At 69.3% G+C, this 55903-nt stretch carries 53 protein-coding genes (1 of these 53 cut by a window edge); 34 read left to right on the top strand and 19 right to left on the bottom strand.

Annotated features, from left to right (window positions below; translation table 11 throughout):
- Positions 1-507 carry the 5' portion of a hypothetical protein gene (locus tag ABD154_RS04350; RefSeq protein WP_211978591.1) on the bottom strand. 144 nt of this gene lie to the left of the window's left edge, so only the first 507 of its 651 coding nucleotides appear in the window; it begins with the start codon at positions 505-507; the stop codon falls past the left edge of the window.
- A gap of 93 nt (positions 508-600) precedes the next feature.
- Here ABD154_RS04350 and ABD154_RS04345 point away from each other — a divergent pair, with 93 nt between their 5' ends.
- The 4 genes from ABD154_RS04345 (at position 601) to ABD154_RS04330 (ending at position 3553) form a co-directional block, all read left to right on the top strand.
- Positions 601-1350, top strand: coding sequence for an ArsR/SmtB family transcription factor (locus tag ABD154_RS04345; RefSeq protein WP_249120978.1), 750 nt, complete (start codon positions 601-603; stop codon positions 1348-1350).
- Positions 1351-1591: 241 nt separating this feature from the next.
- The gene (locus ABD154_RS04340; RefSeq protein WP_344250299.1) at positions 1592-2821 is read left to right on the top strand and encodes a serine hydrolase domain-containing protein; all 1230 of its coding nucleotides are present in this window, start codon (positions 1592-1594) and stop codon (positions 2819-2821) included.
- Positions 2818-3198 (top strand): hypothetical protein, encoded by a 381-nt coding sequence (locus ABD154_RS04335; RefSeq protein WP_198499980.1) that lies wholly within the window; start codon positions 2818-2820, stop codon positions 3196-3198. The genes ABD154_RS04340 and ABD154_RS04335 overlap by 4 nt, the downstream gene beginning before the upstream one ends.
- A gap of 142 nt (positions 3199-3340) precedes the next feature.
- Positions 3341-3553, top strand: coding sequence for a hypothetical protein (locus ABD154_RS04330; RefSeq protein ID WP_198499981.1), 213 nt, complete (start codon positions 3341-3343; stop codon positions 3551-3553).
- A gap of 126 nt (positions 3554-3679) precedes the next feature.
- Here ABD154_RS04330 and ABD154_RS04325 read toward each other — a convergent pair whose 3' ends face one another.
- Positions 3680-4099, bottom strand: a complete 420-nt coding sequence (locus ABD154_RS04325; RefSeq protein ID WP_198499982.1) for a Rieske (2Fe-2S) protein — start codon at positions 4097-4099, stop codon at positions 3680-3682.
- 102 nt (positions 4100-4201) lie between these two features.
- Between ABD154_RS04325 and recQ the strand changes: the two genes are divergently transcribed.
- Positions 4202-6037, top strand: a complete 1836-nt coding sequence (recQ, locus tag ABD154_RS04320) for a DNA helicase RecQ (protein WP_344250294.1) — start codon at positions 4202-4204, stop codon at positions 6035-6037.
- On the opposite strand, the gene ABD154_RS04315 is transcribed toward recQ, so the two are convergent.
- Complete coding sequence (locus ABD154_RS04315) at positions 6025-6474, bottom strand: VOC family protein (RefSeq protein ID WP_211978586.1); 450 nt, start codon at positions 6472-6474, stop codon at positions 6025-6027. The two genes, recQ and ABD154_RS04315, sit on opposite strands and share 13 nt — an antisense overlap.
- 144 nt (positions 6475-6618) lie before the next feature.
- Positions 6619-7101, bottom strand: a complete 483-nt coding sequence (locus ABD154_RS04310; protein WP_211978585.1) for an Lrp/AsnC family transcriptional regulator — start codon at positions 7099-7101, stop codon at positions 6619-6621.
- A gap of 137 nt (positions 7102-7238) precedes the next feature.
- Here ABD154_RS04310 and kynU point away from each other — a divergent pair, with 137 nt between their 5' ends.
- Positions 7239-8504 (top strand): kynureninase, encoded by a 1266-nt coding sequence (kynU, locus tag ABD154_RS04305; RefSeq protein ID WP_211978584.1) that lies wholly within the window; start codon positions 7239-7241, stop codon positions 8502-8504.
- Positions 8505-8609: 105 nt separating this feature from the next.
- On the opposite strand, the gene ABD154_RS04300 is transcribed toward kynU, so the two are convergent.
- Entirely contained in the window at positions 8610-9425 is an 816-nt protein-coding gene (locus tag ABD154_RS04300; RefSeq protein WP_211978583.1) for an MOSC N-terminal beta barrel domain-containing protein, read from the bottom strand.
- Between the two features lie 238 nt (positions 9426-9663).
- Between ABD154_RS04300 and ABD154_RS04295 the strand changes: the two genes are divergently transcribed.
- The 3 genes from ABD154_RS04295 to ABD154_RS04285 all read left to right on the top strand — a co-directional run bounded on the left by ABD154_RS04295 (position 9664) and on the right by ABD154_RS04285 (position 11208).
- Entirely contained in the window at positions 9664-10035 is a 372-nt protein-coding gene (locus ABD154_RS04295; protein ID WP_137824913.1) for a hypothetical protein, read from the top strand.
- Positions 10036-10101: 66 nt separating this feature from the next.
- Positions 10102-10689, top strand: a complete 588-nt coding sequence (locus ABD154_RS04290; RefSeq protein ID WP_211978582.1) for a cysteine hydrolase family protein — start codon at positions 10102-10104, stop codon at positions 10687-10689.
- A 96-nt stretch (positions 10690-10785) separates the two neighbouring features.
- The gene (locus tag ABD154_RS04285) at positions 10786-11208 is read left to right on the top strand and encodes an OsmC family protein (RefSeq protein WP_211978581.1); all 423 of its coding nucleotides are present in this window, start codon (positions 10786-10788) and stop codon (positions 11206-11208) included.
- Between the two features lie 24 nt (positions 11209-11232).
- On the opposite strand, the gene ABD154_RS04280 is transcribed toward ABD154_RS04285, so the two are convergent.
- Positions 11233-12084 carry a polyphosphate kinase 2 family protein gene (locus ABD154_RS04280; protein ID WP_211978580.1) on the bottom strand — a complete coding sequence of 284 codons (852 nt, stop codon included), beginning with the start codon at positions 12082-12084 and terminating at the stop codon, positions 11233-11235.
- A 240-nt stretch (positions 12085-12324) separates the two neighbouring features.
- Between ABD154_RS04280 and ABD154_RS04275 the strand changes: the two genes are divergently transcribed.
- Positions 12325-13017: a GOLPH3/VPS74 family protein gene (locus ABD154_RS04275; protein ID WP_211978579.1), complete on the top strand. Its 693-nt coding sequence runs from the start codon at positions 12325-12327 to the stop codon at positions 13015-13017.
- Between the two features lie 95 nt (positions 13018-13112).
- Here the strand turns inward: ABD154_RS04275 and ABD154_RS04270 are convergent, their stop codons facing one another.
- A complete protein-coding gene (locus tag ABD154_RS04270) occupies positions 13113-13802 on the bottom strand; it encodes a trimeric intracellular cation channel family protein (RefSeq protein WP_211978578.1) in 690 nt (229 codons plus the stop codon).
- A 160-nt stretch (positions 13803-13962) separates the two neighbouring features.
- On the opposite strand from ABD154_RS04270, the gene ABD154_RS04265 reads away from it, so the two are divergent.
- Positions 13963-14826 carry an alpha/beta hydrolase gene (locus ABD154_RS04265; RefSeq protein ID WP_211978577.1) on the top strand — a complete coding sequence of 288 codons (864 nt, stop codon included), beginning with the start codon at positions 13963-13965 and terminating at the stop codon, positions 14824-14826.
- A gap of 72 nt (positions 14827-14898) precedes the next feature.
- Here ABD154_RS04265 and ABD154_RS04260 read toward each other — a convergent pair whose 3' ends face one another.
- On the bottom strand, positions 14899-15402 hold the full coding sequence (locus tag ABD154_RS04260) for an OsmC family protein (RefSeq protein ID WP_198499994.1): 504 nt from the start codon (positions 15400-15402) through the stop codon (positions 14899-14901).
- Between the two features lie 102 nt (positions 15403-15504).
- Between ABD154_RS04260 and ABD154_RS04255 the strand changes: the two genes are divergently transcribed.
- The 4 genes from ABD154_RS04255 (at position 15505) to ABD154_RS04240 (ending at position 19763) form a co-directional block, all read left to right on the top strand.
- Positions 15505-17091 carry a molybdopterin-dependent oxidoreductase gene (locus ABD154_RS04255; RefSeq protein ID WP_211978576.1) on the top strand — a complete coding sequence of 529 codons (1587 nt, stop codon included), beginning with the start codon at positions 15505-15507 and terminating at the stop codon, positions 17089-17091.
- A gap of 249 nt (positions 17092-17340) precedes the next feature.
- Positions 17341-18009 carry a fasciclin domain-containing protein gene (locus tag ABD154_RS04250; protein ID WP_211978575.1) on the top strand — a complete coding sequence of 223 codons (669 nt, stop codon included), beginning with the start codon at positions 17341-17343 and terminating at the stop codon, positions 18007-18009.
- 198 nt (positions 18010-18207) lie between these two features.
- Positions 18208-18825, top strand: a complete 618-nt coding sequence (locus ABD154_RS04245; RefSeq protein ID WP_211978574.1) for a sigma-70 family RNA polymerase sigma factor — start codon at positions 18208-18210, stop codon at positions 18823-18825.
- Complete coding sequence (locus tag ABD154_RS04240; protein ID WP_211978573.1) at positions 18822-19763, top strand: anti-sigma factor; 942 nt, start codon at positions 18822-18824, stop codon at positions 19761-19763. Before ABD154_RS04245 ends, ABD154_RS04240 begins: the two co-directional genes overlap by 4 nt.
- 38 nt (positions 19764-19801) lie before the next feature.
- Here the strand turns inward: ABD154_RS04240 and ABD154_RS04235 are convergent, their stop codons facing one another.
- Positions 19802-20518, bottom strand: a complete 717-nt coding sequence (locus ABD154_RS04235; RefSeq protein WP_211978572.1) for a hypothetical protein — start codon at positions 20516-20518, stop codon at positions 19802-19804.
- Positions 20519-20616: 98 nt separating this feature from the next.
- On the opposite strand from ABD154_RS04235, the gene ABD154_RS04230 reads away from it, so the two are divergent.
- From ABD154_RS04230 to ABD154_RS04195, 8 genes are all read left to right on the top strand, one after another.
- On the top strand, positions 20617-21027 hold the full coding sequence (locus ABD154_RS04230; RefSeq protein WP_211978571.1) for a hypothetical protein: 411 nt from the start codon (positions 20617-20619) through the stop codon (positions 21025-21027).
- Between the two features lie 84 nt (positions 21028-21111).
- Positions 21112-22632 carry a sensor histidine kinase gene (locus ABD154_RS04225; RefSeq protein ID WP_211978570.1) on the top strand — a complete coding sequence of 507 codons (1521 nt, stop codon included), beginning with the start codon at positions 21112-21114 and terminating at the stop codon, positions 22630-22632.
- A complete protein-coding gene (locus tag ABD154_RS04220; RefSeq protein ID WP_211978569.1) occupies positions 22629-23300 on the top strand; it encodes a response regulator in 672 nt (223 codons plus the stop codon). Before ABD154_RS04225 ends, ABD154_RS04220 begins: the two co-directional genes overlap by 4 nt.
- A gap of 260 nt (positions 23301-23560) precedes the next feature.
- Positions 23561-24190, top strand: coding sequence for a TetR/AcrR family transcriptional regulator (locus ABD154_RS04215; protein ID WP_211978568.1), 630 nt, complete (start codon positions 23561-23563; stop codon positions 24188-24190).
- 103 nt (positions 24191-24293) lie between these two features.
- A complete protein-coding gene (locus ABD154_RS04210) occupies positions 24294-25181 on the top strand; it encodes an ABC transporter ATP-binding protein (protein WP_211978567.1) in 888 nt (295 codons plus the stop codon).
- Positions 25178-26311: an ABC transporter permease gene (locus tag ABD154_RS04205; RefSeq protein ID WP_211978566.1), complete on the top strand. Its 1134-nt coding sequence runs from the start codon at positions 25178-25180 to the stop codon at positions 26309-26311. Before ABD154_RS04210 ends, ABD154_RS04205 begins: the two co-directional genes overlap by 4 nt.
- 145 nt (positions 26312-26456) lie before the next feature.
- Positions 26457-28253, top strand: a complete 1797-nt coding sequence (phoA, locus tag ABD154_RS04200) for an alkaline phosphatase (RefSeq protein WP_344250275.1) — start codon at positions 26457-26459, stop codon at positions 28251-28253.
- 210 nt (positions 28254-28463) lie between these two features.
- Positions 28464-29039 carry a GNAT family N-acetyltransferase gene (locus tag ABD154_RS04195; protein WP_211978564.1) on the top strand — a complete coding sequence of 192 codons (576 nt, stop codon included), beginning with the start codon at positions 28464-28466 and terminating at the stop codon, positions 29037-29039.
- Between the two features lie 56 nt (positions 29040-29095).
- On the opposite strand, the gene ABD154_RS04190 is transcribed toward ABD154_RS04195, so the two are convergent.
- The 3 genes from ABD154_RS04190 to ABD154_RS04180 form a co-directional block, all read right to left on the bottom strand.
- On the bottom strand, positions 29096-29830 hold the full coding sequence (locus tag ABD154_RS04190; RefSeq protein ID WP_211978563.1) for an ABC transporter permease: 735 nt from the start codon (positions 29828-29830) through the stop codon (positions 29096-29098).
- Positions 29827-30588, bottom strand: coding sequence for an ABC transporter ATP-binding protein (locus tag ABD154_RS04185; protein WP_211978562.1), 762 nt, complete (start codon positions 30586-30588; stop codon positions 29827-29829). The genes ABD154_RS04190 and ABD154_RS04185 overlap by 4 nt, the downstream gene beginning before the upstream one ends.
- Positions 30589-30711: 123 nt before the next feature.
- The gene (locus ABD154_RS04180) at positions 30712-31374 is read right to left on the bottom strand and encodes a TetR/AcrR family transcriptional regulator (protein ID WP_211978561.1); all 663 of its coding nucleotides are present in this window, start codon (positions 31372-31374) and stop codon (positions 30712-30714) included.
- A 193-nt stretch (positions 31375-31567) separates the two neighbouring features.
- Between ABD154_RS04180 and ABD154_RS04175 the strand changes: the two genes are divergently transcribed.
- Complete coding sequence (locus tag ABD154_RS04175) at positions 31568-32836, top strand: pyridoxal phosphate-dependent aminotransferase (protein WP_211978560.1); 1269 nt, start codon at positions 31568-31570, stop codon at positions 32834-32836.
- 10 nt (positions 32837-32846) lie between these two features.
- On the top strand, positions 32847-33602 hold the full coding sequence (locus tag ABD154_RS04170; protein ID WP_211978559.1) for a GH25 family lysozyme: 756 nt from the start codon (positions 32847-32849) through the stop codon (positions 33600-33602).
- 62 nt (positions 33603-33664) lie between these two features.
- Here ABD154_RS04170 and ABD154_RS04165 read toward each other — a convergent pair whose 3' ends face one another.
- Entirely contained in the window at positions 33665-34057 is a 393-nt protein-coding gene (locus ABD154_RS04165; RefSeq protein ID WP_344250269.1) for a hypothetical protein, read from the bottom strand.
- Positions 34058-34271: 214 nt separating this feature from the next.
- Here ABD154_RS04165 and ABD154_RS04160 point away from each other — a divergent pair, with 214 nt between their 5' ends.
- Both ABD154_RS04160 and ABD154_RS04155 read left to right on the top strand, forming a co-directional pair.
- Entirely contained in the window at positions 34272-35171 is a 900-nt protein-coding gene (locus ABD154_RS04160) for a sulfite exporter TauE/SafE family protein (protein ID WP_198500013.1), read from the top strand.
- Positions 35172-35446: 275 nt separating this feature from the next.
- A complete protein-coding gene (locus ABD154_RS04155) occupies positions 35447-35905 on the top strand; it encodes an RrF2 family transcriptional regulator (RefSeq protein WP_137826875.1) in 459 nt (152 codons plus the stop codon).
- 73 nt (positions 35906-35978) lie between these two features.
- Here ABD154_RS04155 and ABD154_RS04150 read toward each other — a convergent pair whose 3' ends face one another.
- On the bottom strand, positions 35979-36980 hold the full coding sequence (locus ABD154_RS04150; RefSeq protein ID WP_211978557.1) for a LysR family transcriptional regulator: 1002 nt from the start codon (positions 36978-36980) through the stop codon (positions 35979-35981).
- Positions 36981-37070: 90 nt separating this feature from the next.
- Between ABD154_RS04150 and ABD154_RS04145 the strand changes: the two genes are divergently transcribed.
- Positions 37071-38672 (top strand): aminotransferase class I/II-fold pyridoxal phosphate-dependent enzyme, encoded by a 1602-nt coding sequence (locus ABD154_RS04145; protein ID WP_211978556.1) that lies wholly within the window; start codon positions 37071-37073, stop codon positions 38670-38672.
- A gap of 439 nt (positions 38673-39111) precedes the next feature.
- Positions 39112-40629 carry an MFS transporter gene (locus tag ABD154_RS04140; protein WP_232623762.1) on the top strand — a complete coding sequence of 506 codons (1518 nt, stop codon included), beginning with the start codon at positions 39112-39114 and terminating at the stop codon, positions 40627-40629.
- A gap of 160 nt (positions 40630-40789) precedes the next feature.
- On the opposite strand, the gene ABD154_RS04135 is transcribed toward ABD154_RS04140, so the two are convergent.
- Complete coding sequence (locus ABD154_RS04135) at positions 40790-41821, bottom strand: GntR family transcriptional regulator (protein ID WP_232623763.1); 1032 nt, start codon at positions 41819-41821, stop codon at positions 40790-40792.
- 274 nt (positions 41822-42095) lie between these two features.
- On the opposite strand from ABD154_RS04135, the gene ABD154_RS04130 reads away from it, so the two are divergent.
- Complete coding sequence (locus ABD154_RS04130; RefSeq protein ID WP_198500016.1) at positions 42096-44126, top strand: oxidoreductase; 2031 nt, start codon at positions 42096-42098, stop codon at positions 44124-44126.
- Positions 44123-45247 (top strand): proline racemase family protein, encoded by a 1125-nt coding sequence (locus tag ABD154_RS04125; protein ID WP_232623764.1) that lies wholly within the window; start codon positions 44123-44125, stop codon positions 45245-45247. Before ABD154_RS04130 ends, ABD154_RS04125 begins: the two co-directional genes overlap by 4 nt.
- On the opposite strand, the gene ABD154_RS04120 is transcribed toward ABD154_RS04125, so the two are convergent.
- Both ABD154_RS04120 and ABD154_RS04115 read right to left on the bottom strand, forming a co-directional pair.
- Positions 45248-46492, bottom strand: coding sequence for an FAD-binding oxidoreductase (locus ABD154_RS04120; RefSeq protein ID WP_232623765.1), 1245 nt, complete (start codon positions 46490-46492; stop codon positions 45248-45250). It lies immediately after the preceding gene.
- Complete coding sequence (locus tag ABD154_RS04115) at positions 46489-47898, bottom strand: aromatic ring-hydroxylating oxygenase subunit alpha (protein ID WP_232623766.1); 1410 nt, start codon at positions 47896-47898, stop codon at positions 46489-46491. The genes ABD154_RS04120 and ABD154_RS04115 overlap by 4 nt, the downstream gene beginning before the upstream one ends.
- A 265-nt stretch (positions 47899-48163) precedes the next feature.
- On the opposite strand from ABD154_RS04115, the gene ABD154_RS04110 reads away from it, so the two are divergent.
- Positions 48164-49084 carry a LysR family transcriptional regulator gene (locus ABD154_RS04110; protein WP_198500017.1) on the top strand — a complete coding sequence of 307 codons (921 nt, stop codon included), beginning with the start codon at positions 48164-48166 and terminating at the stop codon, positions 49082-49084.
- 232 nt (positions 49085-49316) lie between these two features.
- A complete protein-coding gene (locus ABD154_RS04105) occupies positions 49317-50267 on the top strand; it encodes an ornithine cyclodeaminase family protein (protein WP_198500018.1) in 951 nt (316 codons plus the stop codon).
- Between the two features lie 44 nt (positions 50268-50311).
- Here the strand turns inward: ABD154_RS04105 and ABD154_RS04100 are convergent, their stop codons facing one another.
- Positions 50312-51085, bottom strand: coding sequence for a DUF6226 family protein (locus tag ABD154_RS04100; protein ID WP_198500019.1), 774 nt, complete (start codon positions 51083-51085; stop codon positions 50312-50314).
- A gap of 59 nt (positions 51086-51144) precedes the next feature.
- Complete coding sequence (locus ABD154_RS04095) at positions 51145-52236, bottom strand: hypothetical protein (RefSeq protein WP_232623767.1); 1092 nt, start codon at positions 52234-52236, stop codon at positions 51145-51147.
- A gap of 199 nt (positions 52237-52435) precedes the next feature.
- Here ABD154_RS04095 and ABD154_RS04090 point away from each other — a divergent pair, with 199 nt between their 5' ends.
- Positions 52436-55864: a hypothetical protein gene (locus tag ABD154_RS04090; protein ID WP_344250258.1), complete on the top strand. Its 3429-nt coding sequence runs from the start codon at positions 52436-52438 to the stop codon at positions 55862-55864.
- Positions 55865-55903 lie beyond the last annotated feature (39 nt).

The raw sequence follows: 55903 nt of genomic DNA, 5'->3' as shown, positions 1-55903 counted from the left end.
CAGTGCCTGGAAGTCGGTGCCGAACATGAGGATGATGCCGAGCAGGATGTGGACTGCGGCGGAGATGAGGAAGTCCGAGGCCATCGGGTGGTGGACGAGCTTGCGGTAGTTCCACAGTTCGATGAGCCCGTGGAGGACGGCCCAGATGCTCAGGGCGGCGCGCACCTCGGCGGGCTGGTCGGCCATGAAGAGGAAGACGATCGCCGGGATCGTGATGATCGCCTGACCGAAGATCGCGGTGCGCACCGACAGCGGCGAGCGCAGGGCCTGGTAGACGAGGGCGAGCGCGAGCAGCGCGAGGTAGCCGATGCTGAGCAGATCGACGATGTCGACGCCGAGGGACAGCTGCATCGGATTGGCCGCATCCCGCGGCCAGAACACGGTGGCGAAGCCGAAGAGGACACCGAGGATGCCGCGGACGATCATCGGCGCGCCCATCGTCCTGGCCTCGGCGAGCAGCTCCGAGGCGGGGGCGACGGGTTCGGTGCGGGATTCTTCAGTACTCATCACCCGTCCAGTTTAGGTCTCCGACCCCACCGAGTCCCAGCGGCTGAATATTCTGCTCTTTACGTAATTACGTAATTCGCGTATTCTCAAGCTATGAGCACCTCGTCATCCGATTCCGCGCACCTCTCGGCGACAGGGAGCACCGCCCTCGAGGCTCGTCTCGGGGCCCTCGAAGCGCGGGTGGCCGAGCTCGAAAGCACACAGGAGCTCGAAGGCTCCCGGGCGGGGGAACCGGCCACGGCGAGCAACGGTGAGCAGGCGAACGACGGTGAGCGCCCACGATCCGGGGATCGCCCGAGCACTCGTGACCAGGCACGTTCCGGGGATCGCCCGAGCACTCGTGACCAGGCACGTTCCGGGGAGCGCCCGAGCAACGGTGAGCAGGCGAGCACGCGCAGCACCGCGGCGCCCCGCTTCTCTGCGGGCGGACCGGACGACGACACGTTCTGGGTCCTCAACGGACTCGTCGACCGCCTCGGCGAGGACGCCGGCGTCACCTACGCCGGTCACGTCACGCCGCCGGGCACCGATTCCCCGGTCGCATGGCAGATGGGGCTGACCGCGGCAGCCTTCGACGAGATCGATTTCGCACAGGCCGCACCGGCACTGTCGGCGTTCAGTCATCCCGTCCGGCTCGCGCTCCTCCAGGCGATCTACACGGGCACGACGACCGTCGCCGAACTCAGCGCCGACGACCGCTTCGGCACCACCGGCCAGGTCTATCACCACCTCAAGGCGCTGGCCTCCGCCGGCTGGCTCGAGAACTTCCCGCGCGGTCACTGGCGAGTGCCCGCACAGAAGGTCATCCCGCTCCTCACCCTCATCCTCATCGGAACCCAATGACCCCACCGGCGGCGATCATCGCGCCGCCCACATCCTGACGTGCCCTCGGCACCACGACCAGCCGTCTCATCGACCGATCGTCGATCCGGCCAATCGCCGGACCGACCACCCACACCACCGACCACCCACACCACCGACCACCCGACCCACCGGATCAGCACTGCACCGGCCAGGCACCCACTCGACCCGTCTCATCACCTCCGCATCGCATCACTTCAATCACTCGATATCAGGAGTTGCCATGACTGTGACATCCGCCACTGACACGGACACCCGGCGGTCGCCTCGGCGCAGGGAAATCGCCATCACCGCGGCCGCTCTCACGGCGATCGTCGCCGTCCTCCTCACCCCTCTCCCCCGCGGATTCCAGGGTGAGGTCACCGGCGACGAAGCGCTCATGGCGGCCACCGCTACCGCGCTCGGCAGCGGGCACTGGCAGCACGTCGCCGTCGCGAAGGTCGACGGGGACACGGTGACGACGGCGGGAACAGGTGCCGACGCGACCACGGAGTTCGAGATCGGCTCTCTGACGAAGACCTTCACCGCCGCCCTCTTCGCCGATGCGATCGACCGGGGTGAGGTGACCGCGGAGACCCGCCTCGGCGAGATCTGGCCCCAGCTCGAGGGACACGTCGCCGAGGTGACGCTGTTCTCACTCGCGATGCACCGTTCCGGACTGCCGCGGGTCGAGCCGGCGCCGAGCGTCGGTGATGCGGTCGCGTCGGTCTTCGCGACCTACCTCCACCGGGATCCGTACCGCGGCAGCGTCGACGACCTCATCCGCACCCTCGGCGACACCGACGTCAGCGATACGACCCCGGAGTACTCGAACTTCGGGTTCGCGGTCCTCGGGCAGTCGCTCGCGAAGGTGAGCGGCCTGAGCTACCGCGAACTCGTGGAGCAGCGGATCACGCAGCCGCTGGGGATGACGCGGACCTTCGTGCCCACCTCGGCGACGGGGCTCTCGCACGGGTACACGGCATCGGGCCTGCCGGCGGCCCCGTGGACCCTGGGTGCGTCCGCTCCGGCGGGGGCGATCCGGTCGACCGCGGGCGACATGGCGATCTGGCTGCGCGCCACGATGGAGGGCACCGCGCCGGGAGCCGCCGCAGCCGTGCCGCGGGCCGATTTCGACGCGGCCGACCGCATCGGCTTCGCGTGGATGACGACGACAGGGCGCACCCCGGCCGTCACCTGGCACAACGGCGGCACCGGCGGGTACAGCTCGTTCCTCGGCTTCACTGCGGACGCAGGCACGGGGATCGTCGTCCTCGCCGACTCCGCGATCTCCGTCGACGGCGCCATCGACCTCATCTCCACTGCTTCGGGCTCCGCCGCGCCCACACCCACCAGGGCTGCCTCCGCCGGGTCCCACTTCACGGAGTCCGCCGAGGTGGGGGCCGCCTCGGCGCGATCCGTCCCCGACTCCACCGCACCCCGTTCCGCCTGGACCGAAGGAGAACGCTCATGAGCGCAGCCCTCGTCTCAACGATCGTCACGACCCTCGTCCTCGCGTACGCCGCGTGGACCGCGCTGGCCGCCGCCCGACGAGCGCAGTCGCGCCGACAGCTGCTCGCGGGCCTTCTCCCGGCCGTCGCGTTCGTCCTGCTCATCCGTCTCATCGGGGCGTTCGGGGGATGGACGGACGCCGCGCTCTGGGTATGGCTGGCCGTGATGGTCGCCTGCGTCTGGGCGGCGTTCCGCGCCGCCTCGGTGTGGCCGGACCTGCCGTGGAGCGCTGCCGATCCGAAGGTCGCACGCGGTGAGATGCCGCGCCTCATCATCGGAGCGGCGTTCGCCGCCGCCATCGCCGGAGCACTCGTCCTCCCGGGCCTGTTCCTGGGGTGAATGCCATCGGTCGCGACGCTGGGCACCGCCAGCCGACGACCGCCGTTGAGAGCACTGACGACCGCCGTTCAGAGCACCGACAACCGCCGATCAGAGAACTCGAGAGACGACACGCAAGAGAACACCTCAAGGAGAATGCATCATGGTCAATCGACAGCTCCCGCGTCCGAACGCATCATCGTGGACGACCGCCGTCATCGCAGCGATCCTCGGCGGGATCGTGGGATTCCTGCTCTTCGATCCGCTCTTCGCGGTCCCGTTCGCCGTCATGGGCTTCCTCGTCGGCATCGGAGGCGCCTACAGCGTCCAGTCGGCGAAGAAGCCCGACGACCGCCCCGACTCCCCCGGCGACTGAGGACGGGCGCGCCCCCGCTCAGCGACGACGCCGCGGCCGCAGTTGCTGCGCCGAAAGGTTCATGCGCTCGGCTGAGAAGGTGAGCCGCTGCGCCGTGCGGTCCGGCTACTGCGTTGTGCGGTTCGGCTACTGCGCCGAGAGGTTGAGGGTCCCGCCGGAGTCGGTGACCTGGTAGGTCGCCAGCGCTTCGGTCGCCGGACCGGAGAGCACTTCGCCGCTCGTCGCCGAGTAGCGCGAGGAGTGGCACGGGCAGACGATCTCGGTCTCGGTCACGGTGCGGACCTGGCACCCCTGATGGGTGCACACGGAGGAGAAGGCATGGAACTCCCCCTCCTTCGGCTGGGTGACGACGTAGGCCTCGTCGACGACGATGCCCGACCCGACGGGCACGTCGCTCGCCGGCACAGTCGCATCCGGCGGCGCCGAGGCCGAGGACCCCGAACCGGATTCCGAATCGTCGGGGCTGCACGCCGAGGTGAGTCCGACGACCGCGGCTGTCCCGACAGCTCCCGCGGAGGTGATCATCGTGCGCCTGTTCGGTTCCATGCAGCTCTCCTCAGCTCGTCGGTGGGTCTCCCCCTCCAGCCTATCGCGGCTCCCGCTCCGGCCCTGAACGTTCGCGTCAGGGTCGTCCACTAGGCTGGGCGCATGACCGCCCCAGCCACGACCTCCGCCCTCGACGTCCTCCACGATGTCTTCGGGTACGAGGACTTCCGCGGCCAACAGGCGGCGATCGTCGACCAGCTCATCTCCGGCGGTGATGCCGTCGTGCTCATGCCCACCGGCGGCGGCAAATCGCTGTGCTATCAGATCCCCGCGCTCGTGCGCGAGGGCACCGGGATCGTCATCTCCCCGCTCATCGCCCTCATGGCCGATCAGGTCGCAGCGCTCGACAACCTCGGCGTGCGGGCCGCCTACCTCAACTCCACCCTCGACATCGACGAAGCGCAGGACGTTGAGCGCCGCCTCCTCGACGGGGAGCTCGACCTCCTCTATCTCGCCCCCGAACGCCTCGTCCTGCCGCGGACGATGCAGCTGCTCGAGAGGGCGGACATCTCCCTCTTCGCGATCGACGAGGCGCACTGCGTCTCCCAGTGGGGTCACGATTTCCGCAGCGACTACCTCGGCCTCGGGGTGCTCGCCGACCGCTTCCCCACGGTCCCCCGCATCGCACTGACCGCGACGGCGACCCCGGCCACGCACGCCGAGCTCACCGAACGGCTGCAGCTGCGCGACGCCGAGCACTTCGTCGCGAGCTTCGACCGCCCCAACATCACGTACCGGATCGAACCGAAGGCCTCGGCCCGCTCCCAGCTCATCAGCTTCATCACCACCGAACACCCCGGCGACTCCGGGATCGTCTACTGCCTGTCCCGGCGCGGGGTCGAACAGCTCGCCGAGGCGCTCGTGGCCCGCGGAATCCCCGCCCTCCCGTACCACGCAGGCCTGCCCGCCGAGGTGCGCGCCGAGCACCAGGCCCGCTTCCTCCGCGAGGACGGCCTCGTCATGGTCGCGACGATCGCCTTCGGCATGGGCATCGACAAACCCGACGTCCGCTTCGTCGCCCACCTCGACCTGCCCCGCAGCGTCGAAGGCTACTACCAGGAGACCGGACGAGCCGGACGCGACGGCCTGCCCGCGGATGCGTGGATGGTCTACGGCCTCGGCGACGTCGTCTCCCAGCGCCGCCTCATCGAATCCGGGGAGGGCGACCAGGCCCACAAGCGCCGGGTGATGGCCCACCTCGACTCGATGCTCGCGCTGTGCGAGACCGTCGACTGCCGCCGCGTCCAGCTGCTGCGCTACTTCGACGAGGAGTCCGGTCCGTGCGGCAACTGCGACACGTGCCTGACGCCGCCGGCGACGTGGGACGCGACCGTGGCCGTGCAGAAGCTGCTCTCGACGGTCATCCGCCTCGACCGCGAACGCGGCCAGCGCTTCGGCTCCGGCCAGGTCATCGACGTCCTCCGCGGCAGCGCCAACGACCGCTCGCGGGCCTCTGACCATGAGAGCCTCAGCGTGTGGGGCGTCGGCGCCGACCTGTCCGAGGGCGAATGGAAGGCCGTGATCCGACAGAGCCTGGCCCGCGGACTCCTCGAGTCCCACGGCGACTACGGCGTGCTCGTCCTCGGGCCCGCCGCCGACGCGGTGCTGCGGGGGCAGACCGGGGTGTCGATGCGCGTCGATCCGGTGAAGAAGTCCGGTGCCTCGCGCTCAGGATCGAAGCGCCGAGGCGGTCCCGAGGTCGCGCTCGACCCCGCCGACTCCGCCCTGTTCGAGGCCCTGCGGTCCTGGCGCGCGGGACAGGCGAAGGAGCAGAGCGTGCCCGCCTACGTCATCTTCCCCGACGCGACGATCTACGGCATCGTCGAGGCCAAACCGACATCTTTTGAGAGCCTCGGCCAGGTCAGCGGTGTCGGACTGAAGAAGCTCGAACGCTACGGCGACGCGGTGCTCGAGGTCCTCGCGGCTCACAGAGGCTGATCGGCCGTCGCCTCCGTCTGCGCGAACGCCTCCGGTCCCGCCTCGGCGGCAGCCGGGTCCATCCACATGAATTCGAGGATGTTCCCGTCCGGATCGGTCATGCTGATGCCGTACATGAACCCGTGATCCGTCGGTGGGCGGTTCTCTCCGCCACCTGCTTCGAGGATCGCGGTGCGCATCGCATCGACATCGGCCCGGGAGTCCCGGGAGAGCGCGGTCATCACCTGCGCCACGGAGTGCGGATCGGCGATCGGCTTGTCGGTGAAGGTCTGCAGATACTCCTTGGTGAGGATCATGAAGAAGATCGCGTCGTCCCACTTCACGCACGCGGCGTTGTCGTCGGAGAACTCGGGGACGATCTGCGTGCCGAGCGCCGAGTAGAAGGCCTTCGCCCGTTCGAGGTCGAGGGTGGGCAGGTTGACGAAGATCTGGGACATGACTGCTCCTTCGCAGTGGGGTGATCGCGTGGGTGCGGTGCCGCACCTCATCCTCACCGGTCGCCGACGCCGAGTCAACGGTCACGGCTGCATGCGCCCGCCTCGGCGGGTGCGGGTTGCCCGACCTCACCTCGGCGGGCGAGCTCACCCGCGGTGATGGCCGAAGACGAGGCTCGTCTGCGTGTGCGCGATCGTCGTGTCCGAGAGATGCTCCTCGATGAACGTGTGGAGACCGCGGGGGTGGCTCGCGGCGATGTGGACGAGGAGGTCGCGCTCGCCGGAGACCTGGAAGACCTCGAGGGTCTCGGGCACGTCGAGCAGACGGGCGATGACCGAGGCGATCGCGGCGCGTCCGACCGGTGTCATCCGCACGGAGACCATTCCGAAGACCGTGAGACCGAGCGCCTCCCAGTCGATGTCGGCGTGGAAGCCCCTGATGACCCCGCGCCGGCGCAGAGCGCTCACCCGGCCCGAGCACGTCGAGGGCGCGAGTCCCACCCGCTCGGCGAGCACCTTGTTCGAGATCCGGGCATCGGCGCTGAGCTCGCGGAGGATCGCGAGGTCGGTCGCGGCCAGGGGTGCACCGGGTTCGGCACGGTGATCGGCGATGAGACTCGAATGATTCACCGTTCTCCTTGAGGTTTTCCGTCGATCGTTCACTTCCGCATCGATCTTCTCGCATCTTTGGCACGATGGGAAGGCGACCCGACGAGTCACCGTCGTCGCCGCCCGACTGTGACGGACCTGCGAAGGAAGGACCCTCGATGACCGAGATCGACCGCGCCGCCTGCGAACGCCGCGACGCCGCTGACCCACTGCGCGGCTTCCGCGACGACTTCATCATCGACGAGGGCACGATCTACCTCGACGGCAATTCGCTGGGCGCACGTCCGCGCGGCGCTGCCGAGCGGGCGCAGGAGGTCATCGCCGAGGAATGGGGCACCGGCCTCATCCGCTCGTGGAACACCGCGGGCTGGTTCGAGATGCCGGCCGCACTCGGCGAGAAGGTCTCCGGCCTCGTCGGCGGCGGTGCCGGCAGCACGGTCGTCACGGACACGACGTCGATCAATCTCTTCAAGGCCGCCTCGGCGGCGCTGCGCATCCAGCGCGAGGACGCCCCCGACCGCCGGATCATCCTCACCCAGCGGGAGAACTTCCCCTCCGACATCTACATGCTCCAGGGCCTCGCCGAGCAGCTCGACGACGGGTACGAAGTGCGCCTCGTCGACGACGCCGAGGTGACCGCGGGCTTCCCCCAGTCGATGAGCGACGAGGTGGCCCTCGTCGTCCTCACCCACGTCAACTACCGCACCGGCCGGCTATTCGACATGCGGTCGACGACCGAGGCGATCCATGCCGGCGGCGCCCTGGCGATCTGGGATCTGTGCCATTCGGCCGGCGCCCTGCCCATCGACCTCGCCGGCGACGGCGCCGACATGGCCGTCGGATGCACGTACAAGTTCCTCAACGGCGGCCCCGGGTCCCCGGCCTTCATCTGGGTGTCCGAGGACCTGCAGAACCGGTTCGCCCAGCCGCTGTCGGGGTGGTGGAGTCACGCGAAGCCGTTCGAGATGAGCCCGGACTACGCCCCCGCCGACGGGATCCGCCGTTTCCTCACCGGCACGCAGGGCATCGTGTCGATGTCCGTCGCCGAGGTGGGGCTCGACGTGGCCGCGCGAGCGGACATGAGCGCGGTGCGGGCGAAGTCGCTCGAACTCAGCGACCTCTTCATCGACCTCGTCGAGCAGCGCTTGGCCGCGCACTCGGTCGAGATCGTCACCCCGCGCGACCATGCGCACCGCGGTTCGCAGGTCTCGATCGCCCACGAGGAGGGATTCGCGATCATGAGCGCGCTCATCGACCGCGGCATCATCGGCGACTACCGAGAGCCCTCGATCCTCCGCTTCGGCCTCACCCCGCTCTACCTCGGCTTCACCGACGTGTGGGACACCGTCGAAGCGCTGCGCGACATCCTCGACAACCGCCTGTGGGACACCCCCGAGTATCAGGTTCGCGGCGCGGTCACCTGAGGCCGCGAGCGACGGATCTCAGCAACCCTCAGGGCACTCGGCAATACAGTGCTCGGCCGCTCTGCGCTCGACAACACATCGCTCGGCCGCTCTGCGCCGAGTCCCTCAGCATCCGGAGTGCTGGACCACCTCGGCGTAGACGCCGAAGAAGGGCTCGCCCACACGGTTCGTCGCCCTCGTCGCGGCAAGCGTCCGCAGCAGACGGCCGGTGCGCTCCCCGGTCATCGGATCGAAATCGATGACCGCACAGCGCGGCACCGGTCCCTCGATCCGCACCCGCAGCCCGTCGACCGCCCCGCGCACGGTCATCACCCTCCCCAGCCACGTCTCCTCGACGAACGGCTCGTCGGTCTCGACGAGAAGCGTCGCCCGGAAGCGGTGGAAGAGATCAGCCACTGCGGTATCACCGATCGTCCGAGCCCGTTCACCGTCGGCCACCGCAGCATGCCCGGCTGTCCCGGTGCCGTTCTCCTCCGCACTGTCGGCCACTTCGGCGATTGAGGCTGTGGCGACGATTGTCAGCGGCTGTCCGAAGACGATCGCTCCGCGCGGGGCCTGAGCCAGGTGCACCGCCTGTCCGAGGTGGTCGGAGAGCAGCTCGCTGTGGGCGCCGGTCGTCAGACAGAGTTCGACGGAGCGTCCCCAGTAATCGCAGGTCAGCGTCTCACCGGAGAGTTGAGGCGCTTCGGCGACCGTGGTGCCGTCGGGCAGCGTCACCGAAAGCTGAGAACCCTGCAGGCGTGCGACGACGGAGAGCAGCGACGGATGCTGCACGGTCCGCAGAACCCGCCCGCGGACGGCATCGATGAGGCAGAAGCGACGATCGCCGAGCGGACCGTGCGCATCGAACTCGGCGTCCGGTTGGACGCTGTGCCGAGTTCCCTTGATCGGAGTGAACGCGACAGCGCGGGTCTCGATCACCTCGGCGCTCTCCTCTCTGCCCTATCGCTCCAGTCGGACTGCACCGCCCGATCATGCCAGTCGGACGCGGCCGACTCCACCAGCCGGACAGGCCGACCGTGGGGACAACCCGGCATTCCATCTCGCGAGCGCCCGCGTCCCACACTAGGGGATCGTTCACGTCGCGGAACCACCCCCACTAGGCTGGTCCACGGACGCACATCTGCGCACACAGCGCACCTGACCAAGGAGTCTGCTCATGCCGAAGATCACGATCGGCCTCGGAATCGTCCTCATCGTCCTCGGAGTCATCGCGTGGTTCGCCACCGCCATGGCCAGCGTGACCGCGCTCATCCCCGCGTTCCTCGGTCTCGTCATCGCGATCTGCGGTGTCATCGGCATCCGCCGCCCGAAGATCGGGATCCACATCGCGCTCGTCGTCGCCCTCCTCGGCGTCATCGGCACGTTCATGAACGTCCTGCAGCTCGGCGCCCTCTTCGCCGGCACCGCCGAGCGCCCGGCCGCCGTCATCGTCAGCACGATCACGTTCGTCCTCCTCATCATCTACATCATCCTCGGCATCCGCTCGTTCATCGCGGCCCGCCGCAGTCCCTCCGCCAACCTCGGCTGAGTTCGGGAACCGCCCTTGACCGGCGAGCCGAACTGGCAGATCATCGAAGGGATCGAGGAGGATCACATGATTGCTGACTCAGCATCCACCCCCGCTCCCGCCCGCCCCGCGGACCGGCCGGACTCCGCTCTGATCGTCATCGACGTGCAGAACGGCGTGATGGCCGAATCGTGGAAGGCCCCCGAGGTGATCGACACGATCTCGGGTCTCGTGGACCGGGCGCGCGATGCCGGCACCGAGGTGGTGTGGGTCCGGCACAGCTCGGACGAAATGCCGGTCGACTCCCCGCAGTGGCAGATCGTCGACGCGCTCGCTCCCGCCGACGGTGAGGCGATCGTCGAGAAGACCCACGGCAACACCTTCGAGGAGACCGACTTCGAGGACGTGTTGGCCAGCCGCGACATCGGCCACCTCGTCGTCACCGGCGCACAGTCGGATGCGTGCGTGCGCTCGACGATCCACGGCGGGTTCTCGCGCGGCTACGACGTCACCCTCGTCTCCGACGCGCACACCACCGAGGACCTCACCGCATGGGGCGCGCCAGAGCCGGAGATGGTCGTCTCCCACACGAACCTCTACTGGGGATTCGAATCGGGACCCGGTCGCACCGCCGCGGTGAAGGAATCCGCCGACATCGACTTCGGCACCCGGTGACACGGCGCGACCCCGCCTGACCGGCGGTCGGCGAGGGAGTAGACCGTCGTCTGCCTCTGCCTCTGCCTCTGCCTCTGCCTCTGCCATGATGGGACCATGAGCGAAGACAAGCGCAGCATCGAACTGACCCGCATCGCCCCCAACCACTACCGCGCCACTGCCCCGAACGGCGCGAGCATCGAATTCGGTCGCGGTGACGGGCTCATGACCCCCGTCGAACTGCTGCTGGCGGCGGTGGCCGGATGCTCATCGATCGACGTCGACACCGTGACGAGCCGTCACACCGACGCTGAACGGTTCGACGTCCGGGCGAGCGCCGACAAGATCGTCGAGGACGGCGCCAACCGGCTCGAGAACGTCCACCTCGACTTCGACCTCGCGTTCCCCGATGATGAGGCGGGCCGCCGTGCGGATGCGCAGATCGAGAAGCTCGTCGGACTCTCCCACGACAAGTACTGCACGGTCTCGCGCACTGTCGAGCACGCGACTCCCGTGAGCTACAGCGTCCGCCGCGACTGACCTGCGCGGGGGCGCTCACCCGCCTCAGCTTGCGAGGAGGCGCTTCTTCTCGACCTCGATGTCGAAGTCGGCCGGCGGCCACTGCGGGTCGATGCGCTCGAGGGCATCGAGGATGAGGCGCTGCACGGCCAGGCGGGCGTACCACTTGCGGTTGGCGGGAACGACGTGCCAGGGCGCGACCTCGGTCGAGGTGCGGTCGAAGACATCCTGGTAGGCCTGCATGTACTCGGGCCAGAGGAGTCGTTCGTCGACGTCGCCGGTGTTGTACTTCCAGTACTTGTCGGGCCGGTCGAGGCGCTCGAGGAGGCGGTCGCGCTGCTCGTCGGGTGAGATGTGGAGCATGACCTTGATGACGATGACGCCCGCCGCGGCGAGTTCGGCCTCGAAGTCGTTGATCGCCTGGTAGCGGCGCTCGATCTCCTCGGCATCGGCGAGCTCACGGACCTTGCCGATGAGCACGTCCTCATAGTGCGAGCGGTCGAAGACGCCGATCATCCCCGGCCCCGGCACATGCGGACGGATGCGCCAGAGGAAGTCGTGCTCGAGCTCCTCGTCGGTGGGCTTCTTGAACGCCGCGAGCTCGACGCCCTGCGGGTCGACGGACCCGACGACGTGACGGACGATCCCGCCCTTGCCCGCCGTGTCCATCGCCTGGAGCACGAGGAGCACGGCAGGGCCCGTCTCCGCGTCGTGATGGGCGGCGAACAGGCGTTCCTGCAGGTCATCGAGCTGCGCTGCGGTCGCCGCGAGCTCCTTCTGACCGGTCTTCTTGTCGCCTTCGTAGCCGGGGGTCGCCTCCGGATCGACATCGGCGAGGCGGAAGCCCTCGTCGACGCGCAGAAGGGGCTGGGGATCTTCGGTCCAATGGCTGCTCATGCGATCATCTTCGCAGGTGGGCAACCGGCCGTCCACAATCCTCGGACGCCGTGACCCGCAAGTCACGGACCCAGTGACCCGCAAGTCACGGACCCAGTGACCCGCAAGTCACGGTCCCGGCGACCTGCCGTCCCCGGACCCACAGACTCACGTATCCCCGGCCCCGGCGACCCGACGACCCCTGGGCGAGACCGCATCCCATCGCCTACCCTGGAATCACCGCAGCGGGAGGGGCGCCCCATGGAAGACGAACTGCTCATCGTCGAAGAGCTCATGCTCCTGCTCCTGGCCGATGACGGCAGCGCGATCGCCGGCTCGAAGGTCCTCCACTGCGTCCTGCCCGGCGCCGTCCTCGCCGAACTCGCGCTCACCGGCCGCCTCGAGGTCCATTCGCATCGCCGGGTCGGCGGCACCCTCATCCATGCGAAGCGCACGACCCCCGACCCGCAGATCGATCCGATCCTCGCCGAGGCGCTGCGGGCGATGGGCACGCGCGAGCACTCCGCGTACGGCCTCATCTCGGGTCTCGACCTCGACGTCCGCCAGCCCGTGCTCGACCGCTTGGCCGCGAAGGGCATCATCCTCCGCGAGACGAAGAAGGTCCTCGGCGTGCTCCCGACGACCCGGTGGCCGACGCTCGATGTGCGCGCCGAGGCGGCCCTCCGCGACCGTGTCACCGCCGTCCTCGACGACGGCCGGGCTCCGGATGCGCGCACCGCTGCGATCATCGCGCTCATCTCCGCGGCTCAGGTCTACGTCCAGCTCCAGCCGCGGATGCCGTGGAACGCCGAGGTGGCGACCCGACTCAAGGAGATCGAACGCGGACAGGTCAGCGCCGCCGAGGCGACACCGGAATCCCAGGAGATCATCGAGGAGATCGCCAGGGCCGTGCTCGCCATGACGTCGTCGGCCTCCTCGGCGCCGATCCTCTGACCGCATCAGCGACCGAGTCCGGGACGACCGGCCCAACGACCGCGCAGGTCACCGGCACAGCCCCCGTCCGCAGCGTGTCCACCGCGACCGCGGGCTCAGTCGGGGCGGCGGAACACCGCGGGCAGGCGCTTGCGCCGCGACTGCCCGTCCCTGGCGCGCAGCGACCACTGGCGCATCGGCTGCGGCACCCGCCACTGCAGTCTCCACGCGAGCATCCTGAACCCGAAGGCGAACGCCGCGATGAGCACCGAGGTGACGCCGCCGAGGAGACCGAGCCGATCGGCGAGGATCGTCAGCCCCGAACCGAAGAGGGCGGGAATGAGGTAGAGGTCGGTGCCGCGGAAGATCGCGGGATCCTCGTTCGCGACGACATCGCGCAGGAGTCCGCCACCGCACGCGGTCAGCGCGCCCATGAGGAGCGCGACGGGCGCCTGGGCGCCGGCTTCGAGCGCGATCGCCGTGCCCGTGAGGCTGAAGAGCCCCATGCCGAGCGCGTCGAAGACGATGATCCAGATCCGGGCGCGCAGCGTGCGCTGCCCGATGAGGTAGATGAGCAGGGTCGCGAGCAGCGGCGGGGCGAGGTAGATCGGGTGGGCGAGCGCATTGGGCACGCGGTCGAGGAGGATGTCGCGGATCATGCCGCCGCCGATTCCCGCGAGCAGACCGAGGACGAGGCCGCCGGTGATGTCGTAGCCGCGGCGTGCCGCGAGCAGCACACCGGAGATTGCGAAGACGAATGTGCCGAGGAGGTCGAGCACCAGCAGCACGGTCTCCGTGAATGACATGACCTCTCCTCTGCTCTCCCAATCACTGTCGCCCCCACTGTAATGCGGGCCGGGCGCTCCGCATTCCGCCACCGACGCACTCGGCCTGCGTGAGCCCCCGCCGCGGTGGCGTCAGACCACGTCCCGCCTGCGCACTACCGTGTGCCGCTAGGGTGAGTGCATGTCCGAACCCACTGTCGTCCTCATCCACGGCGCGTTCGCGAACTCGCTGACGTTCGCCCCGCTCCAGGCCGAACTCGCCGCCCACGGGGTCCGCTCGGCCGCGCTCGACCTGCCGGGCCACGGCTTCTCCGCCGTCATCCCCGACGGGTATCAGCCCCCGCAGGATCTTGGGGCGCTGGCCACTGCCCCGAGTGCGATGGCCGGGGTGAGCCTGGCCGACACCGTCGCCCATCTCGCCGAGGCGATCGGCCGCCTCCGCGACACCGGACCCGTCATCGCCCTCGCCCACAGCCGAGGCGGAATCGCCCTGACCGCCCTGGGCAATGCGCACCCCGAGCTGCTCGACCACCTCGTCTACACCTCGGCGTGGGCCCCGGTCGACCTCGAGGCCGCCGCCTACAACGCCGAACCGGAGATGGCCGACGTCGATGCCGGCGTCCTCGCGTCCCTCCTCGTCGGCGATCCGGGGCAGCTCGGTGCCCTGCGCTGCAACTTCCGCGGCGCCACCGGCGAACAGCTCGCCTCGCTCAAGGCCCTCTTCTGCGCCGACGCCACGGCCGACGAGTTCCTCACCTTCGTCGGCACGTTCCAGCCCGACGAGAACCTCGACGCCGGCGGCCCGGACGACCGCGCCCAGGCGGACACCTGGGGCACGATTCCGCGGACGTTCATCCGCCTCGGCGAGGATCGATCGATTCCCCTGCCGATGCAGGACCGCCTCATCCGGGAGGGCGATGCCCTCACCCCGGACAATCCCTACCGGGTGATCACGCTCGACTCCTCGCATCTGCGGTGGCTCATCCGTCCCGCCGAGGCGGCCGAGGCCATCGCCGGCATCGTCGCCGAGGTGCGCGCCCGGTAGCACGCGACCGTGCGCCCCCGCTCATCGCGGAGGCGCACGGTCGATGCGCTCATCTGTCCCGGCTGCGGTGCCTCAGCTGAGCTGGAAGTTGTCGGGGTTCTTGTAGTCCTCGATCTCGACGACCGGGGTGCCCATCCCCTTGAGGAGCTTCGAGATGGGACAGCGGGCGTGGGCGCGGGCGGCGTACTTCTCCGCATCCGCGTCGGAGACTCCCTCGACGGAGATGAAGGCGCGGGGCACGAAGTAGAAGCCGCCGGACTTCTCCTTGTGGAGGTCGACCTCGCAGCGCACCCGTGACAGGGCGTCGACCTCGTTGACGGCGAGGACGACCTTGAGGGTCTCGCCGAGGCAGGTGCTCCACGCCATCGCGAGGAACTGCTCGGGGTTGCTGCCGAGCTCCGTGTGCGAGGTCGGGGCGGTGGCGAGAGTCGGACCGTCTTCGACGCGCACTTCTCCCGACGTGCCGCCGAGGTTCTCCACCCGAGCGGTGTAGATCGGTGCGTTGGGGCCTTTGGGTTCGTCGTCCGAGTCGGCGGGGCGCGCCTGCGGCTCGGCGTATCCGGGATTCTCAGTCATCAATCCATGCTACGACAGCAGGGAGACGCCCGGCTGAACGTTTCGCGAATTGCGGACGCGCGGCCGGACCATCTGCCGGTCCCTCCGCTCCGAATCCCCCACATGAGACTCCGTCTGCGCTCCATCCTCGTCGGCGTCGCCGCGACGCTCCTCCTCTTCGGCCTCGCCGACCTCGTCGCCCGGCTCATCGGACCGACCTCGGCGCCGCTGCTCGTCCTCGGGCAGGCGATCATCCCGCTCACCCCGACGAGCGTCATCAAACCCGTCATCGCGCTCTTCGGCGCCAATGACAAGATCGTCCTCGTCGCCACCGTCGCGCTCGGTGCCCTCATCCTCGGCGCCCTCATCGGCTGGCTCGGCGGGACGCGACCACGGGTGGCGCTGGCCGCGTTCATCGTCGCCGGCCTCGTGCCCGCCGGTGCCGTCCTCACCCGGACGGGTTCGACGCTCATCGACGTCGTTCCCACCCTCGTCGGGCTGGCCGCCGGGGTCGTGGTGCTGTGGGTCGGCCTGCGCTGGGCCGCACAGGCCACGGCAGCACAGGCGCAGGCATCGACCACTGCCGCGCGCACCCCGCTGCTCACCCGGGACTCCCCCGCCGACCGCGCACAGCGGGCCGGTTCACGGCGGCGCTTCCTCGCGCTCACCGGGATCGCGGCGGCCGTCGGCGCCGTCGGGGTGGCGACGGGCCAATCGATTGTCGCCCTGACCAGGGAGGCGGCCGCCTCGGCGGCGAACCTCGTCCTCCCCCGCGCCGCCCGGACGGCGGGACCGATCCCCGCGGGGGCGAGCCTCGACGTCGAGGGCATCCGCCCGTTCGTCACCGCGCAGAAGGACTTCTACCGCATCGACACCGTCCTCGCCCCACCGACGATCGACCCGCAGGACTGGTCGCTGACGATCCGCGGGATGGTCGACCAAGAGGTGACGATCACGATGGACGAGCTCCTCGCGCTGCCCCTGCAGGAGCAGCACACGACGCTGACGTGCGTCTCGAACCCCGTCGGCGGGGACCTCGTCGGCAATGCCACGTGGTTGGGCTACCCCGTCCGGGAGCTGCTGCGCCGTGCGGGGCCGAGCCCGGACGCCGACATGGTGCTCTCCCACTCCCATGACGGCTTCACCGCGTCGACGCCGCTCGAGGCGATGCTCGATGACCGGGACGCGCTGCTCGCCGTCGGAATGAACGGCGAGCCGCTCACCCCCGTGCACGGCTTCCCGGCCCGACTCGTCGTCGCCGGTCTCTACGGCTTCGTGTCGGCGACGAAGTGGGTGACCGAACTCGAGGTCACCCGATTCGACGAGAAGGAGGCGTACTGGACGCAGCGCGGATGGGACGCGAAGGCGCCGATCCTCGTCGCCTCCCGCATCGATGTGCCCCGTCCCCTGGCGAAACTCCCCGCCGGGACCATCACCGTCGGCGGCAGCGCCTGGGCGCAGACCCGCGGCATCGACCGCGTCGAGGTGCGCCTCGACAACGGCGACTGGACGGAGGCCGAACTCGGCGCCGAGGCGACCGTCGACACATGGCGGCAGTGGCGGGCCGAGTTCGACGACGTCCGGTCGGGCCTCCACAGCGTCACGGTGCGCGCCGTCGACAAGGACGGCACCGTCCAGACCGCTGAGCGCCGCGAAGCCATCCCGAACTCCGCGACCGGTCACCACCGCATCCAGTTCACCGTCGAGTGAGCCGGCCGTGCCCGGGATTCGCCCGAACGCGCAGCCCCGCCCCACACCCGCATTCCTCCCCCGTCACCTCGGTGTTCTCTGCCTCCGGCTGCGGGATCCGGCGAAGAAGATCCGGAAAAGAGGAGAAAAACCCGTCCGATCACCCATCCGGAACCTCGGTCGCTGCGAACCCCCAGTAACACAGCAGGACACACCAGGCTGTGTCGACCAGAGCACGACCGTGAAAACGGAGAAACAAGGAGTAGAACGATGAAAACACTGCGCACTCGCACTGCCACCCTCCTCTCGGCCGGTGCAATCGGCATCCTCGCACTGTCGGGCTGCGGAAGCTCCGGCGGCGACACGGAGTCGGGCGGCTCGGAGACCCAGTCGAGCGAATCCTCCGAGAGCTCCGCTCCGGCATCGGATTCGTCGGCCATGGCCGGTGAAGAGCTCGTCGGACCCGGCTGCGCGGCCTACGCCGAGCAGAACCCCGATGGTGCCGGCTCGGTCGAGGGCATGGCCCAGGACCCGGTGGCCACGGCTGCCTCGAACAACCCGATGCTCTCGACCCTGACCTCGGCCGTCTCGGGTGAGCTCAACCCCGATGTCAACCTCGTTGACACTCTCAACGGTGACGAGTTCACGGTGATCGCACCGACGAACGAGGCCTTCGAGAAGATCCCGAAGGAGGACCTCGACGCGGTGGCGGGCAACGCCGATGAGCTGACGAAGGTGCTCACCTACCACGTCATCCCCGGCCAGCTCTCACCGGACGAGGTTGCCGGTGACCAGGAGACCGTCGAGGGCTCGACCGTGACGATCGAAGGCAGCGGCGACGACCTCACGTTCGGCGACGCGAAGCTCGTGTGCGGCGGCGTGAAGACCGCGAACGCGACGGTCTACATGGTCGACAGCGTGCTCATGCCCCCGAAGTGATCGGGGACCGCTGAGGCGGTGTGCTGCCAGGGGCCTGGCTCGAGTGGTCTCGGGCCGGTCCCTGGCAGCATGCTTTCTCGGCAGCACGCGATCCCGGCACTCCCCTCGACGCCCCGCCCCGCTGGCTCAGTCACCGTCGTCCCCGCACAACCCGACCTGAGGTGAGCACCACCTCGGCGAGGATGACATGATGTAATCATGACTTCCCATGATCCCGGGGCATCGCCGCCCGGTCGGACGATGCGGGCAGACGGTGAGGCGCACGCGCAGACGGACCCCTGTGGGCAGCTGCTCATCCAGGTGGCCGCCGGTGACCGTCGCGCCTTCGAAGAGCTCTTCGCCACGCAGTCGACCATCCTCATGGCGGTGATCGTGCGGATCGTGATGAGCCGATCGCTCGCCGAGGAGGTGCTCCAGGAGTGCTTCGCCGAAGTGTGGGCGAGGGCCGGCAGCTTCGATCCGCAGCGCGGCAGCGGGCGGGCATGGCTCGTGACGATGGCACGGCGACGCGGCATCGACTGCGTCCGCAGCGTCCAGTCCTCCCGTGACCGGGATGTCGCCGACGGACTGCGGTCGGCGGCCGAGGTCGGGGAACAGGTCGAGCAGACCGTCATCGACAGGGCGGAGTCCGACCGCACCGTCGCCGCCCTCAAGCTCCTGCCCGACGATCAGGCGAGACCGATCGTCATGGCCTTCTATCAGGGAATGACCCATGCGCAGATCTCCGAGACTCTCAAGGTCCCGTTGGGCACGATCAAATCGAGAATCCGAGACGGCATGAGGAAGATGCGCGAAGAATTGGAGGCGAGCCGATGAGCGCCGATCGTGACTACCTGGCCGTCGGCTTGGCGCTGGGCGGACTGAGCGACGATGAGCTCGTCGAGGCGCAGGCGCTGGCCGACACCGACCCCGAGTTCCAGGCCGAAGTCGCCGCCTACGGTGAGACCGCCGCCTTCATGGCCGCCTCCGACGCTCCGGCAGCCGTGAGCGAGGAGACGAAGAACGCGATCCTCTCCCTGCCCGACCACCTCTCCCAGGAGAGTCTCCCCCAGGGGAGTGCGGCGCCGGACACCGCCGCCCCGGCGGGTCCGGACAGCGACTCAGCCGGAACCGATGCCCCGTCCCGTGACGAGCGGATCCTCGCCGAGGCGGGAGACCGTACCGCTGACACCGGGCCCACCGAGGCAGCTGACCGAACCGCGGCCGCTGACTCCGATTCCTCCCCCAGCACTCGGGCCGGCGGCGCGGCGTCTCGTGCCGAGGAGCCCATCGATCTCGCCGCACGACGGCGGAAGCGGAGCTGGCTGCCCTGGGCGGCCGCAGCGGCCGCTCTCATCGTCGTCTGCGGATTCGGCATCAGCGCCTGGCAGATGCAGCAGCGGCAGAACGAACTCGAGGCGACCCTGGCGGAGACGCAGCAGCGACTCGATGAGACGGCGCGGCTCATGGACGCCCCGGACCTGAGGACGACGACGGCCGATCTCGCCGCGGGCGGTTCGGTCACCGTCGTGTCCTCCGAGACCGAACAGCTCATCCATGTGACCTCGCGCGATGTCACCCCGGCCGAAGGCACATCCCTGCAGATGTGGGTGATCGGCGACGACGGGCCGAAGAGCGTGGGCCTCATGGTCGGCGACGCCGAGAACATCGACGGCAGCGACTTCGCCGCCGGCAATCTCTTCGGCATCACCGTCGAACCCGAAGGCGGCTCCCCGCAGCCGACGACCGATCCCGTCGTCGCCGTCGAGCTCTGAGGGCTGAGGCCGCGGTCGCCCCCAGACAAGATCGTGGTTCAGCTCGCCGTCAGTCGTTCGAGGTCGACCGCGCCCTGCGGGACTTCGCGGAAGGAGCCGCGGACCAGCGCCGCCAGAGCGGTCGCATACGTCGACCGCAGCCGTCCCTCGCTGCGACCGGCGACGATCCTCGCCACGGCGCTGCGCGCGAGCAGCAGAGCCGCCTCGGCGATCGCCGAGGTCCCACCGGCGATGACCGGCGCGAGACCCCACACCTCGGCCACCGACGCATAGACCGCGTGGAGCCGGGCCGCATCCTCGGTGTCGATGCGGTCGAGCAGCTCCTGGATCTCGGGCGTCGGCGCGTCGAGTGCCACCGCCTGGAACCGGACGAAGGCTCGCCACCGATCCGAGCTCAGCAGCAGATCGAGCTCTTCCTCCGCGGCGCGCGCGATGAAGCGCGCGGCGCTGTCGACTCGTGACGCGGTCCCCGTGGGTGCTTCACCGAGCACTTCGCGAGCAAGGGCGAGCGCCCGCTGCTCATCGAGCGTCGCCATCGCATGACCGGCGACGCACTGCTCGAGCGCGAACGTTCCGAAGGCCGATCTGCCCGGCCAGATGCGATAGGCGGAGGCGCGCGAGACGCCGGCGGATTCGAGGATGCGCTCCATCGGAATCTCGGGCCACACCGCGATGCCGTGATGGGCGACGTAGTCGACGATCGCCTCGGCGACCAGTGTGCGAGTCTCCTCGACCGATCGGTGAGCGCGCGGCATGCGATCCTCCTTGACATGAGACATAGTGTCTCTTTAATCTAGCATCACGCGATTGATACATAATGTCTCAATCATGTCTCCCGACCTCGGAGGTCATCATGACTCGGACCCGCACCGTCGCGCTCATCGGTGGATTCGCCAGCGCAGCGGCGATCGCTGCGACGATCGTCTCGGCCGGACAGATCCGCCCCGCACTGCTCAGCTCCTACCAGTACCCCACGTCATCCGGGGTCAGCCTCGAGGAGGCGTCGTCGCTGACACTGACCTACCTCTTCGCGATCGCCGGCACCGGACTGCTCGTCGCACTCGCCTTCCTCGCCGTGCGCCCTCTCGAGCGGTCGCGCTTCGGCTGGTGGTCGGCCGCCGTGCTGACGACCCTCGGGTTCGCTGTCGCCGCCTACAACGTCACCCAGATCGAGATCCCGCCGGCAGTGCGCATCGCGTTCTTCCTCCCACCGCTCGCCGGGGCCGTATGGCTCGTCGTCTCTCGCCGCGACTCACGGGAGTGAGCACTGCCCCTCCCCCGTGCGGCGGAGGCGAATCAGCTCTCCGAGGGATGTCCCCGGCGACCTCCCTCTGATTAAGCTGGAGGAATGGCAGAGCCGATCACCGCCGCGGAGAGGCGACCGCGAGCCCGGGACTGGTACCTCGTGGCCGCACTCGGCATCGGCTCGGCCGTCTTCGCCGCCCTCTACAACGCCGGCGGTTTCTGGCCGTTCAAGGTTCCGCTGTGGGCGTCCTGCCTGGCCTCCCTCATCGTGCCGCTGCCCCTGGTCTTCCGGCGCACGCATCCGAGCCTCGTCGCGTGGGTGGTCTCCGCCCTCTACATCGCCGCCCAGTTCCTGGGGATGATGGAGCCGGGCGTCTCGCAGATCACCCTCTTCCTCGCCGTCTATTCGATCGGGGCCTGGCAGAGCAACCGCCAGGCCGCGTTCATGTCGCGGCTCCTGCTCTGCATCGCGATCTTCGCCTCGCTCATCGGCGCTGCCGTCGTTCAGCTCTCCGGCCTCGGTGAGCTCACCGTCCTGCAGTACGCGGCGAACTCCGGCATCACGTTCCTCATCAACCTCCTCTTCTTCGGCGGGGCATGGATGTTCGGCGACCGCGCCTGGACCCAGCGGCACCTCGTCGGCGAACTCCGCGCCGCCAACGACGAGGTGCGCCGGCAGGAGCAGCAGCTCGCCGACCAGGCGCTCGACCTCGAACGCGTCCGCATCGCCCGCGAACTCCACGACGGCGTCGCCCATCACATCGCGGGAGTCGGCATCCACGCCGCGGCCGCCCGGCGCAGCCTGGAGAGGAACCCCGACCGCGCTCGGGAGTCGCTGCAGACCATCGAGGCGTCGACCCGGGAGACCGTCGACGAGCTCCGCACCCTCGTCTACACCCTGCGCGACACGAGCTCCGCGACCGCTGCGGCGAACCGGACGAGCGGCACCCCCGGACTCGACGACCTGCCCGACCTCTATGCCGACGCGCGCCGCAGCGGGCAGCACCTCGACGTCGCGACGTACGGGACACCGCATCCGCTCACCGCCATCACCGAGCTCTCGGTCTACCGGGTGATCCAGGAATCCCTGACGAACTCCAAGCGCTACGCGGGCCCCGGCGCCGAGGTGGTGGTGCGTCTCCGCTACGGCCCGAGCGACCTCGAGGTCGAGGTCAGCGACACCTCCCCGACCGGCGAGCGCGCCAATCCGTCACTCGGCACGGGGCAGTCACCCGGGCAGTCGCATGGCACCGGACGGTCCGATGGCACCGGCCGGTCGCAGGGCACAGGGCTCGGCATCGTCGGGATGCGCGAGCGGATGAGCGCCCTCGGCGGCACCCTCGACGCGGGCCCGAAGTCACGCGGCGGTTGGCTCGTCCGCGCCCGCATCCCCTACACGCGCCCGGATTCGCCCGCGACAGCGGCGACGGCACCCGAGACCTCTCCATCGACCGCGGCGACCGCGTCATCGACTGCGACGCCAGAGACTTCTCCCTCACCGATGGCAGACCAAATGCCTGCGGCCGAGACCACGGACCGCGCCGCCTCGGCGCACGCCTCCCCGGAATCCACCGCACCGTCAGGGACACCCGCACCTCCGAGCGCAAAGGCACGGCACGCATGATCAGAGTCCTCCTCGTCGACGACCAGTCGATGGTCCGCACCGGCTTCCGCACGATCCTCGAATCCGAGGACGGGATCGCCGTCGTCGGCGAAGCCCAGAACGGGCAGATCGCAATCGACCGCGCCATCGAGCTCACACCCGACGTCATCTGCATGGACGTCCAGATGCCGGTGATGGACGGCCTCGCCGCCACTGCGGAGATCGTCCGGCGCGACACCGGCAGCGCCGTCCTCATGCTCACGACCTTCGATCGCGACGACTTCCTCTTCGAAGCGCTCGCCGCAGGAGCCGGCGGCTTCCTCCTCAAGACCGCCGAAGCCGAACAGCTCATCGACGCTGTCAAGGCCCTGGCCAGCGGGGACGGCCTGCTCTCCCCCGAGGTCACGCGCCGCGTCATCGAACGCTCGGTGAGCTCCCCGGCCGCATCCGCGCAGCCCTCGCCCGCGCTCGATCTCCTCACCGAGCGCGAACAGGAGGTCCTCCGCCTCCTCGCCACGGGCCTGAGCAATGCCGAGATCGCCGGTCAGCTCCACCTCGGCGAGGCCACGGTGAAGACGCACGTGTCGAACCTGCTCGCCAAACTCGGCATCCGCGACCGCACGCACGCTGTCATCTGGGCGTATGAGAACGGTGTCGTCCGCGTCGGGGAGTCCGCGCCGACGACGTGACCACCTCGGCGCCTCATCCCTCGCGGCGCCACCTCCGACGGGGCACCTCACCCCACGGACGGAGCAGGGCGCTGCTGTCCACAGCGCCGCTGCCTCCACGTCCATTGGGGATGGATCACGAGCACTGCTCATGAGGGGTGAGCGGATGGTATGCCACCGCTCGTTACGTAGCGTAACGGAATGATAAAGAACCGGCAACCCCACCCCTCTCCTCTGCTACAGTCAGAGCGAATTCTGCGACCGCACGACCGATGTGAAGGATGATCGACATCAGCACCAATCGATTCTCCGGTCGGCCACGCGACGATTCGATCGACCTCAGCATCCTCGATGCCGCGGCGCAGATCATCATCGAAGAGGGCTACGGCTCCGCGACCATCGCAGCGATCGTCGCCGCCGCCGGGACGAGCAAACCCGCGTTCTATCGCCGCTTCGCCAGCGTCGCCGACCTCATCCCCGCGCTCGTCGATCGGCGGCACCCACTCGACACCCCGGAGCCCACCGGCACTCTCGCCGGCGACCTCCGCGCCTTCCAATCCCAGCAGGCGGCGATCTTCAACGATCCGTTCGTCCGCGCGGCGATGCCCGCGTGGCTCGCCCACATGCACGACGGCCCCGCCGAGGCGGCCGATGCCTTCGTCAAGGGCTTCCTCCCGCAGCGGATGGCGGTGCTCACCGAGATCCTCGACCGTGCAGCCGCGCGCGACGCGATCGTCGTCGACGCCGTCGACCTCGACGCCCTCATGGAGACCTTCGTCGGCGCGTTCCTCATGCGCTCGCTCATCCCCCACTCCCCGCCGTTGGACGACGTCGACATCGACCGCTCCGTCAACCTCGCCTGCCTCCTCATCGAGCAGGCCCAACCCGAACCGCCTGAGCCGCGGGACTGACCGGTTCGCCGCACCGCAGGGCGACCGCTCCCCCGGCAGCAGGAGGCGGATCTCGCCCGTTCGGCTGAGCCGCGGGAACCGTGTCCCCGCATAGCGTGGAGACATGATCACGCTAGAGAACATCGCACGCAGCTTCGGCGACAAGAAGGTCCTCCACGACCTCTCGTTCACCATCGGCGACGGCCGGATGACCGGTTTCGTCGGTGCGAACGGCTCGGGCAAGACGACGACGATGCGGATCCTCCTCGGCGTCCTCGCCGCCGATGCCGGTCGCATCACCGTCGACGGCCGGCCGATCACCGCCGCCGACCGCAGCACCATCGGATACATGCCCGAGGAGCGCGGGCTCTACCCGAAGATGCCGATCATCGATCAGCTCGTCTACCTCGCCCGCTTCCACGGCCTCAGCCGGCATTCGGCGAAGCGCCGCGGCCTCGAACTCCTCGAGCGGCTCGAGCTGGGCGGCAAGCCGACGGACACGCTCGAATCCGTCAGCCTCGGCAACCAGCAGAAGGTGCAGATCGCCGCAGCCCTCATCCACCGCCCCCGCGCGCTCGTCCTCGACGAGCCGTTCTCCGGTCTCGACCCGATCGCCGTCGAACGCACCCTCGACGTGCTCACCGACTTCGCCGACACCGGTGCTCCCGTCCTCTTCTCGAGTCATCAGCTCGACCTCGTCGAACGCCTCGTCGACGATCTCGTCATCATCAACCAGGGCCGCCTCGTCGCGACCGGCACCGCCGACGAGCTGCGCCGTCAGCGCAGCCGCCCGGAGTGGATCCTCGAGGCCGATGCGGATCTCGCATGGGTCCGGGACCTTCCCGACGTCGCCGTCGCCGAGTTCGACGGTACGTGGGTGCGGTTCTCCGCCCCTGACGGGGATGCCGCCGAGGCGGTCCTCCGGCAGGCGATGACCCTGTCGTCCGTGCGCGCGTTCGCCCCCCATTCCGTTCCCCTCAACCGTCTCTTCCAGGAGGTCACGCAGGCATGAGCGCACACCAGCCCATTCCCGGAACCCATCTCTCGACACCGGTGACGACGACCCGGGCGAGCTTCACCACGGCGATCGGTCTCGTCATCGAACGCGAGATCATGGTCCGGCTGAGGTCGAAGGCCTTCGTCGTCTCCACTCTGCTCGGCGTCATCCTCTTCGGCGCGGTCGTCGCCGTCTCCGGGTCGCTGCCCTCACTGTTCGCCTCGACGGACAAGGTGGCGGTCACCTCGGCGGATTCCGTGGCCGGCATCGACGGCATCGAACCGGTCGTCGTCGGCAGCACCGAGGAGGCCGAGGAGCTCGTGCGCAGCGAAGAGGTCACCGCGGCCGTCGTCGACTCCGCCGACTCGCCGACCGGGACGACGATCATCGCCCTGCGGGCGGCGCCCGAGTCGCTGAGCGGCGCGCTCAGCCTCACCCCGACCGTCGACATCCTCGACCCGAATGCCCCGGATCCGGCGCTCACGCGCTTCATCGGGCTCGGCCTCGGGCTGATCTTCCTCTCCTCGGCGATGACGTTCGGGATGACGATCGCCTCATCGGTCGTCGAGGAGAAGCAGTCGCGGATCGTCGAGATCCTGCTCGCCTCCACCTCGGCGCGGGCGATCATGTTCGGCAAGGTCATCGCGTGCTCGGTGCTCGCGTTCGCGCAGGTCGCGCTCACCGCGGTCGCGGTGCTCGTCGGCGCCGCGATCAGCGGCAACGACCTCGTCCTCGGTCGTCTCGCCGACCCGATCGCGTGGTTCATCCCCCTCTTCGTCGTCGGCTTCGTCATGATCGCCGCGCTCTACGCGGCTGCCGCGTCGATGGTCTCCCGGTCGGAGGACCTCGGGTCGACGAGCACGCCGATCATGATGCTCATCCTCCTGCCCTACATGGGCGTCGTCCTCTTCTCCGACAACGAGGCGATCATGGCGGTGCTCAGCTACATTCCGTTCTCCGCGGCCGTCGCGGTTCCGATGCGGGTGTTCATGGGCACGACCGCCTGGTGGGAGCCGCTCGTGTCCCTGGCGATCCTCGTGGTCACGACGCTGCTCGCCCTGCTGCTGGCCACCCGGATCTTCGAGCAGTCGATCCTGAGGTCGGGCCCGAAGGTGTCGTGGAAGCAGGCGCTCGGCCGGTCGTGAGCACGTCGCCGGTCGTCCGCATGGTGGTCATGTGACAGGGCAATTCACGCGCCCTTCATCCCGGATCAATCCAGTCTGCGAGTTCCCTGAGTAGGTTGGAATGGCAGATCCGCGCAATCGCGCACCACGATCCGAAAGGACAACCATGGCCAGGAGAACTCTGCGTCTCGCAGCAGCAACCGGCGCGCTCAGCCTCGCACTCTTCGGCGTCGCCGCCCCCGCCGCGGCGGCCGGCATCGACGAACCCGGCGGTGCCCGCCAGCTCGACGGCGACATGACCGACTCGATCCGGAAATCGATCGAGGACGCCGGGGCGAAGAACGTCATCCTCCTCATCGGAGACGGCATGGGCGATTCGGAGATCACCGTCGCCCGCAACTACGCCGAGGGCGCGAACGGCCGCTTTTCCGGCATCGACGAACTGCCGCTGACCGGCAGCTACACGACGTACGCGGTCGACCAGGAGACCGGCAAGCCCAACTACGTCACCGACTCCGCGGCGAGCGCCACCGGCTGGGCCTCGGGCGTGAAGACGTACAACGGCGCGCTCGGCATCGACCGCAACGGCACCCCGGAGAAGACCCTCGTCGAGATCGCCCGGGCGAACGGCCTGAAGACCGGAAACGTCTCGACCTCTGAGATCCAGGATGCGACTCCGGCCGCGCAGGCCTCGCACATCTCCGCCCGCGGCTGCTACGGCCCCGAGGAGACGAGCCAGGACTGCTCCGAGGCCGCCCTCGAGAACGGCGGGCTCGGGTCGATCAGCGAGCAGATCCTCGACACACGCGCCGATGTCACCCTCGGCGGCGGCTCGGCCTCCTTCGAGCAGACCGCGAAGGCCGGCGACTGGGAGGGCAAGACCCTGCGCCAGCAGGCCGAGGAGCGCGGCTACCAGCTCGTCGACGACGCGTCCTCACTCGATTCGGTGACCGAGGCGAACCAGGACGCCCCCGTCCTCGGCCTCTTCTCCGAGGGCAATTTCCCCGTCCGCTGGGAAGGCCCGCTGGCCACCCGCACCGGCGGCAGCGAACCGGCCGCGCAGTGCACCGACAACCCCGAGCGCACCTCCGCCGTGCCCAGCCTCGAGGCGCTGACGACGAAGGCCGTCGACCTCCTCGACAACGACAAGGGCTTCTTCCTCCAGGTCGAGGGCGCGAGCATCGACAAGCAGAACCACGCGGCGAACCCGTGCGGTCAGATCGGTGAGACCGTCGACCTCAACGAGGCCGTCACCGCGGCCCTCGACTTCGCGAAGCAGGACGGTGAGACGCTCGTCATCACGACCGCCGACCACGCTCACACGAGCCAGATCGTCGAGACGGGATCGACGACGCCGGGCCTGAGCCGCACGCTGGAGACGAAGGACGGCAGCCCGATGACCGTCGCGTACGGCACCGCCGAAGAGGGCAACTCGCAGAGCCACACCGGCTCGCAGGTGCGCATCGCCGCCTACGGCCCCGGAGCCGCGAACGTCGTCGGACTCACCGACCAGACGGACACGCACTTCACGATCCTCGACGGGCTCGGCCTCGACCCCGACGCCGAGGTGCCCGGCGACCCGGGTGACGACCCCGCCGGTTCCGATGACTCGAGCGGCACCTCCGAGGGATCCGCGGACGCCGGTGGGGACGAGTCGAACGGCTCGGCCGATGCCGGCGGTGCGGATGCCGGCGGTGCGGATGCCGGCGGCGATGAGTCGAACGGGAACTCCGATGAGAACGGCGCCGGTGGCGCCGGTGGTGGCAACAGCGGCTCGGGCGGCGGTGAGGGCAACGGCTCCTCCGGCGGCGACCAGGGCCCCGGACTCGCCGGCAAGGGCGGAGGCACCCTCCCGCGCACCGGTGTCGAGATCGGCGCGGCGATCTTCTTCGGCGTCGCGGCGATCATCGGCGGCACCGCCCTCGTCCGCTACGCCCAGCGCCGCAAGCTCATCAACATCTGAGCAGCGGGCCGCGCTGACGCGAGCAGCACTGACGCCAAGTCCGGCGTGAGCCGATTCGGCTCACGCCTCTCCGAACGGCACGGTCATCGACCAGCGGCACGGGTTCCCCACCGTGCCGAGGGTCGACGACCGTGCCGTTCGCGTTTCCGCCCTGCGGCACCGTCTGTGCGCACCTTGACCCGGGGGTGGCGGCGTGGTTCGGTAGACGACATGACCGACCCTGCGCTCACCGTCCGCACCGCACGGCTGCGCCTGCGCACCTACCGGCCCTCCGACGCCGAGGCGCTGCTGCCGATCTACGCGCGCGAGGACGTCTCGCGGTTCCTTCTCTGCGACCCCTGGACCGCCGAGGTGGCGCGGACCGAGATCGGCAAGCGGATCCCCCGTACGGGGCTGGGCGGGGAGGCGAAGGCACTCGCCCTCGTCATCGAGACCGACGACGATCATGAGGACTTCGCGGGTTCGACCGTCATCGGCGACATCGCGATCTGGCTCGACTCCGCGGACGAGACGAAGGCGGAGGTCGGCTGGGTGCTCAACCCCGCCGCCGGTGGCCACGGCTTCGCCTCCGAGGCGGCGCTCGCCGTGCTCAACCATGCCTTCGACGACGCGCAGCTGCGCCGGGTCGTCGCGCAGATGGATGCCCGGAACACCGCCTCGGCGAAGCTGGCCGAGCGCATCGGCATGACACGCGAAGCCCACCTGCGCAGCGACTGGTGGTCGAAGGGCGAATGGACGGACACTCTCGTCTTCGGGATGCTCGCCTCCGACCGCAAGCGGGCCTGAGCGCACAGCCGCGGAGTCAGCGCCTCCTGAGCACACACCTGCGGAGTTGCGCGCAGTTACGGGGTCCGCCGGCGCAGCGTGAGCGAGCCGACGACGATCGCACCGACGATCCAGCAGCCGATGAAGAGGATCCGCAGCCACACCCAGTCGGCGTCCTCGGATCCCGTGGCGACGGCGGTGAGCGCGTCGATCGCGTGCGACAGCGGCAGCCAGTCGCCGATGGTCTCGAGCACCTCCGGCAGCCGGTCCCGGGCGAGGAAGATCCCGCCGAGGAGGATCTGCGGGAAGACGAGCACGGGCATGAACTGAACGACCTGGAACTCGGTGCGCGCGAAGGCGCTGGCGAGCAGGCCGAGCGCGGTGCCGAGGAGGGCATCGGCGATCGCGACGACGAAGAGCAGGACCATCGACCCCTCGATCTCGAGTCCGCACACCCAGATCGCGTAGGTCCCGGCGATCGCCGTCTGCACGATGGCGAGCAGACCGAACGCGAGCGTGTAGCCGAGGATGAAGTCGCCCTTGCCGAGCGGCATCGACAGCAGCCGCTCCAGCGTGCCGCTGCGGCGCTCGCGCAGGGTGGAGATGCTCGTGACGAGGAACATGACGATGAACGGGAAGAGCGCGAGCATCGCCGGGCCGATGTCGGCGAAGACCTCGGTCTCGTCGAAGATCCACGCGACGAGGCCGATGAGGAGGCTCGGCACGACGAGGAGGAGCGCGATCGTGCGCGGGTCGTGGCCGATCTGGAGGAGGACGCGACCGGCGGTGGCGAACGTGCGCCGGGCCGTCATCGCGTGCCTCCGTCCGGACCTGCGCCGAGGAGGCGGTGGCCTCCCGTGCGATCGCGTTCGATGATCGTGAGGAAGGCGTCCTCGGCGGTCTCGGCTCCCGTCGCGGCGAGGAGCTCGGGTGGGGTGGTGTCGGCGATGATGCGGCCGTCGCGCATGAGGAGGAGCCGATCGCACCGGGTCGCCTCGTCCATGACGTGGCTCGAGACGAGGATCGTCGCCCCGTCGTCGACGAGCCGGCGGAAGATGTCCCAGAGGTCGGCGCGGAGGACGGGGTCGAGGCCGACGGTCGGTTCGTCGAGGATGAGGAGGTCGGGGGTGCCGAGCATCGCCGCGGCAAGGGAGACGCGGTTGGCCTGCCCGCCCGAGAGCGTGCGCGCCAGCTGACGCGTCTGCCCGGTCAGGCCCGTGCGCTCGATGACGCGGGCGGCATCCGCGGCCGGGGCGCCGACGATCCGCGCGAAGTAGCGGAGGTTCTGCTCGACGGTGAGATCGTCGTAGATGCTCGCCTGCTGGGTCATGTAGCCCACCCGATGCCGCAGCGCCCGCGTCCCGGCGGGCCGACCGAGCACGGTTACGGTGCCGCCGCGGGTGATCTGCATGCCGACGATCGCGCGCATGAGGGTCGTCTTTCCGCTGCCGCTGGGCCCGAGCAGTCCGACGATCGCGCCCGACGGCACGTCGAGATCGAGCCGGTCGAGGACCGTCGTGCGTCCGCGCCGGACCGTGAGGCCGCGGGTCTCGATGACATTATTCATCATACGATGAATTAGACGCCTCTTCGTCGGAGGCGTCAAGGGGAATCTGTCCGGAATCGACGCGCTCAGGCGAGCGCGAGCCGCCTTCCGCGACGACGCGCTGTTCGCCGCACGGCCGTAGAAGGGTCAGTCGCTGGGACGGTCGTCGCCCGGGTCCGGGTCGCTGACCTGCGTGTTCCCGTCGATGTGCCGCTGCACGGACAGCGAGGTCCGGGCGATGACCTCCGGCAGCGGCGCCGAGGCGAGCGGTTCGAGCGCGACGACGTGGCGGATGATGAGCACGCCGGCCATCTGACTGAGCACGAGCGAGGACCGCAGCTCCGCCTCGGCGGATTCGATGCCCTCGGCGGTGAGCTTGCCGGTGATCGCCGACCCGAGCTCGCGGACCATGAACTGCCGCAGCAGGCTGCCGGCCGCGGATCCGCCGATGACGGATTTGAGCAGGGTGATGCCGATCGGCCTGATCCTCGGATCCTCCCAGGCGGTGAGCACCGTGCCGGCGATCGATTCGCCGAGGCGGTCGAGCGGGGCGTCGAGCGCGCGCCGGACGATCCGGTCGGGGCGCACGGGCAGCCTCACCGCCTCGGCGAAGAGGGCTGCCTTCGACTCGAAATAATGGTGGACGAGCGCCGGATCGACGCCGGCGCGGCGGGCGATGCCGCGCATCGACGTCGCATCGTACCCACGGTCGGAGAACTCGTCGGCCGCGGCCTTCGCGATCGCCTGGCGGGCGTCGCCGCGCGAGGACTTCGGCGGACGGCCGCGGCGGCGCGGTGCAGGATCGGACACGTTACTCAGCTTAGTCGCCTGCCGGGAGCCGGGACGCGGGGTCCGCTCGGACAGCGCGAGCGGCTGCCCAAAGGTCTGCACTTCGGTCCGTCGGCGCGGACAAAGGTGTTCGAAACGCGCCTCTGTCTGGTCGGAAGCACTCAGGTCCGGGCCCTAGCGTGGAAGTGGCAGAAGTCGCTGGAGAAAGGCACACATGTTCAGGCAGTCGTCGAAGCTGGCCAATGTCCTCTATGACATTCGGGGTCCTGTCCTCGAAGAGGCGGAGGCGATGGAGGCAGCGGGACACACGATCCTCAAGCTCAACATCGGCAACCCTGCACCGTTCGGCTTCGAAGCGCCTGAGACGATCGTCCAGGACATCGTCGGCCACCTGCCCGTCGCGCAGGGCTACTCGGAGTCGCGGGGCATCCTCTCCGGGCGCCGAGCCGTCGTCCAGCACTACGAGTCGAAGGGGATCACGAACCTCGACACGCGGGAGGTCTTCCTCGGCAACGGGGTGAGCGAGCTCATCACGCTCTCGCTGCAGGCCCTGTGCAATCCCGGCGATGAGATCCTCGTGCCCAGTCCCGACTACCCGCTGTGGACCGCCTCGGTGGCGCTGTCCGGGGGCACCCCGAAGCACTACCTCTGCGACGACGAGAACGGCTGGCTGCCCGACCTCGAGGATCTCGAGTCGAAGATCACCGAGCGCACGCGCGGCATCGTCGTCATCAACCCGAACAACCCGACCGGTGCGGTCTACCCGCGGGAGACGCTGGCCGCGATCGCCGACATCGCCCGCCGCCACCACCTCATCGTCTTCGCCGACGAGATCTACGAGAAGATCACCTACAACGGCGTCGAGATGATCAACATGGCGACCCTGACCGGCGACGATGTGCTGTGCCTGACCTACTCGGGGCTGTCGAAGGCCTACCGGATCGCCGGCTACCGGGCGGGGTGGCTCGCGATCACCGGACCGCTGTCCGAGGCGAAGAGCTACATCGAGGGCATCACCCTGCTCGCGAACATGCGGATGTGCGCGAACGTGCCCGCCCAGCACGCGATCCAGGCGGCCCTCGGCGGCAAGCAGTCGATCGAGGATCTCGTCCTGCCGACCGGCCGCCTCGGCGAGCAGATGACCGTCGCCCATGAGGGCCTCAACTCGATCGACGGCGTCAGCGCCGAACGCGCCGACGGGGCGCTCTACCTCTTCGCGAAGCTCGACACGGAGAAGTTCGGGATCACCGACGACGAGCAGTTCGCTCTCGACCTGCTGCGCGAGCAGAAGATCCTCGTCTCGCACGGCACCGCTTTCAACTGGTCGCGGCCCGATCACTTCCGGCTCGTCACACTGCCGTCGGTCGACGTGCTCACCGAATCGATCGACCGCCTCGGCGAGTTCCTCTCCGGGTACCGGCAGCACGCGCCGACGACGTGCGAGCTGCCGATCGTCCGCGAGGTGGAGGGGGCCGCCGGGTAGATTTGGTCGTGTGACCGCACCCCGCCGAGACCGCACCCCGCGCTGGCGCCGTCCGCTTCCCCTCACGGCGACCGCCGTCGTCGTCGCTGTCCTCGCTGTGGCCGTCTGGTGGTTCGCGTGGGTGCCGAACACCCGGCCCGCGCTCGAGCCCGGTGAGGTCCACGCGATCGACGTCTCCAACCACCAGGGCGTCATCGACTGGAGGGCAGTGGCCTCCGACGACATCGCCGCGGCGATGATCAAGGCCACGGAGGGCAACGACTACGTCGACCCCCGATTCGCCGCGAACTGGACGGATTCCGCGACCGCCGGCGTGCGCCGCGGCGCCTATCACTTCTTCACCCTCTGCTCCCCCGGTGCCGAGCAGGCCGAGAACTTCCTCGCTGCCGCCCCGCCCGAACCCGAGGCGCTGGCGCCGGCGATCGACCTCGAACTCATCGGCGCCTGTCAGGAGCGACCGCCGCAGGAGGCGGTGGACGCCGAGCTCGAGGACTTCCGGCGCATCGTCGAGGAGGCGTGGGGCCGCGAGCTCCTCGTCTATGCGCGCGGCTCCTTCACCTCCGACTACTCGATCGGGACGCTGGCCGACCGCCCGCAGTGGGTGACGAACTTCTTCGTCCGGCCCGGCGGCGAGTGGACGATGTGGCAGGTCCACTACTTCGCGAACGTCGCGGGCATCGACGGGCAGGTCGACCTCGACGTCCTCCGCGTGACCGAACAGGCCCACGCCCCGCAGTCCTCGCGGTCCTCGCAGCCCTTCGACTGAGGGGAATCAACCCGTCGCGGCACGGGGCTGCACCCCCAACCACCCCGCCCACCGACGCAGTGTCACGACAGATACGCGGTGAACCGACAGTTACGCGCCGTCCCGACGACTCCTGTGCCCGCGTCGTCGTTCTCCGGACGCAGAGTGTCGATGATCGAGTCCGAAATCGACACTCTGCGTCCGGAAGTCCCTGCCTCGGGTGGCACCGGGGCCGACTTCAGGTCGCATGCGGCGCGGGTCGTTGTCGGCGTCGCAGCGCCGAGTCGCGGCGCCGAGTCGCGGGTCGCGGCGATAGTTGAGCAATGTGCGCCGCGTTCATGGCGATTGCGCGCCGGATTCATGGTGATCTGGACGCGAATTTCACCATGGACCTGGCGCAGAACACGGGGATCGCCATGGATGCGGCGCAGAACCGGCGCCTTGTCGTCGCCCGCCTTACGTCCCGTCGAGAGCACGCGCGGTGCGCAGCGCTGTTTCGCCCCGCGGTGCGCACCGCAGTTCGCCCCGTCACACGCATCTGCGACTCACTCACCCGCTTCGTCTGCCGCCTCACCCCGTCACAGAAGTTCATAGTGTAGTAATTCACTCAACTTAATGAGTATTGTGTGGGAGGCACGTGAAACTGCTCAACAATCTCACTCAGCTTCGCACAACGGAGAGGCGGCCACCATGAGGCAGCTCATCGTCTTAGGCATCGTCGGGCTCATCGCCCAGCTCATCGACGGATCCCTCGGCATGGCGTACGGCGTGACGTCGACGACCCTGCTGCTGGCCACCGGCATCGCCCCGGCGACCGCCTCGGCGGCCGTGCACTTCTCCGAGATCGGCACCTCGCTCGTCTCCGGCATCTCCCACCACAAGTTCGGCAACGTCGACTGGCGCACCGTCCTCATCCTCGCGGTCCCCGGCTTCGTCGGCGCCTTCGCGGGTGCGACGTTCCTCGCCGGTCTCAACGGCGACGCCGCCACCCCGTGGATCTCCGGTCTGCTGCTCGCTCTCGGCGTCTACGTCATCTGGCGCTTCCTCGCCCTCGGCGGCGCCCGCCCGACATTCAAGGGCCGCCCCGGCAAGGGTCTGCTCGTTCCCATCGGACTCGTCGGCGGCGCACTCGACGCGATCGGCGGCGGAGGCTGGGGCCCGGTCGGCACGACGACTCTCCTGTCCTCGGGACGCCTCGAGCCCCGCAAGGTCGTCGGCTCGATCGACACGAGCGAATTCGTCGTCGCCGTCGGCGGGTCGCTCGGCTTCCTCTTCGCCCTCGGCTCCCAGGGCATCGAGTGGTCGATCGCAGGCGCTCTGCTCGTCGGCGGCATCATCGCCGCACCCTTCGCGGCGTGGCTCGTGAAGATCCTCCCGGCCAAGGTCCTCGCGATCGCGGCCGGCGGCATCATCATCCTCACGAACGCTCGGACGATCTCCCTCGCCCTCGGTGCGTCGACCCCCGTGGTCTCGACGATCCTCGCGGCGCTGGCACTCGGGTGGATCTCCCTGCTCATCCACGTCGTCCGGCTCGAGCGCAGGACCCGTCGCGCGGAGGCCGCTGCCGAACCCGTCGGCGCCGAGGCCTGAGACCACACCCGCCGACCCCACCCCGAGGTCAGCCGGGCGCGGATCAGTCAGGCTCAGTTCAGCCAGGCTCAGTTCAGCCAGGCATGGGCCAACCAGCCTCGGGCCAGCCAGCCACGGGTCACGGACAGCCTCGCGGGTCAGCACGACCCGCGAGGCTGCAGTGTCCGCGCCAACGTGAGACAGCCCGACACCAGCGCACTGCGCCCGTCGTATTCCGCACCCTCAGACGGCACGACGGGGTGCTACCGAACCGCCGTGCGCGGTAGCATATCGGGATGCGGGTCACGACGAAATCCGACTACGCCCTGCGCGCGCTCATCGAGATCGCGGGCGCTGTTGACGGCGATCCCATCAGCGCCGACGAGCTCGGACGCCGGCAGGACATACCCAAAGGCTTCCTCCAGTCGATCCTCGCCGACCTGCGTCGCGCGGGGATCCTCGTCTCCGTCCGCGGGAAGTCCGGAGGGTGGCGGTTCTCCCGCCCAGCCGCCGAGGTGACCGCCGCCGATGTCATCCGCGCCGTCGACGGCCCTCTCGTCTCCATCTACGGCCAGCGGCCCGAGGCCGTCGAATACGACGACGCCGCCGAATGCCTCCAACAGGTGTGGGTCGCCGCCCGCTTCGCCCTGCGCGATGTCCTCGAGAAGGTGACGATGGCCGACCTCGCGGTCAAGACCCTGCCCCCGGAGATCACGGACAGAGTCGCGATCGAAGACGCCTGGCAGCCGCACTGAGGCCCACCTCGCCGAGGCGCTCCGACCGACCAGCGCCGCGGGCCGCAGACTGCGGTCCACACAGCCCGCCTGCCTACCTCCAGACCGCGGTGACGGTGCGGACGTCGGCGACCACCTCGGCGACTGCAGCGGAATGGGCGGCGACGATCGGATCGTGCCGCGCGGACTTCTGCCGCGGGCCGAGCTGCGGTGCCCGGGAGACGAGGAGGACGTCCCGGCGGGCGGCCGACAGGGGCATCGGCACGATCTCGATCTCGGGGTCGGTGGGCAGTGAGGACTCGGGGATCATCGCGATCGCCAGGCCCGCGGCGATCATCCTGTTGATCGCCGCGTAGTCGTCCATCCGCATCCCCACCCGGGGTTCGAAGCCCGCGGCCAGGCAGAACGCGCGGATCACCTCGTCGATGGCGTCACCGGGGTCGATGCTGAACGCCCACGACTGCGTGACGAGCGCCGCGAAGTCGGGCAGCCCGTGCGGATCGATCGGCACGGGCCCCACGGCCTTGGGCACGCAGAGGAAGAGCTGCTCGGAGTAGAGCTTCTTCGCCGTGAGGCTCGGCGGGATCCACACCTTGTCGACGTCGGTGGAGACGAGGAGCGCAAGGTCGAGGTCGCCGGCCTCGAGCCGGGAGACGAGCTTCGCATGCTCGTCCATCGTGACGTCGAGCGCAGCCCCGAGCACCGTGGCCGACGCATCATCGGCGACCTGCCACCGCGGACGCTTCTGCAGCTCGTGGTGAAGCAGCGGGATGACACGCGCGCCGACCGTGGGCACGGCCCCGATCTTCACCGGCACCGCCTGCGAATCCCGCCACAGCGCCACCTCGTCGACGAGGCGGTCGGCGAGACCGAGGATCTCCACCGCCCGAGTGACGACGAGGCTGCCGACGGTCGTCGGATGCGAACCGCGGGGGGTGCGCTCGATGAGGGTCGCCCCGAGCGTGCGTTCGAGATTCGCGAGGTGATGGTTGACGGTCGGCTGGCTCCAGTCGAGCCGCGTCGCCGCTGCCGCGACCGATCCGGCATCGGCGACGGCGCGGAGCGCGACGAGCCCGCGAGTGTCCAGAACTTCCATAGCTCTCCCTCGATGAGTTCAATACTGTCTATAGAGTAGGCGAGGAAACTTGCTATTCTCCCCAAGGCCCTCATTCCCTACCCTGAAGGCATGACCGTGCACCAGGACTCCGCCGTGCCCGCGACCCCCCACGAGGATGGTCGCGCGCGCACTCACGCCCCGTACGCCGACGCTCTCGCGAAGGCCGCCGCCCGCAATCCCCTGCTTCTCCAGACTCCCGGTCACGGCGGCAACGGTGACGGCATCTCCGCAGGTCAGGCCGACTTCTTCGGCGAGAACGTGCTCGCCCTCGACATCCCGCCGCTCTTCGATGGCATCGACCTCGGCGTCGACACCCCGAAGGACGAGGCCCTCGAGCTCGCCGCCGAGGCATGGGGAGCCCGCCGCACGTGGTTCCTCACCAACGGCTCCTCACAGGGCAACCGGATGGCGGCGCTGGCCATCGGCACCCTCGGCTCGGGCGTCGTCACGCAGCGCAGCGCCCATTCGAGCTTCATCGACGGCATCGTCCTCGCCGGACTCAATCCGCGCTTCGTCTCGCCCAACGTCGATGAGGTCAACGGCATCGCCCACGGCGTCACCCCCGATTCGCTGCGCCACGCGATCCGCAGCCACCCGGAGACGGTCACGGCCGTCTACCTCGTCACCCCGAGCTACTTCGGTGCGGTCGCGGACGTCGCAGCCCTCGCCGAGGTGGCCCACGAGGCCGGCGCGATCCTCATCGTCGACGCGGCCTGGGGTGCGCACTTCGGCTTCCACCCCGACCTTCCTGCCTCCCCGGTCACGCTCGGCGCCGACGTCGTCATCATGAGCACCCACAAGCTCGCCGGCTCGTTCACGCAGTCCGCGCTCCTCCACCTCGGCGACACCGAGTTCGCCGACCGCCTCGAACCGGCACTCGCCCGCGCGTTCATGATGACGGCCTCGACGAGCGAGAACGCGCACCTCATGGCCTCGATCGACATCGCCCGCCGCGATCTCGTCAACTCCCAGGACGCGATCGCGGAGTCGCTCACGAACATCCGGCACGCCCGCGCCCAGATCGAGGGGTCGGGGCACTACCGGCTGCTCTCGGCCGACTTCCTCAGCTCCCCGGACGTCGTCGACATCGACCCGTTCCGCCTGCCCATCGACATCACCGCGACCGGCTTCGACGGGCACACCGTCCGCAAGCGCCTGGCCGAGGACTTCGGGATCTTCGCCGAGATGGCCACGGCCACGACCCTCGTCGCGCTCATCGGACTCGGCAAGTCCCCGGACATCAGCCGTCTCCTCGACGCCCTCGAGCAGCTGCGCCTGGAGAACGCCGAGGCAGACGTCCTCGCCGAGGCGGACGCTGAGGTCGTCGGGACGATCGAGCAGGGTGCGGCACCCGCGTCCGCCGACGACGCTCCGGTCGAGATCCCGCCGCTGCCGACGGCAGGCGACCTCGTCATGCTTCCGCGCGACGCGTTCTTCGCTGAGTCCGAGGTCGTCTCCGCCGCCGAGGCGGCCGGCCGGATCAGCGTGAGCTCGCTGGCCGCGTATCCTCCCGGCATTCCCAACGTCCTGCCCGGCGAGGAGATCACCCAGGAGACGATCGACTTCCTGCAGGCGGTCGCAGCCAGCCCTTCGGGACACGTGCGCGGCAGCGTCGACCCCGAGCTCGCGAACTTCCGGGTCGTCGTTCCCTCGCACACTCACGAGAACTGACGGCAACCACAGATTCACGAGGTCTGACGCCGACAGCATCCACCACATTGACGGCGCGCACGCCGGGGCGGGAGTCCCTGAGTGCGCGCCGTCGTCGTCGACCGCGCGACCACCTCGGCGGAAGAGCCTTCCCACTCTTCGGGAGCCGGAACCGCGGCAGGATTCCCTGACGGAATCATCCGTTTCGCGATGTGACCCCCGTCACGATTCGCACGTGAATAGGATCACGGCGATCTCCGCGGCGCCACAGCGCCGCTTGCCGCATGAGAGCACCGAAGCGCGGGTGCGAAATCCGCATCGGGCGGCCGGTGCTGTGCGTGATCTGGTTCACAATTGCTGTTGACAGTGCTTGCGCCCAGCGCAAAGATGAACTCCATTGCCTTGACGCCGCCGGCCGCTGCCGCGGCGTTTTCATCTCAGTCAACGTGAGGAATCAGCAATGACATCCGGCCACACCGAACCGAGCGCGGAGAGCAGAAAGCCCTTCCGCATCAAGCGGCGGTCGACGAAGAAGAAGCGCTTGGAAGCCGACGACTGCATCGTCGTCGAGCCGAAGTCCATCCGCACCGCGATCGGCGGCACGACCGTCGGCAACTTCATGGAATGGTTCGACTTCGGCGTCTACGGCTACCTCGCCGTGACGATGACCGCCGTCTTCACCGAGGGCATGGATCCGCAGATGGGACTGCTCGTCACGCTGCTCGGATTCGCCGTGTCCTTCCTCGTCCGCCCGCTCGGCGGCATGGTGCTCGGACCGCTCGGTGACAAGATCGGGCGCCAGAAGGTCCTCTTCTTCACCATGGCGACGATGGCGACGGCCACCGCACTCATCGGCGTGCTGCCCACAGCCGCACAGGTCGGCCTGTGGGTGATCATCCCCCTCTACATCCTCAAGATGATCCAGGGCTTCTCCACCGGCGGCGAGTACGCCGGTGCCACCACCTACGTCTCCGAGTTCGCCCCCGACAAGTCCCGCGGCTACTGGGCCGCCTGGCTCGACGTCGGCTCCTACCTCGGCTTCGCCGCCGGTGCCGGCACGGTGGCCATCACGAGCGTGGTGACCACGAGCATCTGGGGCGAGACCGCGATGGTCGACGGCGGTTGGAGGATCCCGTTCCTCGTCGCCATCCCGCTCGGCGTCGTCGCCATCTGGTTCCGCTTGAAGATCCCGGAGACTCCCGGCTTCGAGGCCGCCCAGGAGGAGGGCCTGGTGACGAAGAGCGCGGACGACCCGTTCGCCCGCCACGGCCTCATCGGCGTCATCCGCCACTTCTGGAAGGAGATCCTCATCGGCATCGCCATCGTCGCGGGTTCGCAGACGGTGGGCTACGCGCTGACGAGCTTCATGCCGACCTACCTCGAGGAGACGGTCAAGGTCTCGAACATCCAGGCCGCCGTCGTCACCATCCCGGTGCTCGTCATCATGTCGATCTGCCTGCCGCTCATCGGTCGGCTCTCCGACAAGCTCGGCCGCCGGTTCGTCTTCGGGCTGGCCGCAGGCATGACGATCGTCCTCATCGTTCCCGCCTTCGCCGTCATGCAGATCGGCGAGATGTGGGCGGTGACGATCGCACTGTTCATGGTCGCGCTGCCCGCGGCGTTCTACATCGCGTGCCTCGCCTCGACCCTGCCGGCGCTGTTCCCGACGGCGTCGCGCTACGGCGCGATGGGCCTGACGTTCAACCTCGGCGTCTCGCTGTTCGGCGGCACGACGCCGCTGTTCAGCCAGGCACTCATCGACCTCACCGGGAACTCGTACATGCCGGCCTTCTACATCATGTTCTTCTCGGTCATCGCGCTCGTCGCCGTGTTCTTCATGCGCGAATCCGCGCACCGGCCGCTGCTCGGGTCGTTCCCGACGGTGTCCTCGCATGAAGAGGCCGTCGAGCTCGCCAAGGGTCAGGACGAGAATCCCGACATCGACCCCGAGACCATGCCGATCGGCGCCGGGAAGTGACACAGTCCGAGCAAGTGATCTGACCTGAGGCGACGCGGCTGCGTCTGAACCGACTTCGCCGCCCTGACCAGTCACGACGAACCGGCATCGAGCATCGCCCCTTCCGCGCAGTGAGCGCGGGAGGGGCGATGTCGTCTGCTGAGAGGTCCAGCGGTGCCGTTCACTCCGAGGCATCCGAGACGGAGGCCTCGGTGCGTCTGAAGAAGTAGAGGTTGCGGGTGACGAGGTCGGCGACCGCGTCGGGCCGGTTCGCTTCGATGAGGTCGACGATGTCGATGAGCTCCTTCGCCGAGGTGACCGCGACGTTCCCGACAGACCGTGAGCTGCCGGATCCGGTCACCGAGGCGCTCGTACTGTCCGCCGCGGCGTCGGCTTTAGCCCCTGCACCGGTGGATCCCGCTCCCGAAGTCGCTTGGGCTTCGGCTCCGCCACCCGCACCGCTGGATTCCGCGCTGCCGGTTTCCGCATCACTGGGTCCTGCGTCGACGGTCGAGAGATGGCCGATCCGGGACTGGTCGCGCAGCCGCAGGCTGATCTCCGCGGCACGGCGTCCGAGGCCGAACGCGAGGAGCGACTCGTGGAACCGGCGGTCATGGGTATAGAACGCGACGAGGTCGCCGGCAACGGCCGCGGCCACCGTCGCCTCGGCATGGGTGCGCAGTCGGCGCAGCTCGTCGCGGATCGCATCGCCCGTCCCCGTGGGGACTCCGTCTCTCATCCCCGTGGGAACGGTGTCACCCGCACCGCCACCGCTTCTCCTGTCGGCGCCCTCGAGGTCGACGGCCGCAGAACCGCCAGCACCGGCAGCCGACCCCGCACCGCCCGTCCCCGTGGGGACGTCGTCATCCAATTCGCCAGCGCCCACAGCAGACCCGGGCCCCGCCTCGGCGAGCCGATCGCACAGCTGCCGCACCGCCGGCACGGCGAGGAGGACGCGGATGCGGATGATCTCCTCGAGGTCGGCCTCGGTGATCGGGACGAGGCGGAAGCCGCGGTTGGGCACCGCCTCGACGGTGCCTTCGGTGACGAGCGCCATCATCGCCTCACGCACCGGACTGAGCGAGATGCCGAGCTGCTTCGCGAGCCCGGCGGCCGAATAGATCCGATCCTCGGCGAGCTCACCCGTGGCGATCGCGTCGCGGATGATCGAGAGCGCATGCTCGCGCAGCGAGGGCTGCTTCGCTCGGTCCATGCCATCTCCCCCTGCCGGAACTCTCGACCTCCCCTGCCAGAACTATTGACAGCATAGCCCGGAGAATCCACGATGGAAGACAGGTAGTCGGTAATCGATTACCTGACAATCAGTACCGGCCCGACAAGCCGTACCGGCACCGCAACCAGTCCCGCACCGCAATCCGCTCCAGCACCGCGAACCACGACCCCGACAACCCATACCAGCCCGACAATCCGTTCCAGCCCGGTAACCCCGCTCCGGCTCCGGAACCCGTTCCTGCGATGGAGGAGGAATGGACGACCCGCTGCTCCAGCCGTACGACCTCGGCGGACTCACCCTGCGCAACCGCATCGTCTCGACCTCGCACGAGCCCGCCTACACCGAGAACGGCATGCCGACGGACCGCTACCGCCTCTACCACCGGGAGAAGGCGCGCGGCGGTGTCGGGCTGACGATGATCGGCGGGTCCGCGATCGTGTCGAAGGACTCGCCGGCCGCGTTCGGCAACATCGACCTGACGACCGACGAGGTGATCCCCTGGCTGCGCGCGATCGCCGAGGACTGCCACGCCGAGGGTGCCGCGGTGATGATCCAGGCGACGCATCTGGGGATGCGCTCGTCGAACTTCGCCGGGGACTGGCTGCCGCTCGTCTCGCCGTCACGGACCAGGGAGGCCGCGCACCGGTCGTTCACGAAGGCCCTCGAGGACTTCGACATGGACCGCATCGTCGCCGACTTCGCGGCCGCGGCCGCCCGGGTCGCCGCTGCCGGGTTCGACGGCCTCGAGATCATGCACGCCGGTCACCTCCTCGACTCCTTCCTCGCGTCCTGGCTCAACGAGCGCAGCGACGAGTGGGGCGGCGACCTCGACGCGCTCATGCGCTTCCCGCTGCGCGTCATCGACGCCGTCACCGCCGCCGTGCCCGCGGGCTTCCTCGTGGGCATCCGGATGGCCGTCGACGAACTCCGCGACGACGGCATGCGCGAGGACCGGGCGACCGATGTGCTCGAGACCTACGCCGCCCACGGCCTCGGATTCCTCAATCTCAACGTCGGCACGATCTCCTCCGATCGGGTCCTCGCCGAGGCGATCCCCGGGATGGGCACGCCCTCGGCACCGTGGCTCGAGACGTGCCGCCGGATCCGCAAGGCCATCGACATCCCCGTCCTCCACGCCGCCCGCATTGCCGACGTCCCGACCGCGCGCTACGCGATCGAGGACGGCTGCCTCGACCTCGTCGGGATGACCCGGGCACAGCTGGCCGACCCCTACCTCGTCGCCAAGATCACCGAGCACCGCGAGGACGACATCCGCCCGTGCGTGGGCGCGAACATGTGCCTCGACAGCATCTACACGTCCGGATCGGCGACGTGCATCCACAATCCCGCGACCGGCCGCGAGGCGGATCTGCCGCAGGAGGTGCCCGCGGATTCCGTCGCCGAGGCGAAGCACGTCGTCATCGTCGGCGCCGGTCCCGCCGGCCTCGAGGCCGCCCGCGTCGCCGCGGTCCGCGGGCATCGGGTCACCCTGCTCGAAGCCGATTCCGCGCCCGGCGGTCAGGTCCGCATCGCCGCCCGGTCCGAGCGTCGTCGCGACCTCATCGGGATCGTCGACTGGCGGGTCGAGCAGTGCCGCAAGCACGGCGTCGATCTGCGCCTCAACACCTATGCCGACGCCGAGGCGGTACTGGCGCTCGCCCCCGACGTCGTCATCGTCGCGACCGGCGGCATCCCCGACTCCGGTGACCTCGCCGCGTTCGACGTGTGGGACGTCATGGACGATCACCTCCGCGGTCGACAGCGCGTCATCGTCTTCGACGACCACGGGGCGTACCCGGCCCTCGACGCCGTCGAACGGCTCGCCCGCGCCGGCCAGCACGTCACCTATGTCAGCCCGGAGCGGACGATCGGCATCGACGTCGGGTCGATGAACTCCCCGGCCTACCTGCGGACGTTCTCCGAATGCGGGGTCGAGGTCCGCCTCGGCGAGCGCCTGACGACGACGCAGCCGCACGGCACCGGGGTGCGAGCGGTCCTCACCAGCGAATACTCGGACCTCGAAACGGAGATCGAGACGGATGCCGTCGTCGTCGATCACGGGACGCTGCCCAACGATGAGATCTACCTCGAGCTGCGCGACCGGGCGTCCAATCGCGGGGAGATCGACCTCGATGCGTGGGTGCGCGGGCAGCCGCAGCCGGATCCATCCGCCGAGGCGACCGGCTCGTTCGCGCTCTACCGGATCGGTGACGCGGTCGCCTCCCGCAACGTCCATGCCGCCGTGCTCGAGGGCCTGCGGGTCGGGATGGGGGTGGGTCGATGAGCAGGACGGACGACCACCGGGGAGGGCCGCGCGACATGGGCACCGTGACGACGGTCGACTATCACACGGCCGGTGAGCCGTTCCGGATCGTCCCGGAGCCCCCGGTCGACATCCCCGGGACCACCGTCGCCGACCGGCGGGCATTCGCGACCCGCTCGGCCGAGGTCGACGGGCTGCGGCAGCTCCTCTGCTTCGAACCGCGCGGGCACGCCGATATGTACGGCGGCTTCCTCGTCCCACCCGAAGACGACGGCGCCGACTTCGGCGTGCTCTTCTGGCACAAGGACGGATTCTCCACCGCGTGCGGGCACGGCACGATGGCTCTGGGCGTCTGGGCGGTCGAGTCGGGACTCATTCAGGCCGACGATTCCGGGATCACCGAGGTCGTCATCGACGTCCCCTCGGGCAGGGTCCGGGCGGCGGTGCACACGGACGAGACGGGCGGGGTCACCTCGGTCGACTTCGTCAATGTGCCGAGCCGCCTCGTCGCCACCGGCCTCCCGGTGACGACAGCACGGGGAGAGGCCGCCGTCGATCTCGCATGGGGCGGGGCGCTCTACGCACTCGTCGACGGGGACGCGTTGGGGATCGCGGTCGAGCCGGACCGCCTCGGCGAGCTCATCGCCCTCGGGAGGGAGGTCAAGGCCGCTCTCGCCGGGCATCCGGCCACCGCGCACCCGAGCGATGACCGCCTCAGCGGTGTCTACGGGACGATCATCGTCAACCGGCTCGGCACCAGCGTCGATGGTGAGGTCTGGCAGCGCAATGTCACGGTCTTCGCCGACGGTCAGGTCGACCGCTCGCCCTGCGGGTCGGGCACGGCCGCGCGCATCGCGGCGCTGAGCGCGACGGGCGAACTCGACTCGGGGCAGACGCTGCTCCACGAATCGATCGTCGGCACGCGGTTCCGGGCCAGGGTCCTCGCCGAACTCGAGGGCAGTGACGACCACGGGGACAGAGTGGGCACTGGGGGCGCTGACGGTCTCGGGGACAGTGGAAACGGCTGGGCCTCTGCCGACAGTGTCGTCCCGCTCGTCACGGGCACCGCACACCGGGTCGCGACGTGCACCTTCGAGGTCGACCCGCGGGACGATCTCGTACCGGGATTCGTGCTGCGCTGATCACCGCTCGATGACGAGGTCGCTGAGCGGCGTCGAGCAGCACGGCAGGAACCTGCCGGCGGCGATCTCCTTCGGACGGATCCCCCCGGAGTGGCGCATGTCGACCTCGCCGCTGACGAGTGTCGACTTGCACGTCCCGCACATTCCCGCTCCGCACGACGAAGGGACGGGCAGGCCGGCGGCGGCAGCGGCCTCGAGGACGGTGGTGGCGGCATCGCAGGCGACCCGCGTGCCGTTCGACGCGAAGTCGATCGCGAACGTCGCGCCAGGCACCGGGACGACCGACTGCTCGGCCCGGTGCCTGGCCACCCGGTCTGCGGGCGCGGTGCCGAAGACGAACGACTCCTCGTGCACTCTCCGGGCACCCACCGCGGCGAGAAGCGGGCGAACGGTGTCCATGTACGGAGCCGGGCCGCACACGAAGGTCTCGCGATCGCAGGCATCGGGGGCCGCCTCGGCGAGGATCTCCCGGCCGATCCGCCCGCGCGGGCCCGTCCATCTCTCCTCGGCCGCGTCCCGGGAGCAGTGCGCGACGACGCGGACTCCGGGGACGGTGGCGAGCTGGTCGAGCTCGGTCCGGAAGACGATGTCCTCAGGCGTCGAGGCGCTGTGGATGAGGACGATGTCGACGGGATCCGGCAACTGGTTGGCCAGGAGTGCGCGGATCATCGACATGATCGGGGTGGTCCCCGAGCCCGCACAGACGAAGAGGTGCTTGTCAGCAGGGTGGAAGCTGGTGCTGAAGAGGCCGTAGGGGCCGTCGACGTGGAGGGTGTCGCCGATGCGGAGAACGTCGTGGAGATGCGTCGAGACCGCACCGCCGGGCACGCGCTTGACGGTGAGGGTGAACGTGTTCGTGCCGAACGGCGCCGAGGAGATCGAGTAGCAGCGCTCGAGACCGAGCTCGGGCACGCGCACCGTGAGGTACTGCCCGGGTTCGAAGTCTGCGGAGGCCAGCCACGGTGCGCGGAGTTCGATCGTGATGATGTCGTGGGTGACCCGGGTGATCCCGACGCATTCGGCGAGACCGGTGATCCCCTCGGCCTCACCGGCCATCGTCGCGGACGGCACCGTTGCCGTCAGCACGCCGCTCACTGCGACGGCAGCTGTGGCTGCCGTGGCGGCCGAGGATGCGGGGACCGCCGCACCCGCACCCCGCGCCGGCACGCGGAACGTCGCCTTGCTCGCCGCCGCCCCTGGCCGCGGGCCTGCCTCGATGGGAAACGGTGACCGGATGTATCTCATCGCCCGTCCATCCTCTCCCGGTGTGCCGTGAGCCTCTCGATGTACCACGTGCAGAACTCGTCGAGGTGCGCCTCGGTGGGGGCGTAGGGTCCCGGCAGGTACGCCGGGGACGACACCCCGAGCTGCCCGCGCTCGCAGAACGTCGCGTCCTGTTCGTTCGTCTTCATCCACACCGTCGTGAGGTTCTCCAGGTCGTAGTCGACGCCCTCGACCGCCTCGGCGTCGACGAGCCACGTCGTGCGCACGAGCGTCCGATCCGCGGCGAGGGGGACGAGGCTGAAGGTGACGATGTGATCGCCCATCGCGTGGAACCACATGTTCGGCTGGATGTGGAGGGAGGCGCGTCCGAGGGTGAAGGTGTCGAGGTCGCCGAGCAGCTTCGCCGAGGCGGCCGATCCGTCCATCGTGTACGACTCACCCTTCCCGTCGAGGGCTGCCCGTTCGATGCGGAATCCGGTGGGGCGTCCGCTGAGGTCTTCGACGAGGGCGTAAGGCACGCCGTTGCGGTCGCAGTTGTCGTGGAGTCGGCGCTCGGCATCGAGGAAGCGCTGGTAGGCGGGTTGCAGCCGGGCCGGGATCTCGTCGGCGGCGTATCCGTAGGTGGGGAAGAAGGTGCAGGTGAGCTCCGGGTGGCCGGCTTCGCAGTGGTAGCACTCGCGGTTGTTCTCCATGACGAGCTTCCAGTTCGAGTCCTCGATGAGGTCGACCTGGGCTGCGACCTTCGCCCCGGCGATGTCGTGGGGTGCGATGTAGGGGGCGATGACGTCGGCGACCTCGGCGATGTCGTCCGGGGGCGGTCCGAGGCAGATGAAGATCAGTCCCGCGATGATTCGGACATTGACCGGACGCAGGGAGAAGCACGCGGGGTCGAAGCCCGGTGCCTGCACACCGGCGGAGATGAGCTCGCCGCCGGGGGTGTAGGTCCACTGGTGGTAGCTGCAGACGATGTTGCCCACCGACCCGGACAGGTCGTTGAGCAGCCGGGTGCCGCGGTGGCGGCAGACATTGTGGTGGGCCCGGATCGCGTCATCGTCGTCGCGGATGATGATGACCGAGTACGTGCCCACGTCGATCGTCACGTAGTCGCCGGGTTCGGGCACCTCGGCGACGGTGCCGACGAAGATCCACGTCGAGGCGAAGATCGCTTCGACGTCGCGGGCGAAGAACTCGGGGCTGGTGTAGAACGGGGCCTCGAGGGACCAGCCGGGGCGACGCTCGTCGATGAGCCGGTCGAGCGCGCCCGGTGCGCTGAGGTCGGCGGGCGGTGCGCTGAGGTCGGAGACCGAACTGCTGAATTGGGCAGCCGGCCCTCCGGGGTGGGGGCCTGGCCCACCGGGGTGGGCGGGCGCGGCGACGTGGTCGGTCGGGGCAGCCGTTGCGGACCGGGTCCGCGGAGCCATCGTCATCTCTGCACCTGCCTTTCACCTTCTGCCGCATCGTGCTCGCCTCGGCCAGTCGGGTGATCGCCTCCGCCGACGCTCCACCACACCGGGGATCGGCCGCCTCAGCGGTCGGCGTCCCCTGTACCGCCGGGGATGCGGCCGGCGGCCCCCTGCGGCTGGCGGTGAGGCGTCTGCCGAGCATCCGACATCTCGCTGTGACTCCAGTGTCGAGGCGGCAGAAGACGAAGAAAAGCGAATCATTTCGCGGATGGTCGTGAAAGAATATTGCATGATCGATCGTCGCCTCCACGTCCTCCGCGTCCTCGCCGAGGTCGGCACCGTCACGGCTGCCGCCGAGCGCCTCGGCTTCACTCCCTCGGCGATCTCGCACCAGCTGAGAACCCTGTCGAAGGACCTCGGAGTCACCGTGCTCGAACAGCACGGCCGCACCCTCGTGCTCACGCCGGCCGGTCACCTGCTCCTCGAGCGCACGCAGGAGCTGTTCACCCGGTGGGAGGAGATCCGCGGGGAGCTCTCTGAGGCAGGGCACGCCGTCAGCCAGCGGGTCCTGCGGCTGTGCGGCTTCTCGACGGCCGCGGCGAGCCTGCTGCCGCTCACCGCCGAGCGCATCATGGCGTCGCATCCCGGTGCCGGGGCGCGGATCATCGAAGCCGATCCGCAGGAGTGCTTCGACCTGCTCCTCGCCGACCAGGCCGACATCGCCGTCGTCGTCGCGACCGATCCGCTGCCGCCGCGCAGCGATGCCCGGTTCGAGCAGTCCGCGCTCTTCACCGACCGTCTCGATCTCCTCGTCCCCGGCCATCATCGCCTCGCCGGACGCGAGTCGGTGGCTCTCGGCGAGGCGGCCGAGGAGAAGTGGATCCTCGATCGGCCCGGCACGCCCTACCACCGCCTCGTGCGCACCGCCTGCGCCGCCGCGGGCTTCGTCCCCGAGGTCGCCCATGAGTCCCATGAATGGGAGACGGGCGCCGCGCTCGTCTCGGCCTCGCTCGGCGTCGCGCTCGTCCCCCGCCTCGCTCACCTGCCCGAGGGCTATGACGCCGTGCGCGTGCCGCTGCGCGGGGATCCCGTCCCGGCCCGGAAGATCCTCACCGGGATCCGCAGCGGGTCGGCGGGGCAGCCGCTCATCGCCGCAGCGCTCACTGTCCTCACCGAGGCGGCTGACGCCGTCGCCCGACGCACGACGTGAGGATCCATCGCTCAATGCTCACGCGCGGCACCCGGGGTGCGACTCTGCGATGGCGGCCGGCACGACAGTGCGGCCCGACTCACGGACAGTGCTTCGCCCTGTGGTCGGCATCACCTAGCCTGGTGGTGACCGCCCCTGCCACCCGGTGCTCCGCTCCGTCGGATGTCCGCACACCCGATGGCCCGCAGCACCGTCGCAGCGCGAGGGGTCCGCAGTGAGGAAGGACGTGACGATGAACGATGTGACCTACCTCGACGCCGACGCGGTGGTCGCGGCCCTCACCCCCGCCGAGGCGGTCGCCGCCCTCCGCGAGGCACTGGCCGGGGATTTCGATCCGGCCGATGACATTCCGCGCACGATCGCCGACATCAGCGCCGGCAACATGATCTTCATGCCCTCCGAGCTCGGCGCATGGGTCGGGGTCAAGCTCGTCGGCGTCTCGGTCGACAATCCCGACCACGGCCTGCCGCGCATCCAGGGGCAGTACCTCATGTATGCGGCCGAAACGCTGCAGCTGCGCACGGTCATCGACGGTGCGGCGCTGACGACCCTGCGCACGCCGGCGGTGTCGGTGGCGGCGGTCGAACCGGCGCTGTCCCGGTTCACCGGTCCCGTGCGCGTCGTCGTCTTCGGGGCGGGCCCGCAGGGCGTCGGACACGTCGACACCCTGCGCGAGGTCCTCGACGTCGATCTCGCCGATGTCGCGTTCGTCGTCCGGCATCCCGACCGTGTCACCGCCGGGGTCCGTGAGCGCGGGCGTGTCATCGCAGCGACCACCGCCGAGGCGAACGCCGCCCTGCGGGAGGCCGACATCGTCGTCACGGCGACGACGGCGAGCAGCCCGCTCTTCGACGGTGACCTCGTCCGTGAGGGTGCGATCGTCATGGCGTGCGGTTCGCACGACCCGCACGCCAGGGAGCTGCCGGCGTCGCTGTTCTCCCGCTCGGCGGTCGTCGTCGAGGATGTCGGCACCGCGCTGCGCGAATGCGGGGACGTCGTGCTCGCGATCACCGACGGCGCACTCGACGCGGAGACTCTCATCACGATGAAGCAGCTGAGCACCGGCGAGGTCGTCGTCGACGACGATCGGACGCTGATCTTCAAGGGGTCGGGGATGTCGTGGGAGGATCTCGCGGTGGCCGCGAGGCTCACCGAGGAGGCATCAGCCGCCTCGGCGGGGTGAACCGCCTCGGCGGGGTGAACCGCCTCGGCGGGGTGAGCCCGAACTCAGGCCCAGTCCTGCATGGGACGCGGTGACCAGTCGTCGAACCACGGGCGCGCCCGGTGCTTCGCGGGTTTGTGCGCGGCGTCGCCGGAGAGCTCTCCGGCCGCGTCGAACGAGGTGCGGTAGCCGGAGTACTGTCCGCCGGACTGCGCCTCGACGGAGCCGTCGACGATCGAGAAGATGAGGCTGTCGAGCTGCTGGAGGAGGACGTCGGAGCCGTAGTCGCAGAAGTCGCAGCCGCAGTCGGGCACGCGGGCCAGGGACACCGCGGGATCGCCGAGGGCGATGACGACGTTCGCGACGAGGTCGACGCCGTGGTCATCGGGGACGTAGTCGTTGAAGCCGATGACGAGTTCGGGGTTGTCGGGGACTCCGCTGGTGAGCACCTCGGCGTGATCGGCGGATGCGAGGAACGGATCATCGGTCGCCCAGTCGACGTCGGCGGTCTCCCGTGCGCTGCCTCCCCGCCGGCGCAGGACGTTGATCCATGCGCGGGCCCGGGCGTGGACGATGTCGAACTTCGCGTGGTCGGTGACGTCGGCCTGATCGTCGGGGCCGTTGACCCTGCCCCATTCGAAGTCGGGATTGCGGTGAGGGTCGTCCCACCTCGGCGTGTCGGCTCCGGTGATGAGGAATTCGTCCTCGACCTCGCGGAACATCTCAGCGGCCCGATCGGACACCGGCATCGTCGCGATCGCATGGTTCCACCGCTGGTCAGAGCGGTCATCGAAGGATCGGGCAAGGTTGGTTCTCAGCTCTTGCCACCAGAAAGTCATGGTCCGATCTTAGTCCGGGTTCCGCGTCGGACCGGCGGGGCCTCGGCCGAGGTGGTTCCTCAGTCCTGCAGACGCGTCGTGCCCTCATACCCTCCTGAGGTATTCAGCTGCTTCGCGTAGCAGTTGTCGGGACCGAGACCGTTGGACGAACACCACGACAGCGCGTCCTCGGGATCGTCATAGCCGATGCCGACGATCGTCACCCAGAAATCATCTTCTTTGAAACTCGCGAAATCCCCCGACCACACCAGTTGTACGCGCGGATATTCCTTTCGCATCTGCTCGTGTTCGGCGAGAATGTCCTTCGGCTCCCACGTCTTCCCCTCCGCTTCGAGTCCGACTTTCTTCGAGCTCAGCTGGGGCACCCATTTGCCGTCGAGGTCGGCGATGACGGTCTTCCGATCCGTGGTGACGATCTGGTCGAGCGCCTGCTTCGGGTCGGCGGGAAGCGTGGGGGACGACTCCGGATCGTCGCTCGGTGCAGCGTCCTCGCTCGGCCCGGCGCTCGGAGCCGTCGAGGCGTCCTCGCCGGCCGGTGCCGTCGTCGCTGCGACAGTGGAGTCCTCGTCACCGTCCCGGTTGAGGAACATCATGGCGCCGAATCCGATCGCGGCCGCGGCGATGACCGCGAGCACGACGACGGCGGCGATGAGTCCCTTGCTGCGCCGAGGCGGCTGACCGGCGGGTGCGGCGCCGGCGGGGATGTTTCCGGGCGGCGGCTGGTTCGGGCCCGGTGGACTCGGCGGTGGCTGCGGGAATGTTGCGCCGGGTGGAGTTCCGGGCCAGGCCGCAGCGTTGGACGGCGGCGTTGCCGCGTTCGCGGGCGGGGCTCCTGGTGTTCCGGTCGCCGCGGACTGCGAGCGCGGGGGCCGCGCGGGGTTCTGCTCGGCGATGTAGGGCGTGTTCGGTTCCCCGCCGCCGCGGCCCCAGCCCGTATCGGCGCTCTGGCCCCAACCGATGTCGGTGCGTCCGGCGTCAGCGCTTCCGGTGTTGGCGCCGTGACCCCAGCCGGTGTCGGACTGCCGACCCCATCCCGAGTCGCCGTTCTGGTTCCACGCATTGTCGGCACGAGGATTCTCCGCTCGAGCGCTGCCCGCCGAATCATCGCGCGGCCATTCGTCGCCGTTGCCCTGGGGCGGTTTCGTGCTCATCGGCAGCTCCAGATCACTTGTCGGTCGAAAAGTTCTCTTCTCGGAAACTTCAATCGCCATTCTCAGCCTAATATAAGGGCATCACTACAACTGAATGGATCGGTGGAAACATCGATCTGCAGGGAAACCGCAGTCAGACCAGCGGCCACGTCAAGCGCACTGCAGCGACCGGTGTGCGAGAGCAGTCGGAGGACTCCCCATGAGCAGAACGCCCACATCTCCCCCATCCGGGCACGACGACGAGTCCGACCGTCGCCCGACCCCCGAGGACTCGAACAGCAAGCCCGGCTCCGCCTCTGCCGCCAAGGGCACCGGGAGGGCCAAGGGAACCGGCGAGGTCAAGGGCACCGGGGAGAAGAAGACTGCCGACGGCACCAAGGACACAGAACCGGCGAAGTCGACCAAAGGTGCCAAGGGAACCGGCGCGGCAAAATGGGCCGACAAGGTCAGTGCCGACAGGGCAGCGAAGCCGACCGACGGGGTCAAGGGCACTGCTGACACGACGGCGGCCAGCCAGGTCAATGGCACGGGCACAGCGAAGTCGACCAACGAAGCCCCGGCCGCCCAGTCACCAGAGGGCGGCAGGGCGAGCGCCTCTGCCACGCCTGATGCAACTGCCAGGCCTGCCGCTGACTCGCCGAATGCCGCGGACACTGACACGGCCTCCGGAACCGATGACCTCGGCGGCGAGGCGGACGTCCCTGTGAAGCCGGGAGCTCCACCGACCAATTCCGCTCCTGACTCCACCGAGGCGACGGCGCAGTATCCGCGCTTCTCTCCGGAGGCCGCAGCGGCGGCCTCCGCAGCCGGAGCCGATTCCGGCGCTGCAACGAAGCAGGCCGCCGATCCCTATGCGTCACCGGACACGCCGTCGACGACGCCAGGAGTGCAAGCTCCCACACCGGGCACACAGCCTCAGCGACCCGGAACACAGCCTCCGGTGTCGGGTGCAGCCGACGGCGCCTCAACTGCGGCGGACTCAGCAAGCTCACCGGCTGGATCGCCCTACCCGGGCCAGCCCTCTCCGCAACCGGGCCAGCCGTACGCCCAGCAGAACCAGCCCGCTGCCCAGCAGGGCTCGCCGTACCCAAACCAGGGCTCGCCCTACCCGGGCCAGCCCTCTCCGCAGCCGGGCCTGCCGTACGCCCAGCAGGGCTCGCCCTATCCCGGTCAGAGCCACCTCGGTGCTCCGAGACCGTCATCGCGCTACACCGCTCCGCTCTCCCAGGGTGCGACGTGGCGGGCGATCCTCCTCCCGCCGGGAATCGCCCTCGCCGCGGGCATCGTCGTTGCGATCATCCTTGCCGCGATCGCCGGTTCGATGTCCGACCTCGACTCATTCACCGAGTACACGGGCATGAGCACCGACAAGATCGGCTACGCGCTCCCCTTCGTCCTCCTCGCCCTGGCACTGTTCGGCTCGGCGGCCGTGCGGTTCGAGTTCCAATCCGACGGATTCGCCGCGGCCAGTGGAGACATCATCCTCTCCGGCGCCCCGCTCATCATCACCGCAGTCGTCCTCGGCACGCTGTGGTGGTTCACCCGGTGGAGCGAGCTGCGTTCCCCCTCCCCCAATCGGGGGTCGACCTGGATCCGCATCGGCATCTCGGCCCTCGCCTTCACCGCCGTGCTCTTCGTCCTCCAGCTCATCTTCGCCGCCCGCTACTCGCTCATGGAAGGCAGTCAGGGCGCCACCCTCGAGTTCTCCGCGGTCACCCCGCGATCGTTCTTCCTTCCACTCCTCGTCGTCATCGCCGTGAGCATGTGGGGTCGCATCGCCGGTCATTTCAAGGGCACCGAGGCGGTCGGAGCGCGATTCCTCCGCTGGGTCGTCCCCGCCGCGCTCGTCGCCTGGATCCACCTCATCGTCATGGTCGCGATCATGTCCGTCGTCGCCCTCTTCGTCCTGCCTCTCGGGCTCGACCTTCCCGGGCAGCTCGTCCCCCTGACCTTCGTCAACATGGGCCTCGTCCTCACACTGCTCGTCCACCTCGGCGGCCTCACCGCCTCGATGACCGGCGTGTTCGGCATGGAGTCCGGAGGCTTCTCGGAGACGCTGACGATCTTCAGCGACGATGTGCCGGGGCAGCTGTGGCTGGGGCTGATCGCGGTCGTCCTCGCGGTGCTCGCGGCCTCCCTCGTCGCCACGGTCACGCGGCGTCCGTACTGGACCGCGCAGGGCCCCGATCCCCGGCAGTGGAGCACCGCATGGCGGATCCCCCTCGCATTCGCCGTGGTGTGGGGGCTGCTCTCGGTTCTCGCGCTGCCTCTGCGCGCGGCTGTGCAGGGCTCGGCACAGGCGACGGAGGTGTTCGGCGGCATGGGCGCGGCTGAGGCCGGCATCGGCGTGCTGGCCTGGTCGTTCCTCATCTTCGCTCTCTGGGGCGGTCTCATCGAGGTGGTCTCGCGCACCCTCGGGCCGAGGCTGGCGCTGACGATGCCCGGAGTCGCGAAGTTCCTCGCCGGGCGCGCGATTCATCCGCACTGGGGACACGCCCTCGGGATGAGCGAACCGCGCTATCCGCTCATCCACCCCGATGCCGTCGCCGGCGGATCGACTCCGCCCCCGCCGCCACCGGTGGCACCCGGGTACGCGGCGCCGGGCGGTGACGCGGGTGCGCCCGGACAGTCGGGCGCGGCTTCCCCGGGAACTGCCGGCACGTCCAGCCCAGCCGGTCATTCCGGTTCTGTCGCCCCGTCCGATTCCGCCGGATCTGCTGGCCCGGTCGCATCGGCTGGATACGTCGGATCCGCGGGCGGCCCGGGGTCCGGTGGCAGCAATCCCGGAGATGCGCAGTCCGCCGCGCCGACCACCTCGGCGTCGGGATCACAACCGGCAGGGGAGTCCCCTGCCCACCCCATCGCAGGGTCCTCCCCCGGCCGTCCCACCGTGGGACAGGACGCGTCTGCGCCCTACTCGTCTGCGCCCTACACGGCAGCGGCGGGCCCCTATACGACAGGGAACGCTGCGTCGGCATCGAGTCAGCAGCCGACCGCCCAGCAGTGGAACAGCAGTGCGGCCCCGCCGTCCGTTCCTCCGGCCGGATATCCCGCGGCCCCGCCGGCCAAGCCCTTCAACCGCAGGAAGGCGACGCTCGTCGGAGTGATCAGCGGCGCGGCGGTCCTCGTCCTCGTGGCGGGTCTGATCGTCGTCACGCAGGTCAACGGCGGAATGTTCGGCCCGGAGGCCACCGTCGAGAAGTATCTGCAGCGCCTCGCCGACGGTGACGCTGAAGGTGCTCTCGAGATCGCCGATGTCGACGTGCCCGCCGAGCAGCGGCAGCTGCTGACGAACGACATCCTCGGCGGCGCCAAGGCACTGCCGACCGACATCTCGGTCGCCGATGCCGATGTCGCCGATGATCAGGCGCTCGTGTCGGCGACGTTCGACCTCGGCGGGAGCAAGAGCACGACCGAGTTCTCGCTGGTGAAGTCGGGCAAGACCGCGGTCTTCTTCGACGAGTGGACGCTGCAGTCGCCGGAGCTCGCGCCCCTGACGGTGGACACGCCGGGGCTGAGCACGGTCAAGGTCAACGGGATCGACGTCGACACGACCGACTCGGCGCTCTCCCTGCCGGCGTTCCCCGCCCTCTACACCGTCGGGTGGGACTGCCGAAGGTTTGGTTGACTCCAAGACCGCATGATTCCTGAGAGGGCGTCGTGCTGA

Origin of the sequence: Brevibacterium sanguinis, assembly GCF_039528855.1 — a bacterium.
GTDB classification, from domain to species: Bacteria; Actinomycetota; Actinomycetes; order Actinomycetales; family Brevibacteriaceae; genus Brevibacterium; species Brevibacterium sanguinis.
This window is presented reverse-complemented; position numbering and strand designations above follow the sequence as displayed.

Excerpts from the sequence above, each read along its gene's own strand:
- ABD154_RS04230 (WP_211978571.1), top strand. The coding sequence starts at position 20,617 with ATGACTCGGACCCGCACCGTCGCGCTCATCGGTGGATTCGCCAGCGCA.
- ABD154_RS04115 (WP_232623766.1), bottom strand. The coding sequence starts at position 47,898 with ATGACGATGGCTCCGCGGACCCGGTCCGCAACGGCTGCCCCGACCGAC.
- ABD154_RS04205 (WP_211978566.1), top strand. The coding sequence starts at position 25,178 with ATGAGCGCACACCAGCCCATTCCCGGAACCCATCTCTCGACACCGGTG.
- ABD154_RS04175 (WP_211978560.1), top strand. The coding sequence starts at position 31,568 with ATGTTCAGGCAGTCGTCGAAGCTGGCCAATGTCCTCTATGACATTCGG.
- ABD154_RS04270 (WP_211978578.1), bottom strand. The coding sequence starts at position 13,802 with ATGTCATTCACGGAGACCGTGCTGCTGGTGCTCGACCTCCTCGGCACA.
- ABD154_RS04125 (WP_232623764.1), top strand. The coding sequence starts at position 44,123 with ATGAGCAGGACGGACGACCACCGGGGAGGGCCGCGCGACATGGGCACC.
- ABD154_RS04190 (WP_211978563.1), bottom strand. The coding sequence starts at position 29,830 with ATGACGGCCCGGCGCACGTTCGCCACCGCCGGTCGCGTCCTCCTCCAG.
- ABD154_RS04220 (WP_211978569.1), top strand. The coding sequence starts at position 22,629 with ATGATCAGAGTCCTCCTCGTCGACGACCAGTCGATGGTCCGCACCGGC.
- ABD154_RS04105 (WP_198500018.1), top strand. The coding sequence starts at position 49,317 with ATGAACGATGTGACCTACCTCGACGCCGACGCGGTGGTCGCGGCCCTC.
- ABD154_RS04140 (WP_232623762.1), top strand. The coding sequence starts at position 39,112 with ATGACATCCGGCCACACCGAACCGAGCGCGGAGAGCAGAAAGCCCTTC.
- ABD154_RS04240 (WP_211978573.1), top strand. The coding sequence starts at position 18,822 with ATGAGCGCCGATCGTGACTACCTGGCCGTCGGCTTGGCGCTGGGCGGA.
- ABD154_RS04160 (WP_198500013.1), top strand. The coding sequence starts at position 34,272 with ATGAGGCAGCTCATCGTCTTAGGCATCGTCGGGCTCATCGCCCAGCTC.
- ABD154_RS04255 (WP_211978576.1), top strand. The coding sequence starts at position 15,505 with ATGAGACTCCGTCTGCGCTCCATCCTCGTCGGCGTCGCCGCGACGCTC.
- ABD154_RS04195 (WP_211978564.1), top strand. The coding sequence starts at position 28,464 with ATGACCGACCCTGCGCTCACCGTCCGCACCGCACGGCTGCGCCTGCGC.
- ABD154_RS04260 (WP_198499994.1), bottom strand. The coding sequence starts at position 15,402 with ATGACTGAGAATCCCGGATACGCCGAGCCGCAGGCGCGCCCCGCCGAC.
- ABD154_RS04285 (WP_211978581.1), top strand. The coding sequence starts at position 10,786 with ATGAGCGAAGACAAGCGCAGCATCGAACTGACCCGCATCGCCCCCAAC.
- ABD154_RS04295 (WP_137824913.1), top strand. The coding sequence starts at position 9,664 with ATGCCGAAGATCACGATCGGCCTCGGAATCGTCCTCATCGTCCTCGGA.
- ABD154_RS04290 (WP_211978582.1), top strand. The coding sequence starts at position 10,102 with ATGATTGCTGACTCAGCATCCACCCCCGCTCCCGCCCGCCCCGCGGAC.
- ABD154_RS04235 (WP_211978572.1), bottom strand. The coding sequence starts at position 20,518 with ATGCCGCGCGCTCACCGATCGGTCGAGGAGACTCGCACACTGGTCGCC.
- ABD154_RS04315 (WP_211978586.1), bottom strand. The coding sequence starts at position 6,474 with ATGTCCCAGATCTTCGTCAACCTGCCCACCCTCGACCTCGAACGGGCG.
- ABD154_RS04335 (WP_198499980.1), top strand. The coding sequence starts at position 2,818 with ATGAGCGCAGCCCTCGTCTCAACGATCGTCACGACCCTCGTCCTCGCG.
- phoA (WP_344250275.1), top strand. The coding sequence starts at position 26,457 with ATGGCCAGGAGAACTCTGCGTCTCGCAGCAGCAACCGGCGCGCTCAGC.
- ABD154_RS04130 (WP_198500016.1), top strand. The coding sequence starts at position 42,096 with ATGGACGACCCGCTGCTCCAGCCGTACGACCTCGGCGGACTCACCCTG.
- ABD154_RS04225 (WP_211978570.1), top strand. The coding sequence starts at position 21,112 with ATGGCAGAGCCGATCACCGCCGCGGAGAGGCGACCGCGAGCCCGGGAC.
- ABD154_RS04135 (WP_232623763.1), bottom strand. The coding sequence starts at position 41,821 with ATGGACCGAGCGAAGCAGCCCTCGCTGCGCGAGCATGCGCTCTCGATC.
- recQ (WP_344250294.1), top strand. The coding sequence starts at position 4,202 with ATGACCGCCCCAGCCACGACCTCCGCCCTCGACGTCCTCCACGATGTC.
- ABD154_RS04090 (WP_344250258.1), top strand. The coding sequence starts at position 52,436 with ATGAGCAGAACGCCCACATCTCCCCCATCCGGGCACGACGACGAGTCC.
- kynU (WP_211978584.1), top strand. The coding sequence starts at position 7,239 with ATGACCGAGATCGACCGCGCCGCCTGCGAACGCCGCGACGCCGCTGAC.
- ABD154_RS04100 (WP_198500019.1), bottom strand. The coding sequence starts at position 51,085 with ATGACTTTCTGGTGGCAAGAGCTGAGAACCAACCTTGCCCGATCCTTC.
- ABD154_RS04145 (WP_211978556.1), top strand. The coding sequence starts at position 37,071 with ATGACCGTGCACCAGGACTCCGCCGTGCCCGCGACCCCCCACGAGGAT.
- ABD154_RS04250 (WP_211978575.1), top strand. The coding sequence starts at position 17,341 with ATGAAAACACTGCGCACTCGCACTGCCACCCTCCTCTCGGCCGGTGCA.
- ABD154_RS04265 (WP_211978577.1), top strand. The coding sequence starts at position 13,963 with ATGTCCGAACCCACTGTCGTCCTCATCCACGGCGCGTTCGCGAACTCG.
- ABD154_RS04210 (WP_211978567.1), top strand. The coding sequence starts at position 24,294 with ATGATCACGCTAGAGAACATCGCACGCAGCTTCGGCGACAAGAAGGTC.
- ABD154_RS04245 (WP_211978574.1), top strand. The coding sequence starts at position 18,208 with ATGACTTCCCATGATCCCGGGGCATCGCCGCCCGGTCGGACGATGCGG.
- ABD154_RS04275 (WP_211978579.1), top strand. The coding sequence starts at position 12,325 with ATGGAAGACGAACTGCTCATCGTCGAAGAGCTCATGCTCCTGCTCCTG.
- ABD154_RS04185 (WP_211978562.1), bottom strand. The coding sequence starts at position 30,588 with ATGATGAATAATGTCATCGAGACCCGCGGCCTCACGGTCCGGCGCGGA.
- ABD154_RS04340 (WP_344250299.1), top strand. The coding sequence starts at position 1,592 with ATGACTGTGACATCCGCCACTGACACGGACACCCGGCGGTCGCCTCGG.
- ABD154_RS04280 (WP_211978580.1), bottom strand. The coding sequence starts at position 12,084 with ATGAGCAGCCATTGGACCGAAGATCCCCAGCCCCTTCTGCGCGTCGAC.
- ABD154_RS04330 (WP_198499981.1), top strand. The coding sequence starts at position 3,341 with ATGGTCAATCGACAGCTCCCGCGTCCGAACGCATCATCGTGGACGACC.
- ABD154_RS04325 (WP_198499982.1), bottom strand. The coding sequence starts at position 4,099 with ATGGAACCGAACAGGCGCACGATGATCACCTCCGCGGGAGCTGTCGGG.
- ABD154_RS04120 (WP_232623765.1), bottom strand. The coding sequence starts at position 46,492 with ATGAGATACATCCGGTCACCGTTTCCCATCGAGGCAGGCCCGCGGCCA.
- ABD154_RS04150 (WP_211978557.1), bottom strand. The coding sequence starts at position 36,980 with ATGGAAGTTCTGGACACTCGCGGGCTCGTCGCGCTCCGCGCCGTCGCC.
- ABD154_RS04095 (WP_232623767.1), bottom strand. The coding sequence starts at position 52,236 with ATGAGCACGAAACCGCCCCAGGGCAACGGCGACGAATGGCCGCGCGAT.
- ABD154_RS04345 (WP_249120978.1), top strand. The coding sequence starts at position 601 with ATGAGCACCTCGTCATCCGATTCCGCGCACCTCTCGGCGACAGGGAGC.
- ABD154_RS04155 (WP_137826875.1), top strand. The coding sequence starts at position 35,447 with ATGCGGGTCACGACGAAATCCGACTACGCCCTGCGCGCGCTCATCGAG.
- ABD154_RS04215 (WP_211978568.1), top strand. The coding sequence starts at position 23,561 with ATGATCGACATCAGCACCAATCGATTCTCCGGTCGGCCACGCGACGAT.
- ABD154_RS04110 (WP_198500017.1), top strand. The coding sequence starts at position 48,164 with ATGATCGATCGTCGCCTCCACGTCCTCCGCGTCCTCGCCGAGGTCGGC.